Annotated in this window: 56 protein-coding genes, 22 tRNA genes, 3 rRNA genes, 3 pseudogenes, 1 CRISPR repeat array and 1 other annotated feature (2 of these 86 running past the window's edge); of the genes and pseudogenes, 13 read left to right on the forward strand and 71 right to left on the reverse strand. The window is 39.8% G+C overall.

Annotated elements, in window-relative coordinates; all coding sequences use genetic code 11:
- The 21 genes and pseudogenes from rplO to rpsJ all read right to left on the reverse strand — a co-directional run.
- Positions 1–321 carry the 5' portion of a 50S ribosomal protein L15 gene (gene rplO, locus R8495_RS09875; protein WP_317635311.1) on the reverse strand. 120 nt of this gene lie to the left of the window's left edge, so the window shows 321 of its 441 coding nt (coding positions 1–321); the start codon lies at positions 319–321; the stop codon falls past the left edge of the window.
- Between the two features lie 13 nt (positions 322–334).
- Positions 335–520 (reverse strand): 50S ribosomal protein L30, encoded by a 186-nt coding sequence (gene rpmD, locus R8495_RS09880; protein ID WP_317635312.1) that lies wholly within the window; start codon positions 518–520, stop codon positions 335–337.
- A gap of 10 nt (positions 521–530) precedes the next feature.
- The gene (gene rpsE / locus R8495_RS09885; RefSeq protein ID WP_317635313.1) at positions 531–1,025 is read right to left on the reverse strand and encodes a 30S ribosomal protein S5; all 495 of its coding nucleotides are present in this window, start codon (positions 1,023–1,025) and stop codon (positions 531–533) included.
- Between the two features lie 23 nt (positions 1,026–1,048).
- Positions 1,049–1,408 carry a 50S ribosomal protein L18 gene (rplR, locus tag R8495_RS09890; RefSeq protein WP_317635314.1) on the reverse strand — a complete coding sequence of 120 codons (360 nt, stop codon included), beginning with the start codon at positions 1,406–1,408 and terminating at the stop codon, positions 1,049–1,051.
- 3 nt (positions 1,409–1,411) lie between these two features.
- Positions 1,412–1,942 carry a 50S ribosomal protein L6 gene (gene rplF / locus R8495_RS09895; protein ID WP_317635315.1) on the reverse strand — a complete coding sequence of 177 codons (531 nt, stop codon included), beginning with the start codon at positions 1,940–1,942 and terminating at the stop codon, positions 1,412–1,414.
- Between the two features lie 13 nt (positions 1,943–1,955).
- Entirely contained in the window at positions 1,956–2,354 is a 399-nt protein-coding gene (gene rpsH / locus R8495_RS09900; protein WP_317635316.1) for a 30S ribosomal protein S8, read from the reverse strand.
- Positions 2,355–2,372: 18 nt separating this feature from the next.
- Positions 2,373–2,558 (reverse strand): type Z 30S ribosomal protein S14, encoded by a 186-nt coding sequence (locus R8495_RS09905; protein ID WP_317635317.1) that lies wholly within the window; start codon positions 2,556–2,558, stop codon positions 2,373–2,375.
- 25 nt (positions 2,559–2,583) lie between these two features.
- On the reverse strand, positions 2,584–3,126 hold the full coding sequence (gene rplE, locus R8495_RS09910) for a 50S ribosomal protein L5 (RefSeq protein WP_317635318.1): 543 nt from the start codon (positions 3,124–3,126) through the stop codon (positions 2,584–2,586).
- Positions 3,126–3,473, reverse strand: coding sequence for a 50S ribosomal protein L24 (gene rplX, locus R8495_RS09915; RefSeq protein ID WP_317635319.1), 348 nt, complete (start codon positions 3,471–3,473; stop codon positions 3,126–3,128). Before rplX ends, rplE begins: the two co-directional genes overlap by 1 nt.
- Positions 3,474–3,496: 23 nt before the next feature.
- Entirely contained in the window at positions 3,497–3,865 is a 369-nt protein-coding gene (gene rplN / locus R8495_RS09920) for a 50S ribosomal protein L14 (RefSeq protein WP_317635320.1), read from the reverse strand.
- A 33-nt stretch (positions 3,866–3,898) separates the two neighbouring features.
- A complete protein-coding gene (gene rpsQ, locus R8495_RS09925; protein ID WP_317635321.1) occupies positions 3,899–4,168 on the reverse strand; it encodes a 30S ribosomal protein S17 in 270 nt (89 codons plus the stop codon).
- A complete protein-coding gene (gene rpmC / locus R8495_RS09930) occupies positions 4,168–4,365 on the reverse strand; it encodes a 50S ribosomal protein L29 (RefSeq protein WP_317635322.1) in 198 nt (65 codons plus the stop codon). The genes rpsQ and rpmC overlap by 1 nt, the downstream gene beginning before the upstream one ends.
- Positions 4,365–4,790, reverse strand: a complete 426-nt coding sequence (rplP, locus tag R8495_RS09935) for a 50S ribosomal protein L16 (protein WP_317635323.1) — start codon at positions 4,788–4,790, stop codon at positions 4,365–4,367. Before rplP ends, rpmC begins: the two co-directional genes overlap by 1 nt.
- 191 nt (positions 4,791–4,981) lie before the next feature.
- Positions 4,982–5,638, reverse strand: a pseudogene (gene rpsC / locus R8495_RS09940) (30S ribosomal protein S3); the annotation flags it as partial.
- 15 nt (positions 5,639–5,653) lie between these two features.
- A complete protein-coding gene (rplV, locus tag R8495_RS09945) occupies positions 5,654–6,019 on the reverse strand; it encodes a 50S ribosomal protein L22 (RefSeq protein ID WP_317635324.1) in 366 nt (121 codons plus the stop codon).
- Positions 6,020–6,030: 11 nt separating this feature from the next.
- Positions 6,031–6,312 (reverse strand): 30S ribosomal protein S19, encoded by a 282-nt coding sequence (rpsS, locus tag R8495_RS09950; RefSeq protein WP_317635325.1) that lies wholly within the window; start codon positions 6,310–6,312, stop codon positions 6,031–6,033.
- A gap of 15 nt (positions 6,313–6,327) precedes the next feature.
- Positions 6,328–7,161 (reverse strand): 50S ribosomal protein L2, encoded by an 834-nt coding sequence (rplB, locus tag R8495_RS09955; RefSeq protein WP_317635326.1) that lies wholly within the window; start codon positions 7,159–7,161, stop codon positions 6,328–6,330.
- Positions 7,162–7,177: 16 nt separating this feature from the next.
- Complete coding sequence (rplW, locus tag R8495_RS09960) at positions 7,178–7,504, reverse strand: 50S ribosomal protein L23 (RefSeq protein WP_317635327.1); 327 nt, start codon at positions 7,502–7,504, stop codon at positions 7,178–7,180.
- Positions 7,501–8,127, reverse strand: a complete 627-nt coding sequence (rplD, locus tag R8495_RS09965; RefSeq protein ID WP_317635328.1) for a 50S ribosomal protein L4 — start codon at positions 8,125–8,127, stop codon at positions 7,501–7,503. Before rplD ends, rplW begins: the two co-directional genes overlap by 4 nt.
- Before the next feature lie 14 nt (positions 8,128–8,141).
- Positions 8,142–8,786: a 50S ribosomal protein L3 gene (gene rplC / locus R8495_RS09970; protein ID WP_317635329.1), complete on the reverse strand. Its 645-nt coding sequence runs from the start codon at positions 8,784–8,786 to the stop codon at positions 8,142–8,144.
- Between the two features lie 13 nt (positions 8,787–8,799).
- Positions 8,800–9,108: a 30S ribosomal protein S10 gene (gene rpsJ, locus R8495_RS09975; RefSeq protein WP_317635330.1), complete on the reverse strand. Its 309-nt coding sequence runs from the start codon at positions 9,106–9,108 to the stop codon at positions 8,800–8,802.
- A gap of 270 nt (positions 9,109–9,378) precedes the next feature.
- On the opposite strand from rpsJ, the gene R8495_RS09980 reads away from it, so the two are divergent.
- Positions 9,379–9,882: an O-acetyl-ADP-ribose deacetylase gene (locus R8495_RS09980; RefSeq protein WP_317635331.1), complete on the forward strand. Its 504-nt coding sequence runs from the start codon at positions 9,379–9,381 to the stop codon at positions 9,880–9,882.
- On the opposite strand, the gene R8495_RS09985 is transcribed toward R8495_RS09980, so the two are convergent.
- The 6 genes and pseudogenes from R8495_RS09985 to R8495_RS11200 form a co-directional block, all read right to left on the reverse strand.
- Entirely contained in the window at positions 9,874–10,551 is a 678-nt protein-coding gene (locus R8495_RS09985) for a shikimate kinase (RefSeq protein ID WP_317635332.1), read from the reverse strand. The two genes, R8495_RS09980 and R8495_RS09985, sit on opposite strands and share 9 nt — an antisense overlap.
- Positions 10,552–10,846: 295 nt before the next feature.
- Positions 10,847–11,365, reverse strand: coding sequence for a peptide-methionine (S)-S-oxide reductase MsrA (gene msrA, locus R8495_RS09990; RefSeq protein ID WP_317635333.1), 519 nt, complete (start codon positions 11,363–11,365; stop codon positions 10,847–10,849).
- The gene (gene msrB, locus R8495_RS09995; RefSeq protein WP_317635334.1) at positions 11,365–11,826 is read right to left on the reverse strand and encodes a peptide-methionine (R)-S-oxide reductase MsrB; all 462 of its coding nucleotides are present in this window, start codon (positions 11,824–11,826) and stop codon (positions 11,365–11,367) included. Before msrB ends, msrA begins: the two co-directional genes overlap by 1 nt.
- A gap of 504 nt (positions 11,827–12,330) precedes the next feature.
- Positions 12,331–14,412, reverse strand: a pseudogene (locus R8495_RS10000) (LTA synthase family protein); the annotation flags it as partial.
- 19 nt (positions 14,413–14,431) lie between these two features.
- The gene (locus R8495_RS10005) at positions 14,432–14,659 is read right to left on the reverse strand and encodes a YkuJ family protein (protein WP_317635335.1); all 228 of its coding nucleotides are present in this window, start codon (positions 14,657–14,659) and stop codon (positions 14,432–14,434) included.
- Positions 14,660–15,500: 841 nt separating this feature from the next.
- Positions 15,501–16,661, reverse strand: a pseudogene (locus tag R8495_RS11200) (glycosyltransferase family 4 protein); the annotation flags it as partial.
- A 114-nt stretch (positions 16,662–16,775) separates the two neighbouring features.
- Here R8495_RS11200 and R8495_RS10015 point away from each other — a divergent pair.
- Positions 16,776–16,859 (forward strand) — tRNA-Leu (locus tag R8495_RS10015).
- Between the two features lie 261 nt (positions 16,860–17,120).
- Positions 17,121–17,555 (forward strand): Fur family transcriptional regulator, encoded by a 435-nt coding sequence (locus tag R8495_RS10020; protein WP_317635337.1) that lies wholly within the window; start codon positions 17,121–17,123, stop codon positions 17,553–17,555.
- 37 nt (positions 17,556–17,592) lie between these two features.
- On the opposite strand, the gene R8495_RS10025 is transcribed toward R8495_RS10020, so the two are convergent.
- From R8495_RS10025 to R8495_RS10055, 7 genes are all read right to left on the reverse strand, one after another.
- A tRNA-Cys gene (locus R8495_RS10025) sits at positions 17,593–17,663 on the reverse strand.
- 15 nt (positions 17,664–17,678) lie between these two features.
- A tRNA-Gln gene (locus tag R8495_RS10030) sits at positions 17,679–17,750 on the reverse strand.
- Between the two features lie 8 nt (positions 17,751–17,758).
- Positions 17,759–17,831 (reverse strand) — tRNA-His (locus tag R8495_RS10035).
- Between the two features lie 5 nt (positions 17,832–17,836).
- Positions 17,837–17,907, reverse strand: a tRNA-Trp gene (locus R8495_RS10040).
- Positions 17,908–17,914: 7 nt separating this feature from the next.
- Positions 17,915–17,995 (reverse strand) — tRNA-Tyr (locus tag R8495_RS10045).
- A 4-nt stretch (positions 17,996–17,999) separates the two neighbouring features.
- A tRNA-Phe gene (locus R8495_RS10050) sits at positions 18,000–18,072 on the reverse strand.
- Between the two features lie 71 nt (positions 18,073–18,143).
- Positions 18,144–18,428: a chorismate mutase gene (locus tag R8495_RS10055; RefSeq protein ID WP_317635338.1), complete on the reverse strand. Its 285-nt coding sequence runs from the start codon at positions 18,426–18,428 to the stop codon at positions 18,144–18,146.
- 115 nt (positions 18,429–18,543) lie between these two features.
- On the opposite strand from R8495_RS10055, the gene R8495_RS10060 reads away from it, so the two are divergent.
- Positions 18,544–18,633 (forward strand) — tRNA-Ser (locus R8495_RS10060).
- Between the two features lie 529 nt (positions 18,634–19,162).
- Here the strand turns inward: R8495_RS10060 and R8495_RS10065 are convergent.
- The 7 genes from R8495_RS10065 to R8495_RS10095 all read right to left on the reverse strand — a co-directional run bounded on the left by R8495_RS10065 (position 19,163) and on the right by R8495_RS10095 (position 24,847).
- Positions 19,163–19,747 carry a hypothetical protein gene (locus R8495_RS10065; protein WP_317635339.1) on the reverse strand — a complete coding sequence of 195 codons (585 nt, stop codon included), beginning with the start codon at positions 19,745–19,747 and terminating at the stop codon, positions 19,163–19,165.
- 403 nt (positions 19,748–20,150) lie between these two features.
- Complete coding sequence (locus R8495_RS10070; RefSeq protein ID WP_317635340.1) at positions 20,151–22,625, reverse strand: DNA primase family protein; 2,475 nt, start codon at positions 22,623–22,625, stop codon at positions 20,151–20,153.
- A 372-nt stretch (positions 22,626–22,997) separates the two neighbouring features.
- Entirely contained in the window at positions 22,998–23,210 is a 213-nt protein-coding gene (locus tag R8495_RS10075; protein WP_317635341.1) for a hypothetical protein, read from the reverse strand.
- A 10-nt stretch (positions 23,211–23,220) separates the two neighbouring features.
- Positions 23,221–23,574, reverse strand: coding sequence for a DUF771 domain-containing protein (locus R8495_RS10080; protein WP_317635342.1), 354 nt, complete (start codon positions 23,572–23,574; stop codon positions 23,221–23,223).
- Entirely contained in the window at positions 23,558–23,914 is a 357-nt protein-coding gene (locus R8495_RS10085; RefSeq protein WP_317635343.1) for a helix-turn-helix domain-containing protein, read from the reverse strand. Before R8495_RS10085 ends, R8495_RS10080 begins: the two co-directional genes overlap by 17 nt.
- Positions 23,907–24,599, reverse strand: coding sequence for a BRO-N domain-containing protein (locus R8495_RS10090; RefSeq protein ID WP_317635344.1), 693 nt, complete (start codon positions 24,597–24,599; stop codon positions 23,907–23,909). Before R8495_RS10090 ends, R8495_RS10085 begins: the two co-directional genes overlap by 8 nt.
- A 47-nt stretch (positions 24,600–24,646) precedes the next feature.
- Positions 24,647–24,847 (reverse strand): helix-turn-helix domain-containing protein, encoded by a 201-nt coding sequence (locus tag R8495_RS10095; RefSeq protein ID WP_317635345.1) that lies wholly within the window; start codon positions 24,845–24,847, stop codon positions 24,647–24,649.
- A 129-nt stretch (positions 24,848–24,976) separates the two neighbouring features.
- Here R8495_RS10095 and R8495_RS10100 point away from each other — a divergent pair, with 129 nt between their 5' ends.
- From R8495_RS10100 to R8495_RS10130, 7 genes are all read left to right on the forward strand, one after another.
- Positions 24,977–25,912: a helix-turn-helix domain-containing protein gene (locus R8495_RS10100; RefSeq protein WP_317635346.1), complete on the forward strand. Its 936-nt coding sequence runs from the start codon at positions 24,977–24,979 to the stop codon at positions 25,910–25,912.
- Between the two features lie 152 nt (positions 25,913–26,064).
- Positions 26,065–27,192, forward strand: coding sequence for a site-specific integrase (locus tag R8495_RS10105; protein WP_317635347.1), 1,128 nt, complete (start codon positions 26,065–26,067; stop codon positions 27,190–27,192).
- 316 nt (positions 27,193–27,508) lie between these two features.
- Complete coding sequence (locus R8495_RS10110) at positions 27,509–27,904, forward strand: type II toxin-antitoxin system HicB family antitoxin (RefSeq protein WP_317635348.1); 396 nt, start codon at positions 27,509–27,511, stop codon at positions 27,902–27,904.
- A 128-nt stretch (positions 27,905–28,032) separates the two neighbouring features.
- The gene (locus tag R8495_RS10115; RefSeq protein WP_425613244.1) at positions 28,033–28,233 is read left to right on the forward strand and encodes a type II toxin-antitoxin system HicA family toxin; all 201 of its coding nucleotides are present in this window, start codon (positions 28,033–28,035) and stop codon (positions 28,231–28,233) included.
- Positions 28,234–28,265: 32 nt separating this feature from the next.
- Positions 28,266–28,667, forward strand: a complete 402-nt coding sequence (locus R8495_RS10120) for a type II toxin-antitoxin system HicB family antitoxin (protein WP_317635350.1) — start codon at positions 28,266–28,268, stop codon at positions 28,665–28,667.
- A gap of 95 nt (positions 28,668–28,762) precedes the next feature.
- A complete protein-coding gene (locus tag R8495_RS10125) occupies positions 28,763–29,251 on the forward strand; it encodes a YfbM family protein (protein ID WP_317635351.1) in 489 nt (162 codons plus the stop codon).
- 423 nt (positions 29,252–29,674) lie between these two features.
- Entirely contained in the window at positions 29,675–29,884 is a 210-nt protein-coding gene (locus R8495_RS10130) for a DUF3923 family protein (protein WP_317635352.1), read from the forward strand.
- A gap of 735 nt (positions 29,885–30,619) precedes the next feature.
- Here the strand turns inward: R8495_RS10130 and R8495_RS10135 are convergent.
- From R8495_RS10135 to R8495_RS10160, 6 genes are all read right to left on the reverse strand, one after another.
- Positions 30,620–31,702: a M42 family metallopeptidase gene (locus tag R8495_RS10135; protein WP_317635353.1), complete on the reverse strand. Its 1,083-nt coding sequence runs from the start codon at positions 31,700–31,702 to the stop codon at positions 30,620–30,622.
- 52 nt (positions 31,703–31,754) lie between these two features.
- Positions 31,755–32,597 (reverse strand): M55 family metallopeptidase, encoded by an 843-nt coding sequence (locus R8495_RS10140; RefSeq protein WP_317635354.1) that lies wholly within the window; start codon positions 32,595–32,597, stop codon positions 31,755–31,757.
- 9 nt (positions 32,598–32,606) lie between these two features.
- Positions 32,607–34,220 carry a peptide ABC transporter substrate-binding protein gene (locus tag R8495_RS10145; protein ID WP_317635355.1) on the reverse strand — a complete coding sequence of 538 codons (1,614 nt, stop codon included), beginning with the start codon at positions 34,218–34,220 and terminating at the stop codon, positions 32,607–32,609.
- Positions 34,221–34,316: 96 nt separating this feature from the next.
- Entirely contained in the window at positions 34,317–35,942 is a 1,626-nt protein-coding gene (locus tag R8495_RS10150; protein WP_317635356.1) for a peptide ABC transporter substrate-binding protein, read from the reverse strand.
- Positions 35,939–36,838, reverse strand: a complete 900-nt coding sequence (locus tag R8495_RS10155; protein ID WP_317635357.1) for a proline iminopeptidase-family hydrolase — start codon at positions 36,836–36,838, stop codon at positions 35,939–35,941. Before R8495_RS10155 ends, R8495_RS10150 begins: the two co-directional genes overlap by 4 nt.
- Before the next feature lie 78 nt (positions 36,839–36,916).
- Positions 36,917–37,156: a binding site (T-box leader), on the reverse strand.
- A 66-nt stretch (positions 37,157–37,222) separates the two neighbouring features.
- Positions 37,223–40,231 (reverse strand): leucine-rich repeat protein, encoded by a 3,009-nt coding sequence (locus tag R8495_RS10160; protein WP_317635358.1) that lies wholly within the window; start codon positions 40,229–40,231, stop codon positions 37,223–37,225.
- 615 nt (positions 40,232–40,846) lie between these two features.
- Here R8495_RS10160 and R8495_RS10165 point away from each other — a divergent pair.
- Positions 40,847–41,155 (forward strand): hypothetical protein, encoded by a 309-nt coding sequence (locus tag R8495_RS10165; RefSeq protein WP_317635359.1) that lies wholly within the window; start codon positions 40,847–40,849, stop codon positions 41,153–41,155.
- Positions 41,156–41,241: 86 nt separating this feature from the next.
- Here R8495_RS10165 and R8495_RS10170 read toward each other — a convergent pair whose 3' ends face one another.
- The 19 genes from R8495_RS10170 to serS form a co-directional block, all read right to left on the reverse strand.
- A complete protein-coding gene (locus R8495_RS10170; protein ID WP_317635360.1) occupies positions 41,242–42,072 on the reverse strand; it encodes an aminoglycoside phosphotransferase family protein in 831 nt (276 codons plus the stop codon).
- 168 nt (positions 42,073–42,240) lie between these two features.
- A CRISPR array of direct repeats spans positions 42,241–42,512; the repeat unit is 28 nt; unit sequence GGATCACCCCCGCTCACGCGGGGAATAC.
- A 321-nt stretch (positions 42,513–42,833) separates the two neighbouring features.
- A tRNA-Ser gene (locus R8495_RS10175) sits at positions 42,834–42,921 on the reverse strand.
- Positions 42,922–42,934: 13 nt separating this feature from the next.
- Positions 42,935–43,008: transfer RNA gene (locus R8495_RS10180), tRNA-Ile, on the reverse strand.
- Positions 43,009–43,012: 4 nt separating this feature from the next.
- Positions 43,013–43,083, reverse strand: a tRNA-Gly gene (locus tag R8495_RS10185).
- A gap of 15 nt (positions 43,084–43,098) precedes the next feature.
- A tRNA-Phe gene (locus tag R8495_RS10190) sits at positions 43,099–43,171 on the reverse strand.
- Positions 43,172–43,175: 4 nt separating this feature from the next.
- Positions 43,176–43,249, reverse strand: a tRNA-Asp gene (locus tag R8495_RS10195).
- Positions 43,250–43,251: 2 nt separating this feature from the next.
- Positions 43,252–43,323: transfer RNA gene (locus R8495_RS10200), tRNA-Met, on the reverse strand.
- Positions 43,324–43,382: 59 nt separating this feature from the next.
- Positions 43,383–43,456, reverse strand: a tRNA-Ile gene (locus R8495_RS10205).
- A 6-nt stretch (positions 43,457–43,462) separates the two neighbouring features.
- Positions 43,463–43,536, reverse strand: a tRNA-Met gene (locus R8495_RS10210).
- A gap of 27 nt (positions 43,537–43,563) precedes the next feature.
- Positions 43,564–43,637 (reverse strand) — tRNA-Pro (locus R8495_RS10215).
- A 4-nt stretch (positions 43,638–43,641) separates the two neighbouring features.
- Positions 43,642–43,715 (reverse strand) — tRNA-Arg (locus tag R8495_RS10220).
- Positions 43,716–43,754: 39 nt separating this feature from the next.
- A tRNA-Gly gene (locus tag R8495_RS10225) sits at positions 43,755–43,826 on the reverse strand.
- A gap of 51 nt (positions 43,827–43,877) precedes the next feature.
- Positions 43,878–43,950, reverse strand: a tRNA-Lys gene (locus R8495_RS10230).
- Positions 43,951–43,953: 3 nt separating this feature from the next.
- Positions 43,954–44,026, reverse strand: a tRNA-Val gene (locus R8495_RS10235).
- Positions 44,027–44,030: 4 nt separating this feature from the next.
- Positions 44,031–44,147: ribosomal RNA gene (rrf, locus tag R8495_RS10240) — 5S ribosomal RNA — on the reverse strand.
- A 55-nt stretch (positions 44,148–44,202) separates the two neighbouring features.
- A 23S ribosomal RNA gene (locus tag R8495_RS10245) occupies positions 44,203–47,107 on the reverse strand.
- A 181-nt stretch (positions 47,108–47,288) separates the two neighbouring features.
- Positions 47,289–47,361 (reverse strand) — tRNA-Ala (locus R8495_RS10250).
- A gap of 51 nt (positions 47,362–47,412) precedes the next feature.
- Positions 47,413–48,979: ribosomal RNA gene (locus R8495_RS10255) — 16S ribosomal RNA — on the reverse strand.
- The 16S, 23S and 5S rRNA genes sit together here with 14 tRNA genes alongside, the layout of an rRNA operon.
- Before the next feature lie 481 nt (positions 48,980–49,460).
- On the reverse strand, positions 49,461–50,759 hold the full coding sequence (gene serS / locus R8495_RS10260; protein ID WP_317635361.1) for a serine--tRNA ligase: 1,299 nt from the start codon (positions 50,757–50,759) through the stop codon (positions 49,461–49,463).
- A 183-nt stretch (positions 50,760–50,942) separates the two neighbouring features.
- On the opposite strand from serS, the gene R8495_RS10265 reads away from it, so the two are divergent.
- Complete coding sequence (locus R8495_RS10265) at positions 50,943–52,469, forward strand: helix-turn-helix domain-containing protein (RefSeq protein ID WP_317635362.1); 1,527 nt, start codon at positions 50,943–50,945, stop codon at positions 52,467–52,469.
- Here R8495_RS10265 and R8495_RS10270 read toward each other — a convergent pair.
- The 5 genes from R8495_RS10270 to R8495_RS10290 form a co-directional block, all read right to left on the reverse strand.
- Positions 52,466–53,545, reverse strand: a complete 1,080-nt coding sequence (locus R8495_RS10270; protein WP_317635363.1) for a WxL protein host-binding domain-containing protein — start codon at positions 53,543–53,545, stop codon at positions 52,466–52,468. The genes R8495_RS10265 and R8495_RS10270 overlap by 4 nt on opposite strands.
- A 76-nt stretch (positions 53,546–53,621) precedes the next feature.
- Positions 53,622–54,566 carry a hypothetical protein gene (locus tag R8495_RS10275; RefSeq protein WP_317635364.1) on the reverse strand — a complete coding sequence of 315 codons (945 nt, stop codon included), beginning with the start codon at positions 54,564–54,566 and terminating at the stop codon, positions 53,622–53,624.
- A gap of 96 nt (positions 54,567–54,662) precedes the next feature.
- The gene (locus R8495_RS10280; protein ID WP_317635365.1) at positions 54,663–55,799 is read right to left on the reverse strand and encodes a DUF3324 domain-containing protein; all 1,137 of its coding nucleotides are present in this window, start codon (positions 55,797–55,799) and stop codon (positions 54,663–54,665) included.
- 28 nt (positions 55,800–55,827) lie between these two features.
- Entirely contained in the window at positions 55,828–56,709 is an 882-nt protein-coding gene (locus R8495_RS10285) for a WxL domain-containing protein (protein WP_317635366.1), read from the reverse strand.
- Between the two features lie 202 nt (positions 56,710–56,911).
- Positions 56,912–57,671, reverse strand: the final stretch of a protein-coding gene (locus tag R8495_RS10290) for a mucin-binding protein (protein WP_317635367.1). 818 nt of this gene lie beyond the right edge of the window; only the last 760 of its 1,578 coding nucleotides appear in the window; the start codon falls outside the window, past its right edge; it ends in the stop codon at positions 56,912–56,914.

Consider the following 57,671-nt stretch of genomic DNA (forward strand, 5'->3'; position numbering starts at 1 on the left):
TGAAAGGGTCTTTTTAATAATCCCTTTTTCTAATAGAGCATCCGTGTCTACAACATCACCGTTGTTAAATGCATTCAATGCAGACAAGCTAACCTCAGCATAGTCTTTACGATTAATATTGTTAAACCCACGTTTGGGAATTCGTCTGAACAACGGCATCTGCCCGCCTTCAAAGCCCATCCGAACTTTGCCGCCTTGACGTGCCTTTTGTCCTTTAGTTCCTCGACCAGCGGTCTTACCATGACCTGATGAAAAACCACGGGCTAGCCGTTTACGTGAATGCCGTGACCCTGGTGCTGGTCTTAATTCATTTAACTGCATACTTGCTCCCTTTCTATTCGTTTACTTCCTCAATCGAAACCAAATGAGCAATCTTATCAATTGCTCCACGGATTGAAGCATTGTTAGGTAGAATTGATGTCGAATGAACTCTACCTAGCCCAAGTGCTCTAACCACTTTTCGTTGTTCGGGAATCCGGTGCAGTGCACTTCTTTCCAGCGTAACTTTAATTTTTGTCATTATATCACTCCTATAACGAATCTACTGAGATGCCCCGTAGATCAGCAGTCTGTTTAGCAGTCCGTAATTTCTTTAAACCATCAAAAGTAGCACGAATCACGTTGATCGGGGTGTTACTTCCTTGAGATTTACTCGTAATATCACCGACTCCAGCTAATTCAAGGACGGAACGAACAGCTCCACCTGCTGAAATTCCAGAACCTTCACGAGCTGGTTTTAATAAAATATGGCCAGAACCATAATGACCTTTGATCTCATGAGGGATTGTTGTTCCTGACGTTGGTACTGTAATCATATTCTTCTTTGCTGCATCAGCAGCTTTACGAATTGCTTCTGGAACTTCCTGAGCTTTACCAGTTCCAAATCCGACATGACCACTCTTATCTCCTACAACAACAATTGCAGCAAAACGAAGTCTCCGACCACCTTTTACAACTTTAGTGATCCGGTTGATTTGAACGACTGTTTCTTCTAATTCATTTTCTTTTGTATCAAAATCTGCCATGAATGTCTTCTCCTTCATCAATCCTAAAAGTCTAATCCTGCTTCTCTTGCTCCATCAGCAAGAGCCATGACGCGACCATGATACACATATCCTCCACGGTCAAAGACAACAGTTTTGATATTCTTCTCAATTGCGCGTTTGCCCAAAAGTTCACCAACCGCTTTAGCTTGTTCAACCTTAGTTCCTTTGCGATCAAAATCTTTATCAAGACTTGATGCACTAACTAAAGTTATTCCTTTATCATCGTCGATAATTTGAGCATAGATATTCGTGTTAGAACGAAATACATTTAGGCGAGGCTTTTCAGCAGTACCATTGAGATGGAAACGCATCCGGCTATGACGTTTAAGTCGAATCTTATTCTTTTCAATTTTTGTAATCATCTACTACTTACCAGTCTTTCCTTCCTTACGACGTACTTGTTCATCAAGGTATCTAATCCCTTTACCTTTATAAGGTTCAGGAGGACGAACTTCCCGAATTTCGGCGGCAAATTTGCCAACGGATTCCTTACTGATCCCCGAGATAATAATCTCGGTATTTGAAGGAACTTCAATTTTAATTCCTTCAGGCGCAGGCATCTCAACAGGATGAGAGTAGCCAACGTTTAAAACTAATTTTTGTCCTTGCATCTGTGCCCGGTATCCAACTCCGACTAGGTTTAATTGCTTCTTAAACCCAGTATGTACACCTTCAACCATATTTGCAAAAAGTGCTCGAGTTGTTCCGTGAAGAGGCTTAAACTCATCACTTTTACGATCAAAAGAAACTACATTTCCTTCAACTTTAACAGTGATTTCTGGACGAAATGTCCTTGTGATGCTCCCTTTTGGCCCTTTGACTGTAATGGTGTTTCCATCTTGGGTCATTGTAACACCTTCGGGCATCACAACTTTTTTATATCCAATACGACTCATTTAAACACCACCTTTACCATACATAGGCGATTACTTCGCCGCCTACATCTTTTTGACGTGCTTCTTTGTCAGACAATACACCAGCAGATGTTGATAAAATTGCAATTCCGAGTCCGTTAAGAACCCGTGGAACATTGCGGGCAGAAACATAATTTCTAAGCCCTGGTTTTGAAATTCTCTTTAAACCAGAGATAACACGTTCATTATCATATCCGTATTTTAAGAAAATTCGAATCATTCCCTGCTTGTTATCTTTGCTGACGACATAATCACGAATAAATCCTTCGCGTTTTAAAATTTCAGACATTGAAATTTTCATTTTTGATGCAGGTACATCCAAGTATTCATGTTTAACCATGTTTGCATTACGAATTCTTGTCAGATAATCTGCAATTGGGTCAGTTAATGTCATTGCTTCTCGCTCCTCCGTCTACCAACTTGCTTTATGCATTCCAGGAATTTGGCCTTTATGAGCTAATTCGCGGATACACAACCGGCAAAGATGAAATTTCTTATATACAGAGCGTGGACGACCACAACGAGCACAACGTGTATAGTTCTGTGTCGAGAACTTTGCAGGTCTACTATTTTTTTCTATTAAAGCCTTTTTAGCCAAGTTTGTCTTATCCTCTCTTAATTAATTATCTAGCAAACGGCATTCCTAACTGAGTCAAAAGCTCTAACGCTTCTTCATCAGTATTTGCCGTTGTGACGATAACAATATCCATTCCTCTAACTTTACTTACATCGTCAAAATTAATCTCTGGGAAGATCAACTGCTCTTTAACACCAAGCGTGTAATTACCCCGACCATCAAATGACTTTGGACTAACTCCGTGAAAGTCACGAACTCGTGGTAACGATACATTGATCAATTTGTCTAAGAAATCAAACATCCGTTCACCCCGAAGTGTAACTTTCGTACCGATCGGATTTCCTTCACGAAGTCTAAAGCCCGCAATAGAATGCTTAGCTTTCGTAATAATTGGTTGTTGTCCAGAAATTAACTTCAACTCGCTAACTGCTTCATCTAAAAATCTTGAGTTAGAAATTGCATCACCAACACCCATATTGATAACAACTTTATCTAATGAAGGGGTCTGCATTACAGATTTATAACTGAATTTTTCGACTAATGAAGGGGTGATCTCGTCAACGTATCTTTTCTTCAAGCGATTTTCCATTAATCAGATTCCCCTTCCTTTTTTACTTTCGAATTATCGATTGGTTCGCCTGATTTCTTCGCGATCCTAATCTTTTTACCATCCCGGATTTCCATTTTAATCCGTGTTGGTTTATTTGTCTTTGGGTCAAGCAGCATTACGTTTGACGCATCGATCGGTGCCTCAGTTTCAATGACGCCACCTTGGCTGCCAGTTGAACTTGGTTTTAAATGTTTCTTAACCATGTTGACGCCTTTAACGATCACCCGATTTTCTTTAATCAGTACCTTTTCGATGGTACCAATTTTGCCTTTATCAGCTGATTTTCCGCGTACTACTTGAACCTTATCAAGCCTTTTCAAATACAAAATATATCCTCCGTACGATCTCTTTATAGAACTTCTGGCGCCAGAGAAACGATCTTCATAAAATTATGATCACGTAATTCTCGAGCTACTGGTCCAAAAATACGAGTTCCTTTCGGACTTTTATCAGCGTTGATAATAACTGCTGCGTTATCGTCAAATTTAATATATGATCCATCAGGACGGTGAACTCCGTAAGCGCTCCGGACAATAACTGCCTTTACCACTTCAGACTTCTTGACAACGCCACCAGGTGTAGCCTGTTTAACTGTTGCTGTTACAATATCACCAATATTTCCATATTTACGATAAGAACCGCCCATTACCTGGATCACAAGCAGTTCACGAGCACCAGAATTATCAGCTACTTTAAGCCGAGTTTCTTCTTGTATCAAAATTTATTCTCCTTCTTTTGCCTGAATTCAGGATTATACGATCTCTGCTTTCTTAACAATTTCAACTAAACGAAATCTCTTATTCTTTGAAAGAGGGCGAGTTTCCATAATCCGAACCACATCACCAATTTTTGCTTCATTTTTTTCATCATGCGCATAATACTTTTTCGAATACTTGATCTGCTTATGATAAATTGGATGGGTTTTTCTAGTATCAACTTTAACGGTGATTGTTTTATCACCTTTGTCCGAAGTGACTTGTCCTTGATAGACTTTACGGTTATTTCTTTCTTCAGCTGCCATTAACTTTCACCTCTCTTTTGCTCTGTTAAGATTGTCAGTATTCTAGCAATATTCTTCTTAACTTTCTTTAACCGAGCTGTGTTTGTGAAATTGCCAGTAGCTTGTTGAAATCTCAAATTGAATAGTTCTTTACGATATTCCTCTTCTTTGGCAATCATTTCAGATGTTGAAAGTTTTCTAATTTCACTTGCTTTCACTATTTATCACCATCCGTTTCCGCTCGTGTTACAAACTTCGTTTTGATTGGTAACTTGTTTGATGCTAAGCGCAATGCTTCGCGGGCAACTTCCTCTGGGACACCTGCAACTTCGAAGAGAACTTTCTCTCTTTTTACTACAGCAACCCACCCTTCAGGAGCACCTTTACCATTACCCATCCGGACTCCGACACCTTTGGAAGTGTAGGATTTATGCGGGAAAATTTTGATCCAAACTTTACCGCCACGTTTCATATAACGAGTCATGGCAATCCGGGCTGCTTCAATTTGACGGTTAGTGATCCAGTGATTCTCTAAAGCCTTGATTCCGTATTCACCAAATGCGATCTCTTTGCCGCCTTTAGCTTCGCCACGCATTTTACCGCGAAATTCACGACGGTGTTTTACACGTTTAGGTACCAGCATTTTAAAATACTCCTTTTTTAACGGCCAGCGTTACTTGGTCGTCTATTATTTCCATTGTTACTCTGATTATTGTTCCGGTTGTTATTGTTGCGATAATTTCCGTTGCGGTTATTATTGCGACCATTACCGTTACGATTATTATTTGACCGGTTGTTGCCACGTCTTTGTTGATTGCCACGACCTTGGCGAGGACCTTCTTCAGCTAAGTTAACTCTTGGCTTACCAGGTAACACTTCACCACGGTAAATCCAAGTTTTAACACCAATTTGACCATATGTAGTCGTTGCTTCATCCCATGAATAGTCAATATCTGCTCTTAAGGTATGAAGTGGAACACTACCCAAAGAATGTTTTTCACGACGTGCCATATCAGCGCCATTTAGTCGCCCAGAGATTTGAGTTTTAACTCCCTTTGCTCCTGCGCGCATTACCCGCTGCATTGCTTGTCTTTGTGCCCGACGAAAAGCAATCCGTGCTTCCAATTGACTAGCGATGCTTTCACCAACCAAATGGGCATCAAGATCGGGCTTTTTAATTTCCACGATATTTACGTGAACGGTACTCTTCGTTAAGCCTGAAAGATCATGTCTTAATGCTTCAACTTCACTTCCGCCTTTACCGATTACCATCCCAGGTTTAGCTGTATGGATAAAAACGTTAACCATATTTGATGCTCTTTCAATTTCAACGTGAGAAACTGAAGCACTTGCTAAACGTTTGAAAATATATTTTCTTAGTTCGATGTCTTCGATCAGGTATTTAGCAAAGTTCTTTTCTGCATACCATTTATCTTCATAATCACGGATAACACCGATTCTAAATCCAATTGGATTAATCTTTTGACCCAAACTTCAATCTCCTCTTTACTCTTCGTTCTGTTTGACAACTACCGTGATGTGACTGGTTCGCTTATGAATTGCCGACGCTGAGCCTTTAGCTCGAGGGCGGAATCTTTTCATGGTTGGACCTTCATTTACATATACTTCTGAAACGTAAAGATCCTCTGCATCCAGGTCAAAATTATTCATTGCATTTGCGACTGCCGAATGTAAAACTTTGCTTACAATCGGTGATGCTCCGCGAGGAGTAAATTGTAAAATCGCATAAGCCTCTGCTACTTTCTTACCACGGATCAAATCAATGACCATTCTCGCTTTGCGAGGAGCAATCCGAATAGTCTTTGCCGTCGCGCGGGCAGAAGTAATTACTTCTTCTTTATCATCAGCCATAATTTTCTCCTTTATTTCTTCCCTGTTTTACGATCTTCACCAGAGTGTCCTCTGAACGTTCTCGTCGGTACAAATTCGCCTAACTTATGACCAACCATATCTTCTTGAATATAAACTGGCACATGTTTACGGCCATCATAGACAGCGATCGTATATCCAATAAAAGAAGGAAAGATCGTTGAACGACGAGACCAAGTCCTAATAATCTGTTTTTTCTCTTGATCCTTTTGAGCATCAACTTTCTTTAAGAGATGTTCATCAGCAAAAGGACCCTTTTTTAAACTACGAGTCATATAACCTAATCTCCTCTACTTATGATTCCGATGGCGAATAATGAATTTCTCAGATTTCGCTTTTGTATTACGTGTCTTCTTACCTAAGGTCTTCTTACCCCAGATAGATACTGGAGATGGACGACCGATCGGAGCTTTACCTTCACCACCACCATGTGGGTGATCGTTAGGGTTCATAACTGATCCACGAACTGTTGGACGAATTCCCATCCAGCGTTTACGTCCTGCTTTTCCAAGTTTGATTAATTCATGTTGTCCGTTACCAACTTCACCAATCGTTGCCCGGTTACGAGCTAAAATATTACGCATTTCTCCTGATTGAAGACGAACAGAAACGTAATTGCCTTCCTTACCTAAAACCTGTGCTGATGTACCAGCTGAACGAACTAATTGTCCGCCTTTACCAGGCTTCAATTCAATATTATGAATTAAAGTTCCATCAGGAATACTTGAAAGAGGCATTGCATTACCAACTTTGATATCAACGCTTTCGCCAGAAACAATCTTCTGACCGACTTCTAAGCCCTTAGGTGCCAAGATGTAAGCCTTAATTCCATCTGCGTAGTACAACAATGCAATATTTGCACTTCGATTTGGATCATATTCGATTGCCTTAACTGTTGCTTCTACGTTGTCTTTTTGCCGTTTAAAATCAATAATGCGGTATTTTCTCTTATGTCCGCCCCCGTGGTGACGAACTGTAATGTGACCTTGCGAATTACGGCCAGCCGTTTTTGATTTTGCTTGAAGCAGTGTCTTTTCTGGTTTCGATTTCGTAATCTCAGCAAAGTCAGAAGACGTCATGTTCCGCCGACCATTTGTAGTCGGTTTATACTTAATGATTCCCAATAATCTGCTCCTTTACTTATTTATTATCGTCTTTTTTATCGTCAGTAGACTGATCTTTGACCATCACTGGAATTTCCTTAGAATCAGCAGTTAAAGTGATGATTGCCTTACGTTTACCAGCTTTATAGCCGCTGTATCGACCATAACGGCGAAACTTTTTGCGAATATTCATCAAGTTGACTTCTTTAACTTTGACATCAAAGATTTCTTCAATTGCGTGACGAATTTGAATCTTATTTGCGCCAGGAGCTACATAAAATGTGTATTTGTGTTGCCCCATGAGATCCATTGACTTCTCAGTAATAACTGGGGTTTTAATCACGTCATGAACACTATCACTCATGCAAATACCTCCTCGATGATCTCAAGAGCCTTCTTGGTTATGATCAATTTCTTACCTTGTAAAATGTTTAAAACATTAATTCCAGTTGGTGTAACAAAACGAACTTTTTGTAAGTTACGGCCTGATAAAACTGCATTTTCGTTCTCTGATTCAACAGCGATTAATGCTGAAGTCTCGTCTGCCTTAACATTTTTCATAAATGCAATGAATTCTTTCGTTTTTGGTTGAGAGAATGATAAGTCTTCAACAACGATCAAATCATTATCAAGCACTTTTTGTGAAAGCACTGATTTAAGTGCTAAACGGCGAACCTTCTTAGGCAGCTTATATGAATAACTACGTGGATGTGGGCCAAATGCAACTCCGCCGCCTTTCCATTGTGGTGAACGAATCGAGCCTTGACGAGCACGACCTGTTCCTTTTTGACGCCAAGGTTTACGGCCCCCACCAGAAACTGCAGAACGATTCAAAACGTTTGAGTTTCCTTGACGCAAGCTTGCTCTTTGCATTACAACTGCGTCAAAAACGACATGTTCATTTGGTTCGATGCCGAAAATAGAATCACTAAGGTTTACTTTTCCATTTTCGGAACCATCTTGACGATATAAAGTAATTTCCGTCATTATTTCTCCTTAATTTACTTAGCGACCGCTTTTACGGCATTTTTTACTGTTACGAATGACTTGTTTGCTCCCGGAACGTTCCCTTTAATTAAAAGCAAGTTACGTTCTGGATCAATTTTAGCAATCACTAAATTCTGCATTGTTACCGTATGATTACCCATGCGGCCTGGCAATTTTTTTCCAGGGAAAACGCGATTAATGATCGCACCCATTGAACCAGGGATTCGATGATAACGAGATCCATGTGTTTCAGGACCACGTGACTGATTATCTTTCTTGATGTTTCCTTGGAAGCCATGACCTTTGCTGACTCCTGTTACGTCAACTAACTCACCGGCTGCAAATTGTTCAACATTTATGGTTAATTCTTCAGAACCAAATTCCCCATCACCAAGCTCAAAATTACGGATTTCTTTAACAAAACGTTTTGGTTTAGCTTGAGCCTTCTTAACGTGACCTTGTTCTGGCTTATTACTAAGAACGTCACGTTTAGCACCTGTTCCAAGCTGAACAGCATCATAACCATCATGTTCTTTAGTCTTAACTTGCAAGACCGTATTTGGAGTTACATCGATAACAGAAACTGGAATCAGTTCACCATTTTCATCAAAGATCTGGGTCATCCCAATCTTTTGACCAAGTATTGCTTTAGTTGCCATGTGAACCTCCTTATTATAGTTTGATTTCAATATCTACACCGCTGGGAAGATCTAACTTCATCAGGGCATCGACTGTTTTTGGTGTTGGATTTAAAATATCGATTAAACGCTTATGAGTCAGCATTTCAAACTGCTCGCGTGAATCCTTATGCTTATGTGGCGAACGCAAAACTGTATAAAGTGAACGCTCTGTTGGCAAAGGAATCGGACCTGAAATCGTAGCACCCGTCCGTTTAGCAGTTTCAACAATCTTCTCTGCTGACTGGTCAAGGATGCCGTGCTCATAGGCCTTTAACCTAATTCTAATTTTTTCATTTGCCATTTTTTCCTCCTCGTCAAAGTTCATTGTATTGACTAGCTCAACGAAAGCACCAACGCACTCTGCAATGGCAATGCAGCCGGGTGTGTTGCAACATCTCGCATCATAGCTTAAGAGCCCTATCCGCTCTTTAGCGCATAGAAACCCCTTGTAACAAATAACAATTAAATAGTATAACGCATTATCGGCGCTACAGCAAGTCTTTTTTTAAATTTTCTGCCTTTTAACAAAATATTTTTGATTTACAATAGAAGAAAAAAGGAGTTCAAACTGATGATCCAAATTGAAATTATTAAAGGTGACATCACACAAAGTCACGTTGACGCAATTGTTAATGCTGCAAACACCACTTTAATGGGCGGGGGCGGTGTTGACGGAGCAATTCACTGTGCGGCCGGACCAGAACTAGATGCAGCTTGTGAGGCTCTTCATGGTTGCAAAACTGGGGAAGCGAAAACCACGCCTGGTTTTAATCTGCCAGCTAAATTTATCATACATACTCCTGGGCCAATCTGGCACGATGGCAAAAATAACGAAGATGAGCTGTTAAAAAACAGCTACTTCAATTCACTCAAAGAAGCTGAGGCGCATCAATGTCATACTGTTGATTTTCCCTCCATTAGTACGGGCGTTTACCACTTTCCTCTTTTGCGAGCGGCAAAAATTGCCTTGAACACAATCAGTAATTTCCCTTCATACTCTATTGAGAAAGTCCGAATTGTTGCTTTTGATCTTCAAACGAAAGCCGCTTACGATTACGCGTTAACTTTATCTTGAACGCTTGCTACCTCGTTTAATAACGCTGATAAAACGTTGATTAATTAAATGACTTTCCAAATTTAATTTTTTCGCCCTTAAATGCTCAATCTCTTTTTCAAGCGCCATGATACGCGAAGAATCTTCAATTTCTTTGCGAGTTAATTCATTACGTTCTAACAATGCTACTCCTAATTTAACCTCAGCAGCAACGATATTATTGCGTTTATTAGTTGAATCAACAACGACATCAGCTATCGACCGATACATTTGGTCGCGCCGCTCCCAAAGTTGATAAAACTCTCTGGTCGTACTTTTTTCGACTAAAGGACGACGCTGATTGCGTAAAAGACGCTTCATTATGTGTGGTAAATCACCATAAATGTAAACAATTGTCGCTTGACTCTTACGTAAAAGACTTATATTACGCTTAACTTCTACAATTCCACCCCCAGTTGAAATAATCCCCGGATGTTTTAGAGCCTGTTCGAGAATGTGAGTTTCTTGTCTTCGAAAATAAGCCTCTCCCTTGGTGGCGAAAATTTCACCGGGCGTTGCCTTCTCCATTCGCGTAATCATTTTATCAGTATCACAAAAATTAACTTTGGTTTTCTTAGCTAAAAACGTGCCAACTGAAGTCTTCCCAACCCCCATGAAGCCAATTAATACAATCGGATTTTGCTTCGTCAATTGGTACACCTTCTGTGTTTATAAATCATCATATCTCTTTCGTTAAATTTTATATAGTAATGAAGAAACTTCCCATCCAAAATAGAATGAAAAATCGAGATGATAAAACTGGTAGAACCCTTCCCCATTTCAACGGCTTTTTGCATCGATGGTTATTTTTAAATTTGATAACCATGAGCTCTTGCTCGTTGAACTAATTTTACTAGTTCGGTATAAAAATTGTACCAGATCTGAAAGCAAAATGTTCTTTTTATTCAAAAAAAAAGGCTTTCAGTCAAAAACTGAAAGTCCACTATTATTCCCAATACTTTTCTTTAAAGGCTTTTCGTCCGCCAGCCTCTTCGATTTCATGGCGCAATGGATCCTTGCGATAAAAATCTTGATGATATTCTTCAGCTGGATAAAACGGTTGGGCTGGCTCAATTGTCGTAACAATCGGATCTTTAAATTTCCCTGACTCACTTAAAGCTTTCTTCGATTCTTGAGCCGCCGCGCGTTGAGCAGGACTATTTACGAATATCACTGGTCGATAATTATCGCCTCGATCTTGAAATTGCCCCATTGCATCAGTCGGATCGGTCTGCTGCCAATAAATTTCAAGTAATTCTCGGTAACTAATCACTTCTGGATCAAAGGTAATCATCACCGCTTCCGTGTGCCCAGTCGTGTGACTAGCAACTTGTTCATACGTCGGATTTTCTACGTGCCCACCGGTATAGCCAGACACAACTTTCTTGATGCCAGGACGAGTATCAAATGGTTCAACCATGCACCAAAAACATCCACCGGCAAAAATTGCTGTTTCTTCACTCATTAATCATCCTCAACTTGTAAAACACCTGGAAATAATTTAGCATACTCACCATATCCGGCTGCTTTTAATTTTGCTGCTGGAACAAAACGCAAAGCTGCTGAGTTAATGCAGTAGCGAAGGCCTCCGCGCTCTTGAGGCCCATCTTCAAAAACATGACCTAAATGTGAATCAGCTTCAGCACTTCTAACTTCTGTGCGTTCTTGCATGAAAGAACGGTCTGGTAGTTCTTTAAGCATCGCATCCTTGATTGGTTGAGTAAACGCTGGCCAACCACATCCGGCATCATATTTATCTTGTGAAGAAAACAAGGGCTCTTTACTTACTACATCAACATAAATCCCGGGTTCGTAAAAATCGTCGTATTGACCAGAAAAAGGACGTTCTGTTGCTGCGTGCTGAGTAACTTCAAATTCTTCTGGTGTTAATTTTTTTAAATTCTCTGCTTTAGTTTTTTCGTCCATGAATACCGCCTCCTAATGGCCGTTCTTAATTAAATCTTGGTATTTAAGGAATAGTTTGCTGGTATGAGGTAAAGGTGTGTAGTAAACTAACTGATTCTCTGGATTTGTAATCCCGTTGTAAACGCCAGGGAAGTTTTGCTTAGAAATATCAGCTTGGTATACATTCCCGTCATCAGCTAATAAATAGGCTGTAAACGGTTTTGCAAAATCTATATCATCTTGATTAACATCGGCTGCAAGACCCGTTATACCTGACTTCGAATAATAAGTAATCAACGGATTTTCAAGTAAATGGATCGGATACTCTGGATTGCTACCAATTTTACCAAACGAACTCTGATAAAAAGATTCATCTGTTAAATTCAAAGGAGCAAAGACCATCAACCCCATCTTATTATCTGATGCTTGGGTTGCAAACCAATTATTGAATTCTTCCACAACTTTAGTCTTATTTTCAGGACTAAGGTTTGTTGCTGGCGTCGCCGCAAGCATATTATTAGGCCGATCATTCTTGTTAATTAACTCCGGAGCATCAGTTAAATATGGAATGTCTGTCAATCCTAAATTTTCCCGTTGATTCTTAAATGAAGTCGGACTGTTTGCAAATTTTGCCAGCAGCTTCGTAGCGTTTTTCTTAGTATAAGAATATTTTGAACGATCTACTTTTTTAAAATTAGGCAAGTCATAAAAGCGCAACAAATCACGTTGAATCACTCGATCAGATAAACTTAATTGGGTAGTTACCGCATTTGTTAAATTAGATAACTCCTCTTTTTCAGTATCGGTCTCCTCGTCACTGCCAATATGTTCGCCAGTCTTTGTCAAATAATACTTACCCTTGGCCTTGGTGTATTTAGGCGTCACAAAGTTCCCATTACGCTGAGCCACGATCTGATTGCTCTTTCCTGACAAAAGATCCTGACCAAACTGTAAAGTCTTCGTATTATCGATCCCCATTAAACCCAATAATGTCGGCAAAAAGTCAATTTCCCCGCCGTAAGTATGGTCAATTTTTCCAGGCAGTCCTTCGGAGTAAATGATTAGAGGCACCCGTTGAAACTGAACATCATCAAATTCACCAAAACTCTTACGTCCCAGTAACTTGCGAATCGCGGGTTTATGGTTATCAGAAATTCCATAGTGATCGCCATAAAAAGCAATCAACGTATTCTTGCTCATTCCGCTTTGATGAAACCAATTCATAAATTCACCAACTGCTTCATCGAGATAACGAGCTGTTTGAATATAGCCATCAACAGTTGGATCGCCAGTATCACTGCGGCCAATCGTTAGATCTTTTTTGTCAAAATCAAATGCATAGTGATTAGAAACGGTGATCAGTTTTGCATAGAAAGGCTGCGGCAACTCCTCTAAATATGGAATTGAGTCTTTAAGAAAAATTTTGTCTTTCAAGCCGTAGCCATGATAGTAATCTTTATTCTGGGGATAGAAGCTTTTACTAACAAACATATCGTAACCCCAAGACTTATAAGTCGAATCCCGATTCCAAAAACTGGAATTACCTCCGTGAAGTGAAGCCGTCGTATAATTGTGCTGCGATAAAATCGCTGGGGCAGCGTTAAAAGTATTTTCGCCCCCGTAAAGCTGCATCGCCGAACCGCTTGGCAAACCAAAAAGGGAATTTTCCAGCATCATTTCAGCATCACTTGTCTTACCTTCACCTACTTGATTAAAGAAATTATCAAAGCTAATTGAGTTCGGATTATGATACAGTGCATTTAAATTGGGTGTGACTACTTTTCCCTTATACTTAAAATCAATTAAAAACTGCTGAAAACTTTCCAAGTGAAAAATGATGACGTTCTTGCCCTTTGCCTTGCCAAAATATTCGGGATTGGCTGGCACGCGGTGCTGATCAAGATATTGGGTAACACTTGTTAAATCACTGACATTGGCTTTAGAACGAACTGCATTAGTTTCATGAGCCCGAAAAGCGTTGTAACCTGTAAAGAAATTAAGACCCAAATACTTAACAATATAATTATTATCAAAGGTCCTCGTCAAAAGACCTGAACGATCTGTGTAAGCCATGGACAAATTAGCACAAAAAAATGCTGTAGCTACCACGAGACATGTAAACGGCTGGCGTTTGCCAATGGATTTAGGATTCATCTTGATAACCTTAGTAAGTAACAAGAGTAGTAAAACTACAAAATCCGTATAAACCAAAAGATCACTAACTTTGAAAATACCCGAAATACTTCCACCTAACCCGCTAGCAGTCTGGGAACTCTTGCTGATAATTTCAATAGTTAAAAAATCAGAAAATTCCCGATAGTAAAGAATGTTGGCAAATAACAAGGTGGTTAACAAAAAATCAATGATCAAAATGACAATATAAGATTTGCGCCCTTTGAAAAACAACCCAATACCTAGTAAAAACAAAGCTGCGGCGATTGGGTTGATCAGCATAATTATTTGTTGAAAAGAATTCTGAACACCTAAACTAAATTTAGTAAGGTAGGTCAGATCAGTTTTGATAACGTATAAGATTACTGCTAGAAAATAAAAACCAAGTCTCTTATTCAAAAAAAAGGTCTTTATATTTGATAATATTTGATTCAAATCATGACTCCAAAAAGAGCTAGGCTCCTAAAATGTCGTAGATCTCAATAGCAACAAGATCGATGTTATCAAACTTATATGATTCTCCAGCTTGAATTTCATCAACCTGAAAAACTTTATTATCTTCATCGTAGGTAACTTTTGCTAGGTCTTCGCCATCTTTTTCAAAATGTCTGGTTTTGATCGTCCCACTACCATCTTGCATTGCAATAAGACGTTTAATAATTCCTTCAAGTTCTGATTTCACAAGATCTACTCCTATATCTCCATTTTTATTACTCTGAGTTTACTATACTGATAATAAAACTTCCACGTCCTTAGCAAAACTTCACAAAAAATTCAATTTCCTAGTTTTACAGATCGCTTTGATTTTCATTTAACTTACGATTGCCGACGTGTCTAATAAAGTGAGTTTCATCAGTGTCCGTTAACAAGTCCAAAATTGCACTTAAGTCAACATCTGGCAGATGAGACTCCTCAAGAGCACAAATAACTCCTTGCTGTATTTGTTTGCGCAAAATCTCCAGCGACTTATTGCCAACTTGCGCTGCTCCAAGGGCTCCCAGATAAAATGCTTCATCAGTGAAGACCTCAAAAGCAGGGGAAATTTCTTCATATTTATCCTGATCTCCACCAATTAAAAGGGTCACTGACTCAAAATCATTAACTATCATCACCCCATCAAAAACGTGACCCTCAATTTCAGTTTCTACTGCACGCAAAGTTGACAAGTCAAAATCACTCATCGTCTGCAAATTGACCAAAATCTGATTTTTTTTAATTTTCCTAGCAAGGTCCAAAAATTTCTCTTGACTCGCCAGCTCAACAAAAATCAAATTAGAATTATCTAACAGCTGACTTTCGTCTGAGACAACAGTGATTTTCTTCGTATCAGGGACGTTATCTTCGCTTGGCGTTGCAAAAACTGGATAATTTTGCTTACAAAAATTCGTCAAAATCAAACTTCGAAACTTGCCCTCACCATAAAAGCCAACCGCAAAATTCGAAAGATCTTCGTCATTTCTCGGACGAGTCAATTTCAAATAGCTACTGATCCGCCGCATCAAACTTGCTTCTTGCTCATCAAGTTCTTCTTGTTTTTCCTCTTCAAAATGATCTATAAGATCAAGATAGAATTCCAAAACCTCTGAGCCAAAATGGCTGGCGGAAATTCTATCCAACACGGGGTTTAAAATCGATTCGCTGATTGAAATTTCTTGACTCAAATATTTCGTCATTAAATCGACCAGTTCTTCTTCGGTCGAAAATACTGCTCCCAAACTTTCATCATTTAAAAGCAGCCGATCATAATCATTATCCCAGGCCAAGACTTGCGTATGGGCGGCCAGCGACTCAATAAAAGTTAAGCCTTGAGCTTCCGTATTGCTGGCGGAAACGAAAACATCAGCCTGCTGATAGTAAGCCACAACTTTACTATGCAAAACATATCCTGTAAAGACTACTCTATTTTCAATGCCCAGCGCTGCTGTCTGATCTCTTAGATCATCAATTGCTGGACCATCTCCAACGATAAAAAGGTAGACGTTATCAGTTTTTTTGACAATTTCGGCAAAACTTCTCAGCAAAAATCCAATATTTTTCTCGTAGGCAACCCGACTAACCGAGAGGACAACTTTAGCATCAGCTGGAATCTGATAATCTGATCGAAGATTAATGTCGTCAACTGGTTTTTGGTATTGACTGAGGTCCACTCCTGTGGGAATAATTCGCATCGGAATCTTAATCCCATAGCGAATCATCGTATCCATAACTCGCTGACTCGGACAAATTAACCCTGTCATATGATATAAAAACGCTCTGGAAATTTGCTTAACCCCTGAAGGATGTAGCAAATGCCCATTCATAATGTAGTGCAAATAATCTTCATACATCGTATGATAAGTGTGAAGTGCCGGTATTTTTAAAGCATGAGCGACATATTTACCAATGTAGCCCATCGAAAATTCCGTTTGCGTATGAACGATATCTAAATTTAAACTCCGGGCAATGGAAACTGCTTTAAAAAGCCCACGAATCGCCACTCGACGTTCGGTAAATGACGGAAATGGAACACTGCCGAAGCGATAAACATCTGGTTCATAATCATTTTTATCGACATTAGGATCAGTCGTCGTGAAGATATAAACCGAATGACCCTTTTTCTCCAAATCATCTTTTAAAGTTTTAATTGAAGTTGCTACCCCACTAATCTGGGGGAAATACGTGTCTGTAAAGATCCCAATATTCACTGTTTTTTTCCTTATGCATTTATTAGTAACTTTAATTTACCACAGATTGGCTCATAACTCTAAGACCAGTTGACAAACGCGGTTTTTTTTTATATTATATCAAAGTTGGAATTTGCCGGTGTGGCGGAATTGGTAGACGCGCTGGACTCAAAATCCAGTGTCAGCGATGACGTCTCGGTTCGAGCCCGAGCACCGGTATCCACAAAAAGCAGGTTAATCCTGCTTTTTTTGTACAAAAAAATCACCTAGTAGGGGATACCAGGTGACTAAAAGATTAAATGTGTTTAGGGGAGAAAATGTGAACTACCAAGAATGTTTTACTCTTGCTGTTCGTAAATTATTATCGCTCATAAATATTTTTTCTACATCAGTCTTAAGTTGGATTTTGATCATTGTAAAGATCTTTGGCATTTGTCGCACCAATGAGGTAAAATTTAATTAAATGAATGAGGAAGAAAAATGACCAATTCACATTTCGAAAAAGCCTTGAATGCCTTTAAAAAAACCGGTGCCACAGTTACCCCCCAACGTGAAATAATTCTGGCTTATTTGGTAGATAGTCATTGTCATCCAACCGCAAAAAAAATTTATTCAGATTTAAATGAAGGCCATCAACACATTAGTTTGGCCACTGTGTACAACACCCTGGAGGCGCTGATAAAGGCCAAACTAGTAATCGACATTGAGGACAGCAAAACAGCCGAACATCATTTTGATTACTTCGGGTCCCCTCATTATCACATCATCTGCGATCGGTGCGGCTCAATTGTTGATGGAGAAGACTTCGACTTTTCATCGTTGCTAAAAGGCGCTGAAAAGGAGAGCGGCTACTTACTTAAAAGTGCTCACGTTGAGGTCCACGGACTTTGTCCTAATTGTCAAAAGAAAGTATAAAAAAAGGCATCCTTTCAGATGTCTATTTTTATAAGCAAGGCGGTAACCGGATTTGAACCGGTGATCAAGGTTTTGCAGACCCGTGCCTTACCACTTGGCTATACCGCCAAAACCAATAAAAAATTGGGATAACAGGATTCGAACCTGTGCATGAGGGAGTCAAAGTCCCTTGCCTTACCACTTGGCTATATCCCAAGAATATAGGCGGTATACGAGGATCGAACTCGTGAATGTCGGTGCCACAAACCGATGTGTTAACCACTTCACCAATACCGCCATAACAGGGATAGTAGGAATTGAACCCACACTGACGGTTTTGGAGACCGTAGTTCTACCTTTAAACTATATCCCTAAATCTATGGAGGAGAGTGGATTCGAACCACCGAACCCGAAGGAGCGGATTTACAGTCCGCCGCGTTTAGCCACTTCGCTACTCCTCCAAGGTGGCGCGGGACGGAATCGAACCGCCGACACATGGAGCTTCAATCCATTGCTCTACCGACTGAGCTACCGAGCCACTATGGTGTGCATAAGCACTTGCAGTTATTCATTATACTCGCACGCCTAGGTAATTTGCAAGACCTTTTTTTAATTTTCATCATTTTTATCACGCCAACCCTTAATCAGCTTAGCTTGATATTGCTTGGAAATCAAAAAAACATCGCGATAAAAGTCCCTGAGATAAGATTTTAACTCATCATTGGGTAATTTTGCAAGCTCATTCTTAATTATTTCTTCTTCTCTTTTTCGATCACTGACGGGCGCTTTTGCTGCAAATTTTGCAGCAGCAATTTTTTTGGATAATTGCATTCTTTGAGTAAAAAGAACCGTCATTTCATGATCAATTTGATCGATTTGTTCACGTTCAGTCATTCTATTCCTTCAATTATTTTTTGTTTTTTATTATAACAGACAACCTGTGGAAGTTAAGCAAAAAAAGATTGACAGTTACTAGGAACTTTTGTTAAAATAATTGCTGTTGTGATATGGAGGATTACCCAAGTCCGGCTGAAGGGAACGGTCTTGAAAACCGTCAGGCGAGTAACATCGCGCGTGGGTTCGAATCCCACATCCTCCTTTAGATAGTAAAATTTAGTTAATCTACGTTCAAAGAATCCTGTTAAATCAGGGTTTCTTTTTTTACGTTCAGGTACAAAATATATTTTTGGGCGTCAAATGGGCGTCATTTGGGCGTCGTTTGGGTTTGATTTATATAGTGTTTTTTGTTGGTGATTGGGCGTCAAAATAATCGGGGTCAATTATAGACAAATAACCTTTCCAGATAACAAAAAAGGAGACGAATCTGAGAACCTAACAAAACTCAACATTTTATTCAACGTGGATGTCTTAACCTACATTATCATGAAAGTCATCAAACATCCTTCATCCCATGTATTGCAATAGTTCTCAGTGTTCCTGAATTTTATCTTGAAACATCCAACAAATAATTCTAATAGTTTACAATGTTAAAACCTGACAAAACCTGATATTTTTCGGATAATTTCAATGTTTGTAGCCTACAGATGTTGTCTAAGCTTTTTAAGGCAAATAAAAAACCGGCACAAGGCTGGTTCCAATTCAGCGGATTCTAATTTAACTAGACAAAACTAGACGTTCATTCCTTTCTCAATTCTCAAATATCCTACAAAATCGGACATTTCTAAATCTATGCAATCTTCTAAGGTTCCTCCACAAAGTCCCGCTATTTTAGCTAAAATTTTAATCATATTGATTAGATGATTATGAGACCCGAAAGAAAACTCATTAGAGTGTGAAGGATCTGAATTTATATAGTGCTTTTTGAGGGTTTCTGAGGAATAAGATTTTTTACCCGTGAATGGATCATTTTTAATCTGTTCCCCGTCATCATCAGCGATTAAATCTAGTAAGTGAAGAATCATATTGGCGTTCTTGTTACTTAATCCGGGGTTAACGGGTTGTTGTACGTCTATATCCGTTAGATCGTTCAATAAAGCATTATCAATGCTCCCATAAATACCAACCCCAAAAGTGAAGGCAAGGCCAACTCCTACCTGTACAGTCTGTAGATCGTTTTCGTTTACACCATATCTAATGAAATCTAGTGAAGCCTTGAACTTATTGCAAAGTTCATCAAGGGTATCTAACTTTAATTCCCCGTAGTACTGTTCACCAAACATTAAAGATCTTTGAATCAAATTTTGTACGTTCATTTCTTGTATCCTCCTATGTGATAACTGTTTTTATATTTATTTCTGGACGTTTTTTGCTTTTTTTGGGCAAAGTGTCCAGAAATTTAATCGTCTCAAATCCCACAACCATGCCCTCTGAAGTATGAAAGTGTCCAGAAATTGCCAAAAATTCCAAACTATTATATATATTTTTTTCTCTCTCTTCTTTCTTTCTCTCTCTCTTTCTTCTATAAATAGAATAGATATATTCTATTAATTAATAAATTTCTCTAATTTCTGGACATAAAGCACTATAAACCTTGATATAAAAGGATTTTAAGTGTCCAGAAATTTTGAAAAACGTCCAGAAATTGAGTAAAGTGTCCAGAAACTTATTAGAAATGTCCAGAAATTGAGTAAAGTGTCCAGAATTCAAGTTGTGTATCTATTGATTAATAAAATTCACGTCTTGCCATTTCCAGTAACGGATCCCGTTTTCTTGTGTTTTTACCTTCACCAATCCCATATCTTCTAAGCGTTGTCCAAATTTGTACTTACCTATTGCCCTTTCCCCATTCTCTTCTGAATAGTCTTTGTACGCTTTGTACATGTCTTTTACAGATATGAAATGATTTTCGTCTTTTACTATTGCATCAGATACAAAACGCCCTACTTGATCATTACCATTAACCCACTTCTTAACTTCTGTACGCATTGACTCAGTTTCTGAGAAGTAGCCATTATCTAATAGCCGTCTTAATCCCTCCATAGCTTTATTAAAGATTCCGGATGATTCTTTTAGCATTTCAGAATAGGGATATTTTTCTTTTGTTTCAGGGGCAACTTTCTTATTGATCCGCAATATCATTGCTCGTCTTTCAAGCCCACCACTGTAATCCCTCATTGATGGCAACTGATTCATGGATAAGGTAAGTTTTGCATAGTTTCTAAATTGAAACTGATCACCAAACTTCACATCAGCAAATACAGAATCTTCACCGGTTAGTTTTTTTAGTACAGAACCATCTTCTAGAAATTGCGCCCGTGCATCAGAATCAAAATTAGCAGTTTTCTGATATAGCCCGGCTGTAGCAAACCTATTTAATACCAGTGCTTCTAGTGATACAGATGATGAGGCTTTTTCACCGATTACATTTCTGATCACGTTAATTAAAGTTGTCTTACCAGCGCCCCCAACTCCGTATACAAATAAGATTTTTTGTACCGGGTAGCCTCTATAGAATAGATACCCGATCCATTCATAGATCAGCGGTAAATATTCCTCTCCCAGAATTTCAGTTACAAAACCTTCAAAGTAGGGGGCTTTAGATGATGGATTATATTCAACAGGATAATTTACGCTTACTTGTAAATCCGGATCAAATTTCGGTGAAAATTCGTTTGTTTTTAGATTGTAAACGCCGTTCTGTAAAACTATTCTCATTGGATCACTGTCGTTAAATTCATCTGGTGAACCTTGTCTTAAAATATCCTTAACAACTCGTATTGTCTCCCGGTTTATATTTGTCTTTGAGAGGTTTTTAAGGTATTTTGTCGTTAATAAACTTGATAAAAAGCCCTCAGCATCTTTTTGCCATATTCCAGTAGTTGGGTCATATCTAAGAAACGTCCCGGTACTATAATGAAGATGATAATCAATAACTAACTGCTGAGCTAAAAGGTAAGTATTGACGGTTGGGTTTCCGGTATTTGTATTTCGTGATAGCCAACGAAATTCATTAACTTGATCTGTAGATGAAAGGGGGGCAAAATCATTATTTGTAATTGAACTCTTCCACTCTTTATATACAAGTTGATCGTTTAGGACAAATTCACACATCTTTTTATAACTGGGAAATTCAGTTATTGGGGTATTATCTCTTGTATCTGTATCTAAATTGCCGAATTTATGAACTCTCACAAGATCAAAGGCGTTTGTTAATTTATTACAGGTGGGGTCTGAGTTGTGATGTGAATAAGCAAATACCCCGTTATATAACACAAGTCCTCCCGTAGTTGACCCATTAATATACGTGTAATGGTCTTCCTGATCAGTAGGGGCGTAGACGTCCGGCAAAAACTTCTTAATTGCTTCCTGGATGCTGTAAACTCTGTTGAATGCTCCTATTTCACCGGGCTTTTTTAACGGGTCTCCTGCTAACTTTGCTTCTCGTTTGTACTTCTTTATGGTGTTTGGTAATTCCGGAAAATTAGAGCCATTTTTCTGACCGTTATTAACGGTTGGGATTTGATCCGGATCTAACAAAGACCCTTGATGATAGTTAAAATAATAGGGAGCGTCTTTACTATGAGATGGCCAAAACATTAACCGTTCAGGCTGGTATGTAGTTTTATCAAAATAATCTAATCCCAAAGTTTCGGCCACCGATTTGGAGACCGTTAAATACTGTTCTGGTGATACTGGGCGTTCTAATGGAATTACTAGCCTGATTCTGGGATTTTCTGGGGTGTATTTATGAGTACTGTAACCCGCAAAAGCAAAATCCCATTTATTTAGCGCATCTTCAAAGAGATTAATATTTTCGCTAGGATAATCAACATCTAGAGTAATAATTGTTCTGTTTTGAACTGATCCCTTTCTTCTGATTCCGTCTTTTAACTCTCCACCAACGAAACCGCCCACATCTTTAATCTTGTCTTGTTGTTGCTTATCCATGGTTTGCCATTCTTCCATTGTTTCAGGGGTCGTTACTGGGTTGGCAAGCCTTTTTAAAAAGTCCTCCCAAGTTAGTTTTTTGTTGTTCCATATCTTTTGAGTCTTTCGTTTTGCGGTAGCGATAATTATTTCTGGATTAGGGCTAATATTTGTTATCCTTTCCAATATTTCCCTCCTTTCTTTTACGTCTTGTGTGCTTTGATGTTTGTACCGTTTATATTTCATTGATCGTTTTGTTGCCAACTATGCCGCCTACTATTTAACGTTAGATAGTTGGCAACAGTGTATACTACCTTGCATACTATTAACGCTAAATAGTATGCAAAGGTATATGCAAGATAGATACTGTTGACCGTAAACCATTAGGTAAACCAGCTTGTAAACTCGAGGACTCTTTCAGTTGACAAGACCACTTTTAAACTTGTAACGGCTCTTGTATCGGAACTTGACCGGCTAACTTTTCTAATTCCTCGTAAACCATTGCCCGATAAGGCTTTGAGCCTTCATCAGCTTGTAACGGGTCTTGATCGGTTACTGTCCGGCTTCTTAAGTGTTTACTTAGTTGGGTAGTTTATTGGCCTCTTTGCTTTTTATCTGATATAATCTAATATTGTTTTAGTTTTGTTTGCTCGCTAGTTGCCGCTGGTGAGCTTTTTTTATTTTCCTTGATTCGAAAGCCTCCATAAAAAGCCACGAAATACCTAATATTAAAATTGCTATCCCTGGGATAATTGCCATAAAAATTTTAGCCGTAAGTTCTAAGCCAATACATCTGGATAGCCCTAAAATAAGGAATGTTAGAAACGTATTTATAGTTACTGATTTCAACTTATGCCTCCTAGTTCGCCTTTTTTACATTAAGGTAACCGTTGCTCATTTCCTTATCAATCTCAGGGAACCATTCACGCATGAATTTACTGAATTTTGTTGGTTCGAACAAGTAAACACTCTTGCCACCTTTACCGCCATACATAACTGCTTTATGTTCAAGTAATGGTTTGAATTTGGGATTATATAAGACTCCTAAAATCCAATTACGTTTACGGTGATAGCGTTCCTCAACATCTTTCATGCTCCACCAACGCCCGTAATCTGCTTTTTGATTTAGGTCGTTGAATTCTTCATCTGTAATAATCCTAAAACCTTTAGGTATAGGGATTTCTAATTCTGCTAGTTTAATTGATTGAACCACCTGTTAACCTCCTCTGATGTTTTAAACTTTTTGCCTGCTTCTCTTTTTTATATTCTTCTCCAACTTGCTTAGCCCTTTCTATTATTGGGGCTTTTTTTTGATTGATCCTTTCTTCTATCTTTTCTGGTGTTCCAATAAACAACTCGTTGATACTGACGTCAAAGGTTTGCGAATACATATAAAGAATATCTACATCAAGGCTAGTTTTGTTTTCAGCTCGTGTAACAATGTTCTTTGAGACGCCCCATAAGTTGGCCAACTCAGTTTTAGTAATTAAATTTCTTTCTCTGAGTTCTCTTAACGTAACTTTCATGTTGTCTGGTACCAATCTTTCATTCATTAACCCTTGCTCCTTCCTGTACAGAATGGCGATAAATTACCTTGCTTTTTGGCTTTTCTGTTGAGTTATATATAGTTTTGCTAACTGATAACCCTAGGTCGTATTTATCATTGGTTATCATCAAATCTATTACATCTTTTAGAATCTCTCCTCGTTTTGCCAATTCTTCCGGCGTCATATCTTCTTTTTTGATCATCTTTTCATGACCAAACATGTTAGAGATTGCCTTGTTGGTTATGGCGTTGGCTTTGATGTAATCAACTTTGGTAGGCTCGTTTAAAGACTCCTTAAGGGTTGCCATTAACTCATTTTGGTTCTTCTTATCTGTTAACCTGAATAGTTCATAAGATTCTAAGCCGGATGATTTGCGTAATTGCTTAATAACTTCAAATACCCAATCTTGAAAGTCTTCCGCCTCTGGTTTGTTGCTTCTCATAATTAGACGGTACAACCCTTTTTCAGTAATAACCGTCATAATCTGATATTTGCGAGAACCCGGAATTACTGGGTTCTGCGAGCTGACCCGTACTTTGTACGCCCCCTTATATTTTTCGGGCATTTTTCTTAACGCCGTATTTGGATCTCTATAATCCAGTGCTTCTGTAACATCTTTAGCAATTGCACACCATTCACCGTTAACCTCTACAAAACGGATTTTGTACCCGTTCCAGGTCTCAATTTTCAATTCATTTCACCTTCTTCCTTTTCGCTCCTCTTAGAGGAGTAATGAAATTAAAAAAATACGTCTAAAGGTATACCTAATTTATCGTGCATTAACTTTATTTCACCTGCTCTGAAATCGTTGGCTACACCATTAAGGCGTTTATTTATATAGCCTGGTTTTGTTTCTAAGAGTTCTGCTACTTCTCTTTGAGAAATTCCATTAGTTACTAACCAGCCTTTTAAAGCATTGTATTTCTGTCTAGTATACATATTTAGCCCCCTTTCTTTATTGCTCCTCTAAGAGGAATAAAAGTAGTGTAGTTTATTAAATTGTTCTTGTCAACTCTTTTGCTCCATTTATGGGGTATTTGTGTTAGAATCTTTTTTGGGAGGATTTTTATGTTTGGATCAAATTTAAAAAGGCTTAGATTGCAATACTATTTAAGTATGGCTGAATTATCGGAAAAACTTAACCGAAAATATAACACTAAAATTAGTACCAGTATGATTTCAAGATGGGAAAACAACCAAACAGAACCTAGGATGTCCTACATAAGAATTATTGCTGATTTTTTTAATGTTACTCCCGGTGAGCTTTTAGATAACGACTTTAAAATAAAACAAGACAAGGATTTAAATAAATATGCCGATTTTTCAAACCAGCTTCAAACTCTTATGAAAACAAATGGAGATTCTGTTGTTAGTTTATCTGAAAAAATAGGGGTTCCTTATTCCACGGTATCAAGTTGGGTTAACGGGAAAAAAATGCCTAGGAATAGCGGAATAAAATTACTAGAAGAACATTATGAAACGCACCTTAGACACCCGATAATTGTTGATTTTCCTACGTATAATCAAAAATCACATAACTATGTACATCTAGATTTTGGGTTTCCAGCGCTAGATTATCTTATAGATACAATACCTTATGATTATGAATTAAAAAAAATTACCATACCAGATATTTTATTAGGTAAATACGCAGGAGACCCTAATATTTTTATTGGTGCTTTGGATGATGATTCTATGAATAAAGTGTTTCCTAAATATAGTTCACTTGCTTATAAATCATTTAATTCTGTAAATAATTTGAGCAACAATGAAATTGTTATTTTACAGGAAAAAAGCGATTCCAAAGAAAGCAAGAGCATAAGTGAAAAGATTTATGGAAAGAGTTTTGTTGTTAGAAGATTTTGTAACAACACTCAAAAGGAAGAGTTTAATTTTATACCAGAAAGTAAAAATCCTTCTTTTCGAGAGTTTAGCTATAGCTGGAAAGATGCGGATAAAATAAAGGTAGTTGGAAAGGTGGTAGCATACTTTGTTAACCTCTAAAAAAGCGCAAAAAAGAGTCCTACAAGAGGACTCTTACAGGTTTACCCGTTAGAACGTAAATAAACCGAATGTTTTGCAAGCGTTCAAGACTTTTTCAAAAGGTGGTTACCCTTACCACCCTTTCATTATACCAGAAAGGAAGTGTTTAAGACATGGCATCAATCAGAAAACGGGGTAATTTATGGGAGTACACCGTTAAATACAAAGACAAGGACGGAAACCCCAAACGTAAAATAAAGGGCGGTTTTGTCCTAAAAAAAGAAGCGTTAGAAGCTTCAGCAATACTAGAGAAGCAAATAAAAGACGGCTTCACCGTTACGGAAGATATAACTCTGATCGATTACTATAATCATTGGTTAGATACTTTTAAAATGGGAAAACATGCACCCGTAACTGAATCAAGATATAAAACAATCCGGAAACAATTACAGGGATACTTTGGGGTTAACCAAAAATTGACAAAATTAACCCGTTCTGATTGGCAAAAGTTTATAAATGACTTTGGTTCTAACCACGCAAGAGAAACCGTATCTAAATTAAACAGCTATGTAAGAGATATGGCAAAATCGGCAATAGCCGACCGGATTATACTATTTGATTTCACCGATGGAGTTATACTTACAGGCAATAAGGGAAAAAACGAAAAATTTAAGTATTTAGAAGCTAGCGATTACAAGAAATTAAAAGAATACGTTTTTAAAAACGCTTCTCTTGATAAGATCTTCAATTACATTATTGCTGCTGGGGCAATGACCGGCGCTAGATACTCTGAAGTGTTGGCGTTAACGTGGAAAGATATAAATTTTAAAGAAAAGACCATTAGTATTAATAAGAGCTGGGATTATTCATATACAAACCAATTCAAAGAAACTAAAACGCCTTCCAGCATTAGAATTATTGCAATTGATAGTGAACTTGTTACCTTACTAAAACAATTAAAAAAAGAACAATCAAATTACTTTGAAGGAATAGAACGACCAGTTTCAATTAACGAAATGGTGTTCCTTGATAAGGATCTAAAACTTATTACCGATTCAGCTATTAACAAGGATTTAAGAAATATTGAAAAGAAGCTCAACATCTACCCTGTAATAACTTATCATGGTTTAAGGCATACGCATGTAAGCTACTTAATATCCAAAGGCATAGACATTAATTACATTTCTAAACGGCTAGGTCATTCTAATGTAGCTGTAACAATGAGAGTCTATACCCACTTACTAAAAGAGCAAGAAATAGAACAAGAACAAAAAACAATCATGGCAATGGGGCAACTCTAAAAATTAGTTACTATTTTCAACAGCTTTATGGCGTCAAATGGGCGTCAAAACCCTTAGAATCTCAATTATATAGGCAAATAAACAATCCCACATCCTCCTTTAGATAGTAAAATTTAGTTAATCTACGTTCAAAGAATCCTGTTAAATCAGGTTTTTTTTCATTAGAATACTTTAGATTGAATATATAGAAACATTTTTTAAGATAAAAAGGCAACCCAATTTCAATCACTACGTATTTCTCTCAAGTTGAAATTAGTATCTAATTTATCCACCTACACCAAAGATGATTTTAGAACGAAGAAAGGAATTCCTTTCAATGAAATACTTATATTGTGCAGTTTTACATAGAGAAGATAGCGGTCTATACTCTGTTGAGTTTCCAGATTTTACACCCGAAGCGGCAACTTGTGGAGATGATCTAAAAGATGCTTTACACATGGCTAAAGACGTATTAGAGGGTTATTTAACCTATAAAGAAGACAACCATCAAAAAATTAATCCAGCAAGTGATCCAGCAAAAATTAAAGTAGATGATGGCGATATCTTAACTGTAGTCAATATTGATACTAATCTAGTAAGGGCTCGCGATCAATCCAAACTTGTAAAGAAAACTGTAACTATTCCATCGTATCTAAATGAATATGGTATGTCTGAAGGCATAAACTTTAGCAAAATCTTGACTAACGCATTAAAGGATCTTTTAAAAGTATAAAGCTTTTTCATCGGGCGCTAACAAGCGTCTTTTTTGCTCTAAATTGTCCATTAACTTTATTAAATGCAACTAAAATCATTGATTAAATACGCGCATAAGTGTATTATATGACTCAGGAGGTAAAAGGAGTGACCGAAATAAAGGCCGGTGATGTTTTGAAAATGCTAAAAAGTAACGGCTTCAAAGAATTAAAAAGCCGAACTAACGGCGATCATCACCGTTTCACAGACGATAAAGGACACAAAGTAACCGTACCCTTTACATCCAAAAAAGATACGATCTTACAAGATACATACAAATCAATCTTAAAACAAGCTGGGGTTAAATAAACCTTGGTTTTTGGCACTCCTTAACTAAAAACATGAATAAAAAAGATTATCTAATTTACCCTGCTATTTTTGATGACACAAACAACAACGGACAAGGCTATACAGTAACCTTCCCAGACGTTCCGGATACCGTATCCCAAGGAAAAACATTAGAAGAAGCTTTTAAAAACGCTCCTTATGCTTTAGCTGTTGCGCTTCCGGATTATGATCCTTACCCCACACCAACGCCGATTGAAGAGGTTATGAAGGATAACCCCGGTTTGATTGTCAATTATGTTGGAATCGATTTAAAAATTGTTCGTAAATACGCAAAAGATACAACGGTTAGAAAGAATGTAACTATTCCTCAATCGTTGGCAAAATGGGCGGAAGAACAGCATATTAATTTCAGTCAAGCATTAACAGATACGCTGGAGTATATGAGAGCAGGTTAACAAAGACATGGACGCTAACAAGCGTCTATTTTTTTAGGAGGACGGAAAAGTTCCTCTATGTTACAATCAACTCAACATTTACAAAGGAAAAATTTATGTCAAGATTAGGTGTGCTTTATGCTTTGGATGATAACGAATTGGAAAAGCTCCGTTCTTTGCCTTCAGACGAAAGATATGATTATGTACTGGAAGTGATAGAAGAAGATTTATTTGGAACGCCTCGTGGCTGTGAGCTGGAAAAATCTTGGGAAGGCATTCAATACTGCTTAGGTCATGGAGAATGGAATGAAGACAATGATGTTCCAACAAACATTATCTTTGGCGGAGAATTTTTGCTAGACACCGAAGATAATGTTATTACTTTGAAGAATAATGACGATGTAAAGAAAATCGTTTCGTATCTTCAAGAGAATAACTTAAGGGAAATTATTAAAAAATATTTCTGGAAGATAGATGATCCTGAATTTCCGTATAAAGATGAGAATGGGTTAAACCATATTTTGGGGTGGAGTAAGGATATTCTTCCTTTTTATGAAAATGCCCTTAAAGAAAATCGCCAAGTGATTTTCACCGTTGATTTATAATTAGTTTATCGGTTATCGTTCTGCCCAACAGTATTTTTGTGGTATAAAAATTCGTAGTTGTCTCATAATATTGAGTGTTGACTTCCAATTTTTAGGTAAACTAACGCTCCCCTTTCTAGGTTACAATCAAGTCGACAAAAATTACTTGAGCAAACGTTAACGAATTAGACTCCCTGTAAACTGTAAAGTAATTATATTAGGGTTCTGGCTGAGGTGGAGATAGCGGTCTAATGAAATATTTTTATTGTATTCCCCGTTTGAGCGGGGGTGATCCCATTTTAAGCGGTTCTGATCTGCTGGCAGTGCTGTATTCCCCCCGAATGCGGGGGTGAAACTCTTTCAATTTCCGTAAAATCAACATATAATTAAATCAACGGATTTCCTTTAAAAGTTAAACACAACTATTCAATGAGGAGGTTAATCATGAAGGCGATCAAAACTAGTAGTATTGTTTCCCTAATTCTGTTTATTGCTGGCGCATTGTTCATTTGGTTCAGAAAAGTTGATGGCAGCGGAGCAATTAATGATAGTGCCAACAAACTCCTATCGTTAGGAATTTGGTCAATTTTATTTCTCGTAATTTTTGCCATTATTCTCATCGTATACTTAGTTCAAAGGTCTCATCTTAAATAAGACTTAAGCCTCCCGATAATCAAGCTGGAGGCTTATTTTTATGTCTCTAGGTTAATATTATCTTCTTGTTTAACAATCTGCATTAAATTTGACAGTTCAACTATCGAAATCGATTTCGAACTCCGATTTTCAAAGATAATTAAAATGCAACTGTTTTTGGTATACTAAATGAGTAAGAGTTTTACGGGCGGGTGGCTGTGAATATCGAAAGGTGGTGGTTTTATGAACCGAAATCTTGTAGAAAGGATCAGCATCTTGGACACGTTCCAAGTTTTATCTTTTCTGTTTTCGTTTGGTCTACTCATTGTAGCCATTCTTGAGCACAAAAGTAAATAAAAAGCCGTCCTATACATAAACTTTGGACAGTTTATAGGATGACTTAACCCATTTTATAACTTTGCCACCGCCTTTAAAGCGGCTTACACTGAGCTGGTGTTAGTGCACTAGCTCTTTTTATATCTAAATTATAGAATAATTTGAATACTACTTCAAGCGCCAAATAAAAAATGCAGCTAAAACCTCTCACTTTTGCATATACTCTTCGTCTTATCTGAGCATATTCTTTAAAGACTGTTATCAGCTTTCGGATCACCCAAAAAAACATTAAACTGTTTTTCTTCTTTTCAATACTTCTGCCACAGATAAGTTTCCCTCTGCTTCGAGCCTGAAATCTAAATTTTTCCCCTTCATATAGTGAATAAAGAAATGTAATACGCAAATGACTACTATTTAAGTTTAAACTTCGCTAAAACTTTTGATAACATCGGCATCAAGCGCCTGAATAATCGAAGCGGCTAAGCGAACCGAATTTTGAAAATCATCTAATGAAGCCCAATTGTAAGCCGTGTGCTCGTAACGAACGGGAATCCCAATCACAATTGTCGGAGCTCCCCGGTAATAATGGAGCGCTGCGCCGTTAACTCCTCCGCCAGTCCGCACGGAACGCGTGTAAGGAATCTGATTTTCTTTAGCGACCTTCACCGCAAATTCTTCAAATGCTGGATTGGCGATAAATGATGTATCTAAATCTCTCAACATCGGACCTTTTTTCAAACCGGCTTGAATCAGCCATTCGGGGCTAAAAGTATCATCGCAAGGACAGCCTTCAAAGACGATTGCCAAATCTGGATTAATGTTGCGCACCGTGACTTCCGCCCCACGGCAGCCAACTTCTTCTTGCGTTGATAGCGCAGCAGAAATATCGACATTTAAATCTTGCCCCGCTAGCTGATCAAGTAACGCAACCAATGCCGAAGCTCCCAAGCGGTTATCGAAATCTTTGCCCAAAAAAATGCGCTTTTGTTCAAAATATTCACAATCCACATCCACTACGATCGGACAGCCAGTATCAATTTTGAAATCGTTAATGGTCTCTTCCCGACTGCGAGATCCCACATCAATTGAAAGATCAGCAATTTGCGGCACTGCATTTCGTTCTTCTGGCGTCATAAAATGCGGTGGTTTGGTGGCAACCACTCCTTTGACATACTCACCAGCTTGATTTTTCACTCTAACTTTCATAGCTGGAATATTAGTCGGCACCCAGCCGCCAAGCGGCACAAATTTCAATAATCCATTTGGTCGAACCGCTTGCGTAATGAAGCCGACTGAATCAGCGTGTGCGTCGAGTTGAACCACCGGATTATTTCCGGTGTTTTCTTTGCGATTTACATATGAGTTGAACATGCCGTCAATGCGAGTTTCCCCAAATTTGCTAACCTTCGATTGGAAAAATTTGGCTACTTCCTGTTCAAATCCAGGTACCCCATTTAAATTCGAAAAACTTTTAATTAGTTCAATTTCACTAGCTTCTTGCATTAAATACTCCTTTTCTACTCTCAAAAAAAGCTGACATTTCATCAGCTTTTATCTATGCTTGAACGCCACCAATGGTAACTATGGCGATAATTTCATTCATTAATTTCTTCATCGACTTACATTCTACTTCAATTGTTCGTCCATCTAGGCGTTTAACTTCTTGTAACTGCGAAATTGCATCAGCTTGCGCAGTGTTGTAGACCTGAATTTTTAAAGTATATGGCGGCTTAACTTCCTGCAGCTTCGAATACGGTGCTGGATTATCCAGCACTTCTTTAACTGCATTGATCGTGTCAGAATAAATTTTCTTCTTCGGATAACTAAGAGCAGCATAACGGGCCAAAGATTTCTTGGTTTCAACAAATTTCGCCGTCGAAAACATCTTATCATCTACCAACTGTTCTCTCAAAGAAGAATCACCGACTATTAAAGTGACTGGCACGCCTACTTCTGCGGCGTAAGCGGCATTAATGGTCGTTTCATTTTGATACTGGCCGTTAATCCAAAGCTTGTAAGCAGAGCGCGCACTATAGCCATGATCCATATTGCCGCCTTGTTTACCAATTCCAGAATGGTAACCGACGAAAAATACTTGGTCGAACGATGAGTCGAAACAACTCATCATATAATCCTCGCGCGGATAACCATTGATCAAAGACACTCGATCGTCAATTTCTGAAAGATAATTGTAATTTAAATTATTCCCTCTGGCATGCGAGTCAGAAATTACAATTTCATACACTGCCGCATTGTTCTTGGACTCTTTGATGCCTTTTAAAACCCAGCCCACTTGCTCGTTATATAATTTTCTAAAATCAGCGGTATCTTGACTTTCCATGTTCCAATCAACAATGCCCGCCAAGCCTTCAATATCAGTCGAAATATATATTTTCATTTAATCCTCCTATTTCCAGTAAGCGTTCTTATAATAAGGGAAGCCCATCGGTCCCATCACGACGCCTTTAAGATGCGGATTGATCAAATAAACATTTGAAAGATAGTATAAAGGAGTAAGTGGAGATTTTTCAGAAACGTATTTATTAGCTTCCTGCATCGTCTCCCACCGTTTGGCTGGATCATCAGCATACTTAATATTTGCCGTTTCGATTAATTGATCATAGTGACTGTCTTTCCATTTGCCGCTATTATTGCTGTTATCTGATTTCAAAAGGTTCAAAAAGTCGGTCGGATCAGCATAAGTTGGGGTCCAGCCACCAAGCACTGTATCAAAATCACCCGATCTCATTGCTGATAAACGACTGTTAAAAGGAACTGTTTTAACAGAAATTTTCAGATTAGATAAATGCGATTCCATTTGCGATTGTAAAAATTCAACCACCCGCTTAGTCTTATCATCGTTACTGCAAAGAATGCTAAATTCTGCTGACTGCATCCCTAGCTCGGATAAACCCTTAGTCCATAACTCTTTAGCTTTAGCAGGATCATATTTATTAAGCGAACCTGCATCTTTTGCAAAATCAGTTTTAGTGCTCGGATTTTTAAATCCTGTTGGCACAAAACCAGTTGCTGGCACTGATTTATCCTGAAGAACTTTGTCTGTTAATTGTTTGAAGTTGATCGACATCGAAATAGCTTGTCTAATTTTCTCATTTGAGAACAGCGTCTTTTGCGTGTTGTAAGACAGATAATAAGTTCCAGGAACTTTACGAACAACCAAATCCTTGTTATTTTCCTGATTCTTGACTTCTGTACCAGAAATTGGAAACAGGTCTAGATCTTTAGATTCGTATTGATAGACGCCGGTTTGCTGGCTCTTCACAACCGTGACCTTAATTTTATCAAGATGAACATTTTTGAGATCGCGATAGTGCGGATTCTTCTCATAGGTCCACTTATCGTTGGTGCCGTCCCAGCCTTTTAGCACGTAAGCTCCGTTGTAGAGCGTGGTCTTAGCCGTAGTCCCATACTTCTTGCCCTGCGATTCAACAAATTCCTTATTCAGTGGAAATGAAGCGCTCATCGCCATGATTGAAGGAAAATAAGGAATTGCATGATCTAATTGGATTTCCAATTTATATTTTCCAAGTGCTTTGATCCCAAACTCTTTGGGATCCATCTTGCCTTCGTTGACTTCTTTATAGTTTTTGACGCCATCTAAGAAGTAAGCTTGCTCTGACTTAGTTTTTGGATCAACCGTTCTTTGCCAGCCATAAACAAAATCATCTGCTGTAACTGGCTTACCATTACTCCATTTTCCATCGTGTTTCAAATTAATGGTGTAAGTCATGCCATTATTCGACACTTTCGGCATTCCATCAGCTAACGCAGGCTTCAATTGACCAGTTGCGGTAAAGTCATATAACCCTTCATTCACTTGTTCAGCAACTTCAGCTGATTGATTGTCCATCGCCAAAGAAACATCAGCCGTACTTAATTCTGCCGGAGTCGCGATTGCGATCTCCTTTTTTTCTTCGCTGCTTTTTTCTTTACTACTACTACAACCGCTCAAACTAAGAACAGCTAAAACGGCTATTCCCGCAGATACAATTTTTTTCATTAATTTCTCCCTACTTAAATCGAAATGGTATTAATAAAAATACTAGTTTTTAAATGAAAATGCAAGCTTTTTTGAAAATTAATCATTTTTATGCAACTATTTAAGATACGCTCTCGTATAGTCGTTTTCCCCCACCGGATGACGCAAGACGCCTTTAAGATTTGGATTCACTAAGTGGCTCTCTACCATTTGATACAGCGGGATTACCGGCATTGTTTCGTTTAAGCGTTCTTCCAAGTCGTTCAAAAGTTTCCAATATTTTGCCTGATTATTTAAATCGGACGTGGAAGCTTTTTTGTATAATTCATCGTAATAAGAATCGTTATATTTACCATAATTCTGCGGATTATCCTTAGTTAAAATTGTCATAAAACTAATCGGATCGGCAAAATCTGCTAACCAAAGGGTTTTACTTAAATCAAATTTTCCACTATGAACTTCTTCTGATGCGCTTTTGGCTGGGATATTTCGCATTGTCACTTCAACATCTGTTAAATTCTTCTGAACTGATGATTGAATGAATTCCAAAATATTTTTCGTAACCGTCTGATCATCACCAACTGCAGTTAATTTTACTTTTTGGTTCAATCCCGCCTCTTTGCGACCTTCTTCCCATAATTTCTGAGCAGCCTTGACGTCATAAGTTTTCTTAGGCGTGTGTGCGCTCGCAAAATCTTTTTCGGTTGTTGGATCATCGGTCAAATCTTTGGCAACATAGGTATACGCGGGAACCGATCCATCAGCTAAAACATTCTTGGTCAAGGATTTACGATCTATAACTAGACTTAGAGCTTGGCGCATTTTTTTGTTACTCAAAGGATGCCCATCGGCTAGATTGACTCTCAAATAATAATTTCCAGCGCGATTTTGCCGAACTAATTTCGGATCTTTTTGCAGTTCCTTCGCCGTGACACCCGTAACTGTTGCCTCGTCCAATTTATTTTGTTCAAAAAGTTCATGTGCGGTAGTTGAATCTTTTACCACGAGATATTTGATACTTTTGAGCTTAATCGATTTTTGGTCGTAATAATGCGGATTTTGCTTCAAGGTCCAACTCTCATTACTACCTGACCAGCCTGTTAACTTAAAAGCTCCGTTGTAGTACAAATTATCTGAACTAGTACCGTACTTGCTGCCAAATTTCTTCAAAGCCGCCTGACTTTCTGGGAAAAAGGCGGGCATAACCATCATTTTATTAAAATATGGCATTGGATGTTCCAATTTTACTTGCAGCGTATGAGAGTCAAGCGCCTTAACTCCCAACTCTTCAACTTTTTTCTGACCGGTTGTAATTGCATCGGCGTTTTCGATGCCCGAAAAAATGTAGTTATAACCAGATTTTGCTGTTGGGGATACTGAACGACGCCAAGCTGCAACAAAATCTTGCGCCGTGACTGGATCTCCGTTACTCCATAAAGCATCTTTTCTTAAAGGAAAAGTGTAGACTGTCGCGTTATCGGTCGGCTGCACCACTTTAGTCGCAATCGCTGGTTCAGGCTGATGATTCTTACCAGATTTATAGAGCCCTTCCATCGTATTTTCTAACATATTCCATGTTATCAAATCGGCATGTTCCGAAACGTCTAAAGATTGCAATTCCCCATTTTGCATTAAAGTGATTGAATCTTTCGTTGGTTGACTGCTTTCTTTACTGTTTGACGAACAGCTAGTAAACATTAATGATGTGAAAACTGTCAAAGTGACCAATAATTTTTTGTTCATAATTTTTCTCCGTAGTATACATTGTCTAAAAACTCACCTAAGGTCTGAAAGAATGCCTTTGGATTATCAACGCTATGGCAATGCCCACCATCCGGCGTTAAAACTAACCGCGAGTTCTCAATCTCTTGATGCATTCTTCTTGCAACTTTAAGCGGCATTGTATCGTGATCCCCAAAGGTTAAAAGCGTCGGAGTTGTGATCTTTTTCGTATCCTTGCGACGATCCCAGCTTTTCAAAGTCCCAACCATCACAAATTCATTATCCCCCTGAAAATAATTGTAAACAGGTTTTGCATTCGTCGATACCAAATGCCGCGGCGCATTTTCCGGATGCCTCATCACATAGATTTTGTATAATTTCTCCACCAGATGGTTGTACATTGGATCATCAAAACGATCGTGTCTCTCTACATCTTGCATATATTCAACTTCTGCTTCTGAAAAAGTCTGTTCACGCAGGAAATTAATATGTTCAATGTATTCTGGAATGTTGTCAATCATGCTCATAATTACCAGACCTTTAAGATGGAATCCATACTTTAAAGCGTACTCTTGCGCTAACAATCCGCCCCACGAATGCCCCAACAAGAAGAAATTATCCCAATTTAACTTGGTTCTCACTTCCTCCAACTCGGATAGAAAATAATCAATAGTTAGATATTTTTTATTCTCACTTTTTTGAAAATCTGGCTGATCTGAATAGAAAGATCCCAATTGATCGTACATTGCAACTTCAACTCCATACTGAGCAAGCCGATCGCCAAAATTCTCAAATTCTTCGTGTGTGCTCCCAGGACCTCCATGAACACATAACAGCTTAATTGGTCCCTCACCAACCGTTCTCGTATAAAGATGAAACCCATTATCTAAAGTTAAAATTCGACTCCCTTGATCCATTGTAAACAACCTCCATTTTTTCAAATAGAAGTAAAATTAAAAAACAAAAAGCGCCCCTTCTTAGATTTATTAACCTAAAGAAAGGGCGCTATTAGTCAAAGCACGGTACCACCTTTTTTTGCTCAAATATGAGCCTTAACCACAAACAACAAAAGAAGTTATTTGCTGCTAAGATAACGGATGCATCCCGGTTAAGCTTACTAAATTCAGCCTACAACTCCAAAGTGATTTTCATAAATTTCATCGTGCATCTGCTCTCACTAAACCAGATTCGCTGTCCACTTTCAAACTTACTACTTGCTTTTTCGACGTTTTTAATTTTATTTCTATAATATTTCAAAAGAGTGTATATCAAAAAAATCTTCTTGTCAACGATTTTCTAAATTAAGGCTGATCGTTCACAATCGTCCAAGTCATCTTCGCTTGATATTTTCCAGCACTTCCGAGACGAGGAATTGTCAGTTTTGTATTGCTGCTCGCTAAATTAACCGCCCAATTTCCTTGATTAGCGCTGGTTAAATTATCAAACAAAACTGTCGCCGCGCCATCGGTTGAGGAAAATTGCAACTGAGTACTGCTAAATAGTGGTTTAACTGGCGTCTCAATGTATCCGTCCGGAACGACCATATTACCGCTGGCGTTAATAGTCATCGTTCCAACTACATCCGGCCCCCCATGACCCACTGGCTTAAACTTAGACATTTGCGCACTTATTTGCGAGTGCGCTGCCGCGCTTCCGACGTGAAATTTCAATGATTTAGGACCATTAGCTAAAGCGTTCGTAGAACCATTATTGTGCATTTTACCAAAATCTAAATCAGGCATCCCGTTAAAGAAGAGCGCCGTTTTTAGAGCGTAATAAAAATTAATTTGCGGGTTAACTCCCGTGTCCTCTTCAAAAGTCCCGTTTTGGGCATCAAGTCCAACTGTATAGTTCCCAGCCGGGTCGCTTGATCCGACTAGCTCATAATCGCCACTAACGTCATGAATCTGATGATCAGCGACAAAATTCCAGTTTAACCCGACAAAACCGTTAATATTCGAAGTGTTGGGCGCCCCTGGAACCGGCGTGGTAGTTCGATTTCCGTTTTGATCAAGCAGATAATAATTCACCTTGACAGTCGATGTTGGCGTCGTACTTTTGGTGACAATCACATTTGCTACTGCGCTATCGTTTAAATGACTGTAAGTCACCGGATAGGTCCCAATTACGTTGGTGTTAACACTTGTTGGATTTACCGTTAGCGCTGAAAAAGGAAGATCGTTACCAGCGGCATCAACGGCACTAATGAAGTTATCAATCGGCTGCCAAGTAGAGCCCTGAATCACAATTAAGTCCCGCACCCGAATCCGACTATTGCCGAAATCGACCGTGTAAATCCCGTTATATGGCTTGTCCTCTTGACCAGCGGAAGTGATATACCCATCAAAGTTGAAAGTAAACCGACTTACCGAGGCTGGAATATGAAAACTCCCGTTTGAATAAGTTACACCATTCGTCAAATTAGAAAAACGCAGGCGTTTAGCTTGATCAGTCCCATCAACGTGAACATTAAACAAATCATCGACCGGGATATCGGATTGATAAACAAAATGCTTATAAATACTCTGACCGTTAAAAGTTTGATTTCCAATGCCAATCGGCGCATTTACTGGATCCATTTCAATGCTCCAAATACTATTCCAAGAAAATGCATCATAAAGATAGTTCAGATCACCTAATTTAGCTGCGCTTGGAATCACAACTTTTTCGAGCTTCCCTGCCCAAAAAGCTTGATGTCCGATTTCAGTCACTGTTGAAGGAATTATCACCTCTGGAAAACGAGTAAAAGCAAACGCCAACGGTCCAATTACTTCTAAACCAGGATTGAGCGTAAGATTTTTTAACGTCGAACTATAGAAAGCGTTGGCACCAATTTTCTTCACTGAACCGGGAATTTCGACAGTTTGCATCTTGTATGTATAAGAAAAACCATTTACAGGAATTTCTGCTAAAGTCGTTGGAAACTTTACACTCGTAAAACTCGTCGACATAAATGCTTGCTGTCCAATAGTTAGTAAGCCTTCCGGCAGAATTAAATCTCCCTTCAACTTTTTAGCTTCGCTAAAAGCGCTCATTCCAATCGTTTTGATCTGAGAAGGTGCCTCAAAGGTCAAAGTCGCATCTCCCGCACTTTGAAATGCCAATGAAAAGGCGTTATCCCCAATTGAAGTCACATTTTTCGGAATAAGAAGATCTCCTTCTAAACGATTACAATAAGCAAATGCTGAGCTGCCAATAGTTGTTAACGCTGAACCTGGGGCAAAGATGATTTGACTTGGACTATCTTGAAAACATGAACTAAAAGCACTGGTACCAATACTTGTGACGCTTGGAGGAATATTCACAATGCCAGCTAAGCGATTTGCACTCCAAAAGGCCTGATCGCCAATAGTTTGAAGAGTTGAATTTGCTTCAAAAGTTAAGGTTGTAGGTCCACCATTTTGAAATGCTCCCCCAAAGGCACTGGTAGAAATTTCAGTCACATTTTTTGGAATGAGTAAATTTCCTCCCAAGTAACTTGCATAGGCAAATGCTGATTCGCCAATGTATGTCAACGCTGAGCCTGGGGCAAATACTAGCTGGCTATTTGCTCTTTGAAAAGCCGAATAAAAAGCTTCTCTTCCAATCTGCGTAACACTAGCCGGAATTTCGAGCGTCCCCTGCAGCTGATAACAATAGGCAAACGTAGCATACTCGATCATGTTTAGTTTAGAGTTACTGGGAAAATTTATCGTCGTAAGACCTGTACAGCTTTGAAATGCACCTTTTCCGATACCTTGTAAATTAGCTGGAAAATTAAGAGTAGTTAAAGCTGGATCATTAGAGAACGCATAGGTTCCAATATATGTTAAAGTGCTGGGAAAGTTAATATTTTCCAGTTTAGGATTATTCTGAAGTGAATAGTCCCGTATCGTAGTCAATCCCTCATTTAGGTTCACTGTTTTCAAATTGGGACAATTGGCAGCAAAATAACCATCTGTTCCAACTCCAACTGAGATCATATACTGACCAGTAGTAATCGTTTGAATTGTGGGATTTGCACTAAAAACATCTCCGGTAGTCGTTACTTTATAGGTATTACCCCCCTGAGTTACCGTATCCGGAATTGTTACCTCTGGGTCAGTTCCATTATATTTTACGACCCGACAAGTAAAATTTATATTATCAAAATTATCAAAAGTGAATTGCTCCTGACCTGTCTTTAAAAGGCCTGACGGCGAAATTTGTTCTCCATGAGAGCTTTCAGGCTGATTGCCCGCATAGCTGGTAAATCCATGTAGCAGGGCAAATACTAATAAAATACTAAAAATTATAGTTGAAGAAACTACTAATATTTTTCTATTTTTCATTATTCTATTCTTCTATTCAATAAAAAAGGTCTATCCAACTGATTTATTTTACTACCAGAAATTGAAAAAACACTTCAAAGTTTACTTCATTTTTTATTGATATTTGGTCCTGTGCCGATTAAATCCCCAAAAAATGGTTACATCTACATCATTTCGCATTATTATGAATAATATAACGGTAATTAAAAATAAGAAAATCACGGCGTTTTCATTTTTAAAAAATCCAAGCCAGTAAGGAATCCAGCTAAATCACCAAGTCCCAAAAACTCGATAAAATTTATTCAACTTATAATGTATTTCCCTATGTGAATCCCTATTGTCTCTAAGGTAATGATTATACTGCCTTAGCAAAACGGATTTGCTGCACGGAGATATTATTGCTCTTTGTTGGATGATTAATCCGCACATCAAAAAAAATCTGTGCCTGAATATCTAAAAAACCGCTTAATAGACTCAAAAAAAGGGATATTTGGATCAAACAAATAAAATTACCGACCAAAGACGTGAATTGATCCAAAAATATTCTGCGATCATTGAGTTCATCAGGCTCATAATGTGAATTTGATTAAAAAAGAATGGGCAAATTTTCAAAAAGCAACGTGATGCTGATTTTATTTGCGCTCAGTCGGATATGATGATGAGGCAGCTTATCACCAGCGAGAAATCCAAAATCGTAAGAATCTGCAATTAATCATGCATGCTAGAGTCCTAGAGAACGAAGGAGAATTAAAAAAAGCAGCCAAAATTCTGCTTTCAATTGATCCGAATACTTTTAAACTTTATCAAAGAATTGCGATAAATTTGCGCAAGCAAAAAGACTATTTAACTGACTACGAGCCAAACGGAAACGAACGCCAAAAAATTGAAGAACGCCTGACAACAGCTGAAAAATTATTAGCTAAAGAAATGGAGGCTGTGACATAACTGTCTCTCAAAAATAAAATAACGCTGATGAAATCGAAATTGTTCCTGATCTCGTTTTTTCATCAGCGTTTTTCTTTAAACTTAGATTATAATCGCGTGGATGACCGATTTTTGTAACTTATGTCACAGCCTCTTTTTTGTTGCGTTACATCTTCCAACATTTGCTCTGCTATAGCTGCAAATTCAGGATCATCAACTTTTGTGACGTAATCTTTAATCCCAAGCGCGGTATCGAAAACCAAAAAAAGCCACGTCTCTGGATCAATCGAATTAAACTCACCGTACCCTTTTAAGAAAGCTTCAATAAGTTCTGTTTGGCCAGCAAAATCTTGATAGAAAAGTTTAACAAAATCACGCTGGGCGATCCCTAATTGAGCACGCTCAAAGTCAATTAAAGTAATTTTCCCTGCAACTAGTTTATAATTTCTCAAACCTACATCACCATGAAGAACGACTTGATGGCTCAAATCAGCATCTATAATAGCTTGTTTTTGAATAAATCTCCCACTTAGCTCTTCGAATCCTGAACGAGTAAAATTAGCCCGAAAACTCGTAATTTGAGTAAAGGGCTGGACAGCGTGATGAAACTTTCTTAGCATTTCCCCCATTTTGGTCGCTAACTCACGAGTAATTGGGGGGATTAGATCAGCAGGCGCTAAGTCCTTCATAATTAAAATCGGCTGTTCATCGTTAAATATATCAAGGACACGATTATTCAATTGCTTGTTCACCTGCAGCTCAGCATTCATCTTAGCTCTTTGGTGAGGAGCAAATACCTTGACGAATACGTGACATCGATAACGATTGCTGAATCCAACAAAAAGTTGATTTAGCGAAAAATGTTTGATTGGTTTACAAGTTCCGTCAATAAGACGATCGATTTTTCTTTGGTAATTAATTTTATAATAGCGCTCCAATCTATCGCGAAAGCTTCTTTATAATCGGTATAATTACCAATTAATACGCTAAAATTCTGCAACATTGCTGATTGCTGTACCTTTAGTGACAATTTTTTGAATAAATTTCAACATAATTAACAAATTGATCTTTCTATGGGCGTGTCGGGGCAGAGTTTATTTAACGAAACGTGACCCCCGCTCACGCGGGGAATACAATGACGGCGCTCAAACTGGTAATTTTATAGTAGGATCACCCCCGCTCACGCGGGGAATACAAGGTCAGATCTGAATTTTTTAAAAATATATCGGGATCACCCCCGCTCACGCGGGGAATACGGATGACTCTCTTGGAAAAGATGGAGATCTGTAGGATCACCCCCGCTCACGCGGGGAATACAAAGAAGCTAGATAAAGCAAATATGATTGATTAGGATCACCCCCGCTCACGTGGGGAATACACTTAAAAAAAGCATTAAACAAGTATCTATATTAAAGTTAAACCACTAATATAATTACTTTGGATCACCACAGGTTTACAAGAAAGTTCGATTTAAGACATCTGCTCGAACAATTCTTGTTAGTGTAATTCTAACATACGGAGCGGTCTTCTTTTTTGTTTTGCCAAAAATCTAAAATTGGTATAGGTAAAAAAAGAGCGCCGATCATTACTGATCAACACTCAATATTATAGAGCCACAAAAAAAGATAACCAATAAAGATTATCCTTTAATCAAATCCGCGAGTCCTGAAAAACAGAATCTCGTCATGCCTTGGAGTTACGGAGAAAGAGGGATTCGAACCCTCGCACCAGTTTCCCGGTCTATACCCTTAGCAAGGGCACCTCTTCAGCCACTTGAGTATTTCTCCATGATACAAAAAATGGGCCTAAATGGACTTGAACCATCGACCTCACGCTTATCAGGCGTGCGCTCTAACCAGCTGAGCTATAGGCCCAAAGAGCGGGTGACGAGAATCGGACTCGCGACAACAGCTTGGAAGGCTGTGATTTTACCACTAAACTACACCCGCATAAAAATAAAAAAGTGGCGCGGGACGGAATCGAACCGCCGACACATGGAGCTTCAATCCATTGCTCTACCGACTGAGCTACCGAGCCTATACGGTCACATCGGGGTTCGAACCCGAGATCTCCTGCGTGACAGGCAGGCGTCCTAACCAGCTAGACCATGCGACCAATTGCGGGGGCAGGATTTGAACCTACGACCTTCGGGTTATGAGCCCGACGAGCTACCACTGCTCCACCCCGCGATATTACTATTAAACACTAAACGAACAAATTTTTCAACTACTTTTTTTAGCTCAGCTGATGGACCTTGTAGGGCTCGAACCTACGACCTGACGGTTATGAGCCGCCTGCTCTAACCAGCTGAGCTAAAGGTCCAAGCAATCGCGGCGGGGGGGATCGAACCCTCGACCTCCCGGGTATGAACCGGACGCTCTAGCCAGCTGAGCTACACCGCGATATCGTGTTGAAATCAACGATTCCAATCGGGAAAACAGGATTTGAACCTGCGACCCCCTGGTCCCAAACCAGGTGCTCTACCAAACTGAGCTATTTCCCGAGCATGCACCCAGTAGGAGTCGAACCTACAACCTTCTGATTCGTAGTCAGACACTCTATCCAGTTGCGCTATGGGTGCAACACAATATTAAAAACTTTACCAGTTAATCACTAGTAAAGCGGAAGACGGGATTCGAACCCGCGACCCCCACCATGGCAAGGTGATGTTCTACCACTGAACTACTTCCGCACATTAGTAGAAGCACCCAATAGACTGGTATCCAGAAAAACTCATCTGGTATGAGTCGTGACGGGTTCGAACCGTCGACCCTCTGATTAAAAGTCAGATGCTCTACCGACTGAGCTAACGACTCAAGTGGAGATTACAGGGCTTGAACCTGTGACCCTCTGCTTGTAAGGCAGACGCTCTCCCAACTGAGCTAAACCTCCAATTGTGTGGCAGCTTCCTACCCTCGCAGGCACTTACGCACCAACTACTCTCGGCGTTAAGAAGCTTTACTTCTGTGTTCGGAATGGGAACAGGTGTTTCCTTCTTGCTTTCGCCACCACACTCGTGTCCTTCGACACTCAAAACTAAATATCTACTTCACCACATTACTCTCGTCCCGGTTAAGACCTCGACTTATTAGTACTGGTCCGCTTCATACGTCGCCGTACTTCCACTCCCAGCCTATCTACCTCTTCTTCTTAGAGGAGTCTTACTACCTTACGGTATGGGAAATCTCATCTTGAGGTTAGTTTCTCACTTAGATGCTTTCAGCGATTATCTATTCCATACTTAGCTACCCAGCTATGCCTTTGGCAAGACAACTGGTTCACCAGCGGTATGTTCATCCCGGTCCTCTCGTACTAAGGACAAATCCTCTCAAATTTCCTACGCCCGCGACGGATAGGGACCGAACTGTCTCACGACGTTCTGAACCCAGCTCGCGTACCGCTTTAATGGGCGAACAGCCCAACCCTTGGGACCAACTCCAGCCCCAGGATGCGATGAGCCGACATCGAGGTGCCAAACCTCCCCGTCGATGTGAACTCTTGGGGGAGATAAGCCTGTTATCCCCAGGGTAGCTTTTGTCCGTTGAGCGATGGCCCTTCCATGCGGTACCACCGGATCACTAAGCCCGAGTTTCCTCCCTGTTCGACTTGTAGGTCTCACAGTCAAGCTCCCTTTTGCCTTTGCACTCTGCGAATGATTTCCAACCATTCTGAGGGAACCTTTGGGCGCCTCCGTTACTCTTTAGGAGGCGACCGCCCCAGTCAAACTGCCTGCCAGACACTGTCCCTCTATCTCTCGTAGTAGGTTAGAACACTCATCTAATCAGGGTAGTATCCCACCAGCGTCTCTACTCAAACTGACGTCCAAGTTTCATTGACTCCTACCTATCCTGTACAAATTACACAAATGTTCAATATCAAGCTGCAGTAAAGCTCCATGGGGTCTTTCCGTCCTGTCGCGGGTAACCCGCATCTTCACGGGTATTATAAATTCACCGAGTCTCTTGTTGAGACAGTGCCCAAATCATTACGCCTTTCGTGCGGGTCGGAACTTACCCGACAAGGAATTTCGCTACCTTAGGACCGTTATAGTTACGGCCGCCGTTCACTGGGGCTTCAGTTCACTGCTTCGGATTACTCCTAACAGCTCCCCTTAACCTTCCAGCACTGGGCAGGCGTCAGCCCCTATACTTCATCTTACGATTTAGCAGAGACCTGTGTTTTTGATAAACAGTTGTTTGGGCCTTTTCACTGCGGCTGATCAATCTCTTAATCAGCACCCCTTCTCCCGAAGTTACGGGGTCATTTTGCCGAGTTCCTTAACAAGAGTTCTCTCGCTCACCTTAGGATACTCTCCTCAACTACCTGTGTCGGTTTGCGGTACGGGTATATACTCCCTCACTAGAAGCTTTTCTCGGCAGTGTGAAATCTGTACCTTCGCTACTTTATTTCGCTCCCATTCGTATCTCACCATTATCAGAAAAAAGCTTTTCTCTCTTTTCCTGACTCGATACTTAGACATGCATTTCCATCAGCATGCGTACTTATCCTCCTGCGTCACTCCTTCGCTCAATCAGTCATATATAGTGCAGGAATATCAACCTGCTGTCCATTAGATACGCCTCTCGGCTTCTCCTTAGGTCCCGACTAACCCTGGGCGGACGAACCTTCCCCAGGAAACCTTAGTCTTTCGGTGAATAGGATTCTCACCTATTTCTCGCTACTTATGCCGGCATTCTCACTCCTATACGCTCCACTGCTCCTCACGATACAGCTTCTCCGCATATAGGACGCTCTCCTACCACGTACATTCTTCATGCACATCCACAGTTTCGGTATCATGCTTAGCCCCGGTACATTTTCGGCGCAGGGTCACTCGACTAGTGAGCTATTACGCACTCTTTTAATGATGGCTGCTTCTAAGCCAACATCCTAGTTGTCTCTACAACCCCACTTCCTTTTCCACTTAGCATGTATTTTGGGACCTTAACTGGTGATCTGGGCTGTTTCCCTTTCGACAATGGATCTTATCACTCACTGTCTGACTCCAGAGGTGTTTTATAGCAGTATTCGCAGTTTATCTGGATTCAGTAACCATTGACTGGCCCCTAGTCCAAACAGAGCTCTACCTCCACTATACTTTCCTCCAGGCTAGCCCTAAAGCTATTTCGGAGAGAACCAGCTATCTCCAAGTTCGATTGGAATTTCACCGCTACCCACAACTCATCCCCGCATTTTTCAACATACGTGGGTTCGGTCCTCCAGTAAGTTTTACCTTACCTTCAACCTGGTCATGGGTAGGTCACTTGGTTTCGGGTCTATATCTACGTACTCGCGCCCTTTTCAGACTCGCTTTCGCTTCGGCTCCGTCTTCTCAACTTAACCTTGCACGTAAACATAACTCGCCGGCTCATTCTACAAAAAGCACGCCATCAGCCTTTAACGGCCTCTGACTACTTGTCAGCACACGGTTTCAGTATCTATTTCACTCCCCTTCCGGGGTTCTTTTCACCTTTCCCTCACGGTACTGTTTCTCTATCAGTCACCAGGTAGTATTTAGCCTTGGGAGATGGTCCTCCCTGCTTCAAACGGGGTTTCACGTGCCCCGCCTTACTCAGGATCCTGCCTCACTCTTCTTAACTTTCGTTTACGGGACTCTTACCCTCTATCGTGTGCTTTCCCACGCAACTTCAACTAGTTATTCCAACCTTAATGGCAGTCCTACAACCCCAACAGTAAACTGCTGGTTTGGGCTCTTTCCTTTTCGCTCGCCGCTACTAAGAAAATCGATCTTTCTTTCTCTTCCTGTGGGTACTTAGATGTTTCAGTTCCCCACGTTCCCCCTTAATACCTTTACAGTATTAAGTAGATACCTTTCCAGATATCTGGGTTTCCCCATTCGGATACCCGCGGATTATAGCTTACTTACAGCTCCCCGCGGAATTTCGGTGTTCGTTCCGTCCTTCATCGGCTCCTGGTGCTTAGGCATCCACCGTGCGCCTTTTCTTCTTAACCTTTGACTCTTTTTCGTCTCGTTTCCATCCTCTCGGACTTCTTCTTAACGCGCAATGTGGCTTCTTTATCAGCTAATAGTCTCTCAACTATCAACTTTTAGTAGATATTCAGTTTTCAATCTCCAAGTCTCACTGACCTTCTTTAGCTTCCATACTCTCGTACTTCTTCTACTCCCGGTCAATGGAGGATAGCGGGTTCGAACCGCTGACCTCCTGCGTGCAAAGCAGGCGCTCTCCCAACTGAGCTAATCCCCCAACACTTCGCTCTCTCAAAACTAAACAAGTCAAGCTTTCCTTTTTCCTTAGAAAGGAGGTGATCCAGCCGCAGGTTCTCCTACGGCTACCTTGTTACGACTTCACCCTAATCATCTGCTCCACCTTCGACAGCTGGCTCCTCCGAAAAGGTTGCCTCACCGGCTTCGGGTGTCTCAAACTCTCATGGTGTGACGGGCGGTGTGTACAAGGCCCGGGAACGTATTCACCGCGGCATGCTGATCCGCGATTACTAGCGATTCCGACTTCGTGTAGGCGAGTTGCAGCCTACAGTCCGAACTGAGAATGGCTTTCAGAGATTAGCTTACTCTCGCGAGTTCGCAACTCGTTGTACCATCCATTGTAGCACGTGTGTAGCCCAGGTCATAAGGGGCATGATGATTTGACGTCATCCCCACCTTCCTCCGCATTATCTGCGGCAGTCTCTTTAGAGTGCCCATCTTACTGCTGGCAACTAAAAATAAGGGTTGCGCTCGTTGCGGGACTTAACCCAACATCTCACGACACGAGCTGACGACAACCATGCACCACCTGTCTTCCTGTCCCCGAAGGGAACATACTAATCTCTTAGTACCTCAGGAGATGTCAAGACCTGGTAAGGTTCTTCGCGTTGCTTCGAATTAAACCACATGCTCCACCGCTTGTGCGGGCCCCCGTCAATTCCTTTGAGTTTCAACCTTGCGGTCGTACTACTCAGGCGGAATACTTATTGCGTTTGCTGCAGCACTGAAGGGCGGAAACCCTCCAACACTTAGTATTCATCGTTTACGGCGTGGACTACCAGGGTATCTAATCCTGTTCGCTCCCCACGCTTTCGAGCCTCAGCGTCAGTTACTAGCCAGTCAGCCGCCTTCGCCACTGATGTTCTTCCATATATCTACGCATTTCACCGCTACACATGGAGTTCCACTGACCTCTCTAGTACTCAAGTCTAACAGTTTCTGATGCACGTCCATAGTTGAGCTATGACCTTTCACATCAGACTTATTAAACCGCCTGCGCTCCCTTTACGCCCAATAATTCCGGACAACGCTCGCCACCTACGTATTACCGCGGCTGCTGGCACGTAGTTAGCCGTGACTTCCTCGTTAAATACCGTCAAGTGAATACCAGTTACTTTACTCACCCTTCTTCTTTAACAACAGAGCTTTACAATCCGAAAACCTTCTTCACTCACGCGGCGTTGCTCCATCAGACTTTCGTCCATTGTGGAAAATTCCCTACTGCTGCCTCCCGTAGGAGTTTGGGCCGTGTCTCAGTCCCAATGTGGCCGTTTACCCTCTCAGGTCGGCTACGTATCATCGCCTTGGTGAGCCTTTACCTCCCCAACTAGCTAATACGCCGCAGGTCCATCGATTAGCGACAGCTTTAAGCCGCCCTTTCCTCAGTTAATCATGCGATTATCTGCTCTATCCGGTATTAGCACTTGTTTCCAAATGGTATCCCCGTCTATTCGGTAGGTTACCTACGTGTTACTCACCCATCCGCCGCTAGTTCCACTGATTCCACCCGAAGGTTTCCTCTGCTTCCCTCGCTCGACTTGCATGTATTAGGCACGCCGCCAGCGTTCGTCCTGAGCCAGGATCAAACTCTCATTTGATTTCTCTAACTCATTATCTTAAACCTTACTGGCTTTTCAATAATTCTCGTTATCCTTTGTGGTTTTACGACCCTCTTGTCGGTTTTCCGAGTCTCTCTCGCTGTTGATCTCCTCAACAGGGGTTTGAAGCTCTCAACTACTTCTTCTTTCCTTCTCTCGAATTTTCAGAATTTTCATCTTCACTTCTGAGCTTGACTTGTTCAGTTTCCAAAGAGCAAATGTTCCGTCATCCCTCACCGCTACTAGCTTCTTTCAACTCTTCGCTCGCTCGCGACAACTTTTATATATTACCTCGTTTAACAACCTCTGTCAACTCTTTTTTTCAACCTTTTTTCGTTCTTCTTCGTTGACCGCTTTTTTGACCTTTTTCCTTTTTTCGGCCGCAAAAACATCGGTTATCTCTCAAACAAGATATATATCATTATACCTGCTTTCTCGCTTTTGTAAATAAAAAATCCCCTTTTTTTGAGGATTTTTTTTATTAAGGTTTAATAAAGTCAGGATCTGCCTCGATCTTCGTCTGATTATGGAAGTAGGGAACCAAGACTTCTGGCACGTTAACTGAGCCATCAGCGTTTTGGAAATTCTCCAAAATTGCTGCCACAATTCGACCAACTGCTAGACCTGAGCCATTTAATGTATGAACTAGTTTAACTGACCCATCTTCTGTGCGGTAGCGAATCTGGGCACGGCGCGCCTGGAAGTCTGTACAGTTGGAGCAGCTAGAGACCTCGCGATAAGTATCTTGGGCTGGCATCCAAACTTCTAAATCGTAAGTCTTCGCCGAAGTAAAACTAGCATCTCCTGCTGCTAATTTGATGACCCGATAAGGAAGATTTAATTTCTGCAAAATATTCTCAGCATCGTGGGTCATCTTCTCTAGTTCCTCCCAAGAATTCTCGGGCAAAACATATTTCACCATTTCAACTTTATGGAATTGGTGCATCCGGATTAAGCCACGGGTATCACGACCTGCACTTCCTGCCTCCGAACGAAAAGAAGGACTAAAAGCAGTCACATAAATCGGCAGCTTCTCTGCTGGCAAAATTTCTCCGCGATAGTAGTTAGTTAGAGGAACTTCCGCCGTTGGAATCAAAGTAAGGTCGCTATCTTCATTGGTAATCGTATAAGTATCTTCGGTAAACTTCGGAAATTGTCCCGTTCCAAACATTGATTCGTCATTCACTAAATAAGGAACTTGCATTTCTTTGTAACCTTCTTTATGATGCTCATCTAACATAAAGTTAATTAGCGCCCGTTCCAACTCAGCTCCTTTGCCGTAATAATAGACAAAACGAGAGCCCGCAACTTTTGCTGCACGCTGAAAATCAAGCAGTCCAAGCTCCTCACCAATTTCAAAATGTGCTTTTGGCTTAAATGGAAGTTTTGTTTTTTCGTGCCACGTACGAACTTCCTCTGCGTCTTCTTCGTTCATGCTCATCGGCACATCATCAGCGGGAATGTTAGGCAACCGCACAATTCGATAGTTAAATTTTTCGTTAACTTCTGCTAATTGTTCATCTAGTTCTTTAATCTCAGCACCTACTGAACGCATCTGGCCAATCTGCTCATCAGAATTCTCGCGGTTTCGTTTCTTTTGCGCAATCTGTTCACTTACTTCATTACGCTTGGCTTTGAGCGTCTCCGTCTTAACCAGCATCTCGCGACGTTTGGCGTCAATTGATAGAAGTTCGTCGATTTCCTCAGGCTTAACGCCCCGCCATTTTAACTTATCTTTGACCCAATCGGGTTTCTCCCTAATCACTTTAATATCGAGCAAGATCACTTCTCCATTTCTTTTTTTATTTTTATTATTGGTAAAAACCGCACAGTTTGCAAGGACTTTGCAAAAAATTATCTAAGTTATTTTGATTCTTAATTTCAAAAACCGAAAAATTATTTTAGAATATTGACATAAGCTAAGTTATCGCGAAAAAGCAACTTTTTAGATAAAGGGAAATATATGTTATTTGAAGAAACAATTTTAGAAAAAGGTGAATATCAAAAATTTTCAATGTTTAGAATCCTCAAGTCCTTTGAGGGCACTAACTATACAATTATTGATATTTCAAATGCGATGGGTGTTAGCTATCAACAAACCTACAACATTTTACAAGAATTATTAGAAGACATCAAAGGTTTCCCCAACGCTAATTTGCAGAAACTCGATCGCAAGACATTTCTTAGTTCGAAGCAAATTCCCATTACGATTGATATGTATCGTCTTTTCTTACTTAAAAGGTCGATCGTCTTTCAATTTATCAATTATATCGTACAGGGCGCAAATCCTAATGTTGAGAAGTTCTGCCAAGATCATTTCATCTCGCGTTCAACTTTATTAAGAAAAAATGCACCTTTGAAAGTTCTCCTAGAGAAATATCAAATCAAAATTTCTTATAATGAACTTGGATTGATTGGCGACGAAAAAAGAATTCGCTTCTTTCTCTACTGCTTCTATTGGTTGAGTTTCCGTGGATTGGAATGGCCTTTTAAATCTACGAGCTACTTCGATGTTTCGCAGCAGCTTCAATTAGAACCAAATGAATTAAATGATCCGGTTGTCACAATTCGGACGGTGTTGTTTTGGAGTATCAGCCGAATTCGTGTCATTCATGGATATCAGATTTCTGACATGGAATCTTTTAATGAGATCTTCCCCCGAAATTTGACGGCGTTTAATTTGGATCGATCATTTAACAATGTTAACTTTCCAAATATTAGTAACGAGCAGCTCTTGGTAGAAAGCCAATTTTTCCTCTTCTTCCGGCTTCAATCGTTAATCTTCCCGAATTCCAACGACGAGATTTCAAACAAGATTTACCAAGAAATTAAAGCCGACCAGGGAACGATCTGGGAGTTGACTGAAGAGTTCATCACCGAGACACAAAAGCACTTGATTGACGGCGAACGCGATCAACAACTCGCAAATAATATTCCGTTACAAGCGAACTTGATGCGCATCTTCTTCTCTTATTACGTGATGAAGGGTGATTACTTCCAGTTTAACGACTTCTACGATCAAGATAATGCGATCGATTATAACAATTCGACGCCTTACAAAATCGTCAGCAACTTCGTTAATGAGAAGCACGAAGAGTCTAAATATCGACCATATCTGATTGCCGAACAAAAAGTAATCGATGAGATTCAGTATTTAATGATTCCTTATCTGCGCTTCTTCAAGTCAAATGAAGCGGTCAAAGTAAAATTAATTCTGGAAAGCAGCGATCTCGTCACTCGGGATGTGATGACCTTCCTTGACGATTTATCCTTCGTTGATATTGAAAACGAAGGAGACGATCCAAGCGATGCTGATGTGATAGTTTCATCAATCGCCGACATTGACAAGATTTACAGCCACAAAGATTTAACTGACAAGATCATCGTAGATTGGAATCTCGATGCTAACGAAACTGAATACTTCAATTTGTACCAAACTTTGAAGAAGGTTTTCACTGAGAAAACTGCAATTGAAAAAGCCGATGATTAATTCATCAGCTTTTTTTGGTCATGCTTATTTCTTTGGTGCCGACTAATGAAGAACGTCAGCAAGAGTAAAAGGATTAAAGCGATCACTGCAAGTAAAATGTAGAGCCAGCGATAATCCGGTTTGATCCCGACATGTTCATTCAGTTTAGCCGCTTGGCTTGGAGTGATCGTGAAGTTCTTCTTAAGGTGATATTTATCTTTTCCTGGCATCTGAATATCAAGTGCGATCTGGTAAGTACCTGCCTTCAGACCATCTTTTGCCGTCCAATAAATCTGGTAATTATAAATTGAGTTAGGTGCCATCTGCACACCTTCATTCTTCGCACGAAAAAGCACTCGCTTGGTCTTAACATCGGTAATCTTGCCTTTGACTGTAAAATCCAGCATCTGAGCTGGCTTGGTATTACGCAGTTGGGCGAGAATCGCTAAGCCGCCCCGCAGGCCAAAACCTGGCTGGACAACGCCGATCTTAAATGGATCTTTGAGCGAATTGACTGGGATTTCGCTGCCGCCAAAATTCAGGGCAATCGGAAAGCCAACCGCAAAACGATTCACAATTTCAGTCTTAGCGCCCTTCTTAAATTTATCCTGGCTATTCAACTGATAAACTGTCACCGCACCCAATACTTGACCGTGATAAGACGAATCTTGGGGCAGCTCCAAATTCAGTTTGAAACTTTGCTTGGTGTTGGCAGGAACTGTCACTCGCTGTTCATTGTCTTTCACCAGATAGCGAAAATTATAAAGTTGCGTTTCATCTCGCTCAGGCGCACGTAAATCGTAGTGAATTTGCCCGTCAACGCCGGTGTAAGCAGAATTAGCAACGATTAGAAAATCGCCGTCTTTATCGCTTTTATTATCGATATTAAGTCCAATGGTCTGTTCAGTGCCCGTCACTGTAATCCAAAGGTTATTGTTATGTTCGGGATTAGAATTGGGGGTTAAGTCTCGATTGGGCGTCACAACAAAATTAGCGCCTGGCTTATCAACTTGAGCAGCTAATGTTTGATTGAACGTACAAATGATACCCATCAATAAAAGAAATGATGATATTACAAATTTTCTAATATTCTCCAACGCCTTTCTCGTTTTTTCTTTATAGTTTAACTTAAAAAACCGACCTCTGAAAGAGAAGCCGGTTTTCTTGCACTTGTCAATTACTTCCCGCCATTAGCGTCCAAGTAATTGGCGCATAATAATTACCATCTGTGGCTTTATTGCCTACTTTCAGCGCCGCTGTCGTCGAACTGTCATAATAGGCGGCAGTTCGACCAAATCCGCCGTAAGCTGCCGGTGTCGACGAACTCTTAGGCGTCCACCAGATCTTAACTTGCGGTCCGCCAGCAATCAAGGTTGAGGTGTCGTTGTAGTTAACATCTGAGCCTTTTGGATATTGATACATCGGAGCTGCCGATAAAGTCACGTTATTGCGAAAATTAGCGCTATGAGCAGTGTTACGGTCAACTGCTGCTTTCTTATTATCGAGAAAAATTGCCCAATCGTTGGCACCAACTGTTGTTGGCGGCGTACTTGGAGCAGTTCCCCCGTAAGCTGCTGCACCCGAATCGTTATAATTAGGATCAGTGTGCGCTCCACTTCCTCCAGCAGGAGAGAAGTAGCCCAATTGTGCTGACAGAGTCCAACCATTCAATGGCTTAGAAGTTGCCGGATCGTATGGCTGACCCGAGAAACGATAATCGGAAACTTGCAGCTTGCCGTAAGCATTACCGTCAGCAAAATCTGTCCCCACATAGCCACCGCGCGTGTTATTCATCAAAGTACTGTTACGTGAACCCGCAAAAGTTGGCATAAAATGGAGATCAGGAACTGAATCGAGCGCCAAGAAGCCCGCACCAAACTCTAAAACTCCTTTGCTATCAGTAGAATAAGAGCTACCAGAGTTCACAATCCCGTTTACTGCTTTACTTTGTTCATCTTCTCCAACGAGTCGACCACTGCCAGTCGGATTGCTGCCAAGACCTGCTCCTGCAGGATTAGTGCCTGCAAAAACAAGTGCCTCGTTAGAAAACATCGAGAAAACTGCAGACAACAAAACTGATCCAAAAGCGAATCGCTGAAGATTAACCGATTTCTTCACTATTTCTCCTCCCATGATCCGAAATACTACCTTAAATATAACAAACTTACCATGTGTAAGGATACCGATTTTTAAGATATTTTTTATAAAATTTGACTATTTCTTTGGTTGGATATTCTTATTAGTGCGTTTGCGACCCAAAGTAAACACGAGCCAGAACAAGAAGATTACTAGAAGTACCGCAAGAATTCCAATGAGAATGTAAAGCCAAGTATAGTCTGGTTTGTAATTCGGATTCTTGCGATTAATGTCATCGGCTTGCGATTTAGTAATCGTGAATTCTTTAGAGATGTTCCACTCTTGCTGTTTCTTCTGTTCTGCTGTTAGAGGCAGATGATCTTGCTTAGCCTTCGCCTTTAAATCTAGACGATATTTCCCTGGTTCCATCTTCTCGCTCGGACGCCAAGGAATCATATAAGTAAAATTACTGGTCGGCGCAAATTTATAACCGTTTACTTTCTTATTATGCTGATCACTAGTCTTAGCAAGACGAGTAACGGTCGCATCGATTGAAAGTCCGTCCATATATTGCATCTTAGGATTTTGAAGTTTTACCCCAATGGCTGGTGCTGTTTGATAGCTTTGAGGAATAATAGTCTTAACTTTCATGTCTGCTAGCACCAATTTATCGGTCTCGCTCATAAGGACTTGAATTCCTAACGAATAATTATTTTCAAATCTCAACGCAGACTTTTGATCTTTTGTCTTTCCTGCATCACTTTCCGAATTCAGTGTCGTATGAACAAATAAGCCGCCGATCATTAATCCGTCAAATTGTTGTTTAGGCATTGTGTAATTAATTGTAACTATTTTAATTTCACCAGGATTTAAGTTAATTACTGCTTTCTTTATTCCAAAAGAAGTAAACGGATTTTTGTTGGAAGGATCTGCTGGAATTCCTTCTCCAGAAGCAATGATGTTTCCGCCGCTCGTTACACCGTTAGTTGGAGTAATGGTGATTTTTTGTTTCTTTTTTGCTGTACTTGATAGATACAACTGAAGAACCTGACTTTTCCCAGGTTCAACTCTTATATCAAAGTAGTTAATATTGGTTCCCTCAGCTTGATTAGCAGGAGGAACAAGTTTAGCCGTAAAAAAAGGCACCGCAATGCTTGCAAACTTTTTCGGGTCTGTCTCTACATCTGCTTGTGCCTTTTTAACGGGAAATAATTGAAACATGAACAAGAGAACCAAAAATACAGCTAAGATCCCTTGCTTTTTTTTATAATTCAAGAATCATTATCCCCTTTAGTTTAGTAATTTAAACTCCAGCTTGTAAAGTCCAATTAATTGTGGACTTGAAAATACCAATCTTAGTCTGCTGATCTAATGGTAAGTTCAAAGTAGCTGCAGTTTCTTTATTAAAATCGGCTGCCCAAGTACCTTTACCATAAGCTACGTTATTTGTATTAAGCCCAGACTGAGCTTCCCAAATTGTTTGAACCCCGCCCGTTACATTAGCTACGGTGCCATCTGTAGAAAAGTTAATTGCATTTGCAGTAATTTCACCTGGAGCATCAGCTGCAGTTCCGTCAGCCTGATAAACATGGGCATAACCATCTGGCTTAGTTGAATTTGCAACTAATTTTGAGCGATCAAGCTCAATATCTGCACCTTTAAGACTAATACTTGTCGGGTTCATCTGGAACCCAGTCGTATCACCGTCGATCTTAAACGGCGTAGCCCAAGCAGTGATCTTCCAACCTTTACTACCACCAGTACGATCAGTTACTTGTAAGGTCCGGTATAAGCCTAAGTCACTAGTCTTCGGATCTGTACTTGTAACATCCTCATAGTCAGAACCCAAGACTGGCGCTGCTGAATAAAGATTGTAATTAACGCTCGCCTGAAGTTCATGAGCACCAAAGTCAAACTGTGGAACTCGATCAAGAGAAAGATCACCTGCGTAGAATTCAACAGCAGCCACGCTAGTTCCTGCTGCAGAAGCTGGTGTTCCCGCAGCAATTGCTGAAGTATTGACACTTTGTGAATTCTCAGCAATAACTCTGCCAGTACCATTTCCGTTTTGACCAGTACCTGCTGCTGCAGCAAATACTGTAGTTCCACTAATAGCAGTTAAAACTGGTGTTGCCATCAATGCAACAGTGGCTAAACTACCAATTTTAGAAAAATTTCGTTTCATTTTTTATCCTCCCAAATGAGTAGTGAATAAATCTTACTACATGTCTAATCATACCAGGAAAAACCGGCTAGGTAAGTCAAAATAGAAATAATTTTTATCTATTTTTGGTAAAAATCCTTCTGGTTATTGAGGAAACGGCTACGATGATACCTAAAAAAGCAACCAACCTTTAGTAATTCTTAAGGATGATTGCTTTATAAAATTAGTTCTTTATGTAATACACGTCGATAACTTTGTTTTGAGTTTCTGACGTAACTGTCTCGGCATCGACAGTTTGATTCGGTGTATAGCCTGCAATCGTTGGGACGATGATTTCATCAAAAGTTCCAGTACTCCAGCTGCCGTAAGTTTTCGCATGCGTTACCTGGTCAATAATCACCTTGCGTGAGATAACAACGGTTTGAGGATAGCTCTTCATAGTCCCGTTAGGTCGATGAATATTAACAGTTCTTACGACTGTTCTGGATTCTGAGCTTTGCATCGTTTTATGATCAACATTCACGTTAATCACTTTATCTCCACTGCCATCAACTGTTATAGAAGTAGCAAATGATTCTAAATCATCAACTATTTCGTAACCCTTTGGCGCACGATATCTGATTGAGAGCACATCACCAAATTCACCACTAATAACCTTGGTTCCAACAATCGTACCATCAGCATCAACGTAATTAATCGTCACACTTTCCTCAATTGGCGTGTAATAGATATCGATAGTTTGATCAGCTGTTTCTCCATTAATTCCTTGAAGCGGAACGCTAGTCTCGTTTGCTTCATACCCATGGATAACTGGAACATCAAACTTGTCCCAATGAGCTTTCGACCATTCACCATAAATTTGAGTGCCGTCACCATTTACCTTGTTCTTTCTAGAGATGGTAGCCGTTTGGGTGTATGTCTTGACTGAATCGTCTAACTGTTGAACGTTGATTGTTCTAGTAACGGATTTTGTTTCGGATGCT

The organism is Xylocopilactobacillus apicola, assembly GCF_033095985.1.
GTDB classification, from domain to species: domain Bacteria; phylum Bacillota; class Bacilli; order Lactobacillales; family Lactobacillaceae; genus Xylocopilactobacillus; species Xylocopilactobacillus apicola.

Coding starts and splice junctions, on each gene's coding strand:
- R8495_RS10140 (WP_317635354.1), bottom strand. CDS start 32,597: ATGAAAATATATATTTCGACTGATATTGAAGGCTTGGCGGGCATTGTT.
- R8495_RS10135 (WP_317635353.1), bottom strand. CDS start 31,702: ATGCAAGAAGCTAGTGAAATTGAACTAATTAAAAGTTTTTCGAATTTA.
- rpsJ (WP_317635330.1), bottom strand. CDS start 9,108: ATGGCAAATGAAAAAATTAGAATTAGGTTAAAGGCCTATGAGCACGGC.
- rplP (WP_317635323.1), bottom strand. CDS start 4,790: ATGCTGGTACCTAAACGTGTAAAACACCGTCGTGAATTTCGCGGTAAA.
- rpmD (WP_317635312.1), bottom strand. CDS start 520: ATGACAAAAATTAAAGTTACGCTGGAAAGAAGTGCACTGCACCGGATT.
- R8495_RS10125 (WP_317635351.1), top strand. CDS start 28,763: ATGTCAAGATTAGGTGTGCTTTATGCTTTGGATGATAACGAATTGGAA.
- rplR (WP_317635314.1), bottom strand. CDS start 1,408: ATGATTACAAAAATTGAAAAGAATAAGATTCGACTTAAACGTCATAGC.
- R8495_RS10120 (WP_317635350.1), top strand. CDS start 28,266: ATGAATAAAAAAGATTATCTAATTTACCCTGCTATTTTTGATGACACA.
- R8495_RS09980 (WP_317635331.1), top strand. CDS start 9,379: ATGATCCAAATTGAAATTATTAAAGGTGACATCACACAAAGTCACGTT.
- R8495_RS10265 (WP_317635362.1), top strand. CDS start 50,943: ATGTTATTTGAAGAAACAATTTTAGAAAAAGGTGAATATCAAAAATTT.
- rplD (WP_317635328.1), bottom strand. CDS start 8,127: ATGACGGAAATTACTTTATATCGTCAAGATGGTTCCGAAAATGGAAAA.
- R8495_RS10150 (WP_317635356.1), bottom strand. CDS start 35,942: ATGAACAAAAAATTATTGGTCACTTTGACAGTTTTCACATCATTAATG.
- msrB (WP_317635334.1), bottom strand. CDS start 11,826: ATGGACGAAAAAACTAAAGCAGAGAATTTAAAAAAATTAACACCAGAA.
- R8495_RS10055 (WP_317635338.1), bottom strand. CDS start 18,428: ATGACTGAACGTGAACAAATCGATCAAATTGATCATGAAATGACGGTT.
- rplC (WP_317635329.1), bottom strand. CDS start 8,786: ATGGCAACTAAAGCAATACTTGGTCAAAAGATTGGGATGACCCAGATC.
- rpsE (WP_317635313.1), bottom strand. CDS start 1,025: ATGGCAGATTTTGATACAAAAGAAAATGAATTAGAAGAAACAGTCGTT.
- R8495_RS10130 (WP_317635352.1), top strand. CDS start 29,675: ATGAAGGCGATCAAAACTAGTAGTATTGTTTCCCTAATTCTGTTTATT.
- R8495_RS10145 (WP_317635355.1), bottom strand. CDS start 34,220: ATGAAAAAAATTGTATCTGCGGGAATAGCCGTTTTAGCTGTTCTTAGT.
- rplF (WP_317635315.1), bottom strand. CDS start 1,942: ATGAGTCGTATTGGATATAAAAAAGTTGTGATGCCCGAAGGTGTTACA.
- R8495_RS10065 (WP_317635339.1), bottom strand. CDS start 19,747: ATGAACGTACAAAATTTGATTCAAAGATCTTTAATGTTTGGTGAACAG.
- R8495_RS10160 (WP_317635358.1), bottom strand. CDS start 40,231: ATGAAAAATAGAAAAATATTAGTAGTTTCTTCAACTATAATTTTTAGT.
- rpsH (WP_317635316.1), bottom strand. CDS start 2,354: ATGACATTAACTGACCCAATTGCAGATTATCTGACAAGAATTCGTAAT.
- rplE (WP_317635318.1), bottom strand. CDS start 3,126: ATGGAAAATCGCTTGAAGAAAAGATACGTTGACGAGATCACCCCTTCA.
- rplW (WP_317635327.1), bottom strand. CDS start 7,504: ATGAGTGATAGTGTTCATGACGTGATTAAAACCCCAGTTATTACTGAG.
- rplV (WP_317635324.1), bottom strand. CDS start 6,019: ATGGCTGATGATAAAGAAGAAGTAATTACTTCTGCCCGCGCGACGGCA.
- R8495_RS10100 (WP_317635346.1), top strand. CDS start 24,977: ATGTTTGGATCAAATTTAAAAAGGCTTAGATTGCAATACTATTTAAGT.
- R8495_RS10085 (WP_317635343.1), bottom strand. CDS start 23,914: ATGAATGAAAGATTGGTACCAGACAACATGAAAGTTACGTTAAGAGAA.
- rpsS (WP_317635325.1), bottom strand. CDS start 6,312: ATGACTCGTAGTTTAAAAAAGGGTCCTTTTGCTGATGAACATCTCTTA.
- R8495_RS10020 (WP_317635337.1), top strand. CDS start 17,121: ATGACCAATTCACATTTCGAAAAAGCCTTGAATGCCTTTAAAAAAACC.
- R8495_RS10155 (WP_317635357.1), bottom strand. CDS start 36,838: ATGGATCAAGGGAGTCGAATTTTAACTTTAGATAATGGGTTTCATCTT.
- rpsQ (WP_317635321.1), bottom strand. CDS start 4,168: ATGGCAGCTGAAGAAAGAAATAACCGTAAAGTCTATCAAGGACAAGTC.
- msrA (WP_317635333.1), bottom strand. CDS start 11,365: ATGAGTGAAGAAACAGCAATTTTTGCCGGTGGATGTTTTTGGTGCATG.
- R8495_RS10105 (WP_317635347.1), top strand. CDS start 26,065: ATGGCATCAATCAGAAAACGGGGTAATTTATGGGAGTACACCGTTAAA.
- R8495_RS10095 (WP_317635345.1), bottom strand. CDS start 24,847: ATGTATACTAGACAGAAATACAATGCTTTAAAAGGCTGGTTAGTAACT.
- R8495_RS10285 (WP_317635366.1), bottom strand. CDS start 56,709: ATGAAACGAAATTTTTCTAAAATTGGTAGTTTAGCCACTGTTGCATTG.
- R8495_RS10110 (WP_317635348.1), top strand. CDS start 27,509: ATGAAATACTTATATTGTGCAGTTTTACATAGAGAAGATAGCGGTCTA.